Here is a 57,553-nt window from a genome sequence, read left to right as displayed (position 1 = left end):
ACCTTACAAGCTGCCTTTTCGGTAATATGGATGATCTGGTTTGTCCTATTCACCCCAAAACAACGGCAGACATTTGGCAGAATGTGTATGACACAATGGCGTATCGGCTTACTAACAGGCGCTCTCATGTTAGGCACTTATTCATTAGTCATTTTAAGCATGGCCTTTGTTAGTAACGTCAGCTACGTGGTTGCCTTGCGACAATTGAGCATTCCACTGGGCGTGTTATTTGCGGTGATCAGCTTTGGAGAATCCCTGCGCGCGCCTAAAGTAATCGGTGTAACCATCACCGTTATCGGCTTAATTGCCGTCGCCTTAGGGTAAAGGTAAGCTGCCCTTATTTTGCGGACTGACATTCAATTGTCATGTCTTTCTTTTTAACTGCGTTTTCATTCTCATCGTTTTGAAATTTTTAAGGAACCACCATGGCACTGGCCTTTTTCGATCTTGATAATACCTTAGTCGCAGGCGATACCGCCCAAGCCTTTGCGGAATACATCACCGCGAGCGACCTGCCGACACCCGATGACTTCCTAGCCGTTAATCTTGCTTACATGGCTGAGTATGATGCTGGCACCCTAAACCTTGAAGACTACATGCGTTACACCTTATCGCCTTTGTTTATTCTAGACGCGGAACAACGGGCCACATTAATCCATCAGTTTATTCAAGACGTCGTGAAAACGATGGCGCTTCCTAAAGCTTTCGACCTGTTAGCCAAACATCAACAAAACGGTGACGAACTTATCATTATCTCCGCCACGGGGTCCCATTTGGTCGCCCCTATTGCCGCTTACCTTGGTGTTAAGCACAGCCTTGGTGTTGATCTCGAATATCAAGATGGACGTATAACAGGGGCGCTCGTTGGTACCCCAACTTTTCGCGAAGGAAAAGTCATCCGTGCCGAACAATGGGCCAAAGACAATGGCCACACCATGGACAACATCTACTTCTACAGCGACTCCCACAACGATCTGCCTCTGCTAGAAAAAGCGCATTTTCCCATCGCAGTCGACCCCGATCCGACCCTAGAAAAAATCGCCACCGAACGTGGCTGGAAAGTGATTAGCTTGCGGTAGAAAGTGAACCATTAAATAGCCTCGAATTGACTTGCTAACCAAAGCTACTTAGTATTTTTCATCTATGACATATACAAGGAAAGTAAAGTAAAGTGACAAAACAATATGCAGAAATCCCAATGCCAACAAGACCAAGTGACCCTACACCACTTGAGATGGCAATTTATAATTATGAGTTAAAAGCTCGTAACTTTCATAATGCAAAAAACGCGCAAGTATCAGTCTATGAGACATCCGAAGAAAAAGCTAAACGACTTTTGAAGATTGACCAAGATTGGAACCATCTGAAGTTAGAACGCAGAAAAATAGCAATACAAGCTAGGTTACAAGAGGAGTTAGAACGATACCGCTCAGAAAATCGTGAGAAATCAATAAAAGAATTATCCTATGAGTCCCATCACCCAACCAGAAAGTTAGCAAAAAATCTCTTTGCAGTCGGAGAACCTAAGCCAACGACAATGCATGAGCCCCATCATATTATTCCAGGAAAGGGCCGACACCTAAAAATGCTGATGGTACAGTGCCGATTAAACTTGCATGCTTACGGTATTGGAATTAATGATCCTACCAATGGTATTTGGTTACGTAATTTTGCAAAAAACAAACCTGATGATTGGGCCACTCCAGATTCACCATCTCATAGACCATTACATACACAAAAATATGAACAATGGATTGCTGACTTTTTCTCAAACGACAATTTACCCGAAGGTGTATTTACAAAACGGTTAAGTAAGGTGAAGAGAGATCTTAGAAATGGTACTCACCCATCAAATATTTTAAATACATAAAATTAGAGAAGTAATACCTATGCCCGTTTATAGAATAAAATACCCTGAAGACAGTTTTGAGGTGATTGATCTTGATATGTTTGCATTTGCCGACATTATTGGAGATGAAGATTTAACTCTAGTACGAAGTCAACCAAGAACAAATGAGTCACTAAAGTCACGCTGGAAAAGTGTCAAATGCAATATAGCAGAGGAATGGAAAAATAAGCCTTTACCAGCTATATCCTATTGGGGAAGCTATCTTATTTTTACTCAAAAAGCCTATGACGTGTTTGCCAATACTCTCGAACCATTTGGAGAGTTTTTACCCTTACTTGCAGAAGGTAATCAGCTATACATCTACAATTGTCTTACATTTGTAAGTGAAGATGAAACTCAATGTATTCGATCTTATGAGGATGGCTACCCAATAGGCTTCAAATCATTAGCCTTTGAAAACAGTGACCTTAAAGATAAACAGGTCTTTAAATCCAAACTTTTTGGCACACACACCCTCTTCGCTACAGATAGCTTTAGATCTCTTTTTTCCCAAGAGAATATGACTGGAATAAGATTTGATACAGATCTAGTCGATCCTTTCTAATTGAGCTATATTCATCCATGTAGAGAATAATCAGTCTGTACTTGACAGGCTGTACTCTCTCTAATCTATCGTCTCCTCTGATTTCTCAGATATTCAACATCGTTTTCTAGTTATCCACCCATTTTGATTTTATAACCTCCTTCTCGGTTTTAAGATTATAAATGCCTCCCAATATAATTAGCAATATTCCTATCCATGAATATAGACTTGGAAAGTCATCAAATACAATCAGCCCAAGAATAGCTGAAAAAACTATTTCAAAGTAGAGAAATGGTGCTGCGGTTTTTACATCTAAGACCTTAAATGAGATCAAAGAAAAAGCATGAGATAAGAAAGACAAGAACCCTATTAAAAAAATGAAAAACAACCCACCTAATGAGATTTGATGAATAGGAAAATAATCTTTAAAAATCAAAGGAAAACTTAATAAAAATCCAAAAAAATTCTGGATCAATAAATTATCCTCTTCTCTTACTAAAATAGATGATGCTCGAGTTAACACTATATAAATACCATATAAAAATCCACTTATAATGGACAGAAAAACAGAGTGAACATCTAGGTTTTCTGGATTTATTATCAACATTATCCCCATAAAACAAAAACCGATAGAAACAACATTTCTTAGGCTGAAAGGTTCTTTTAAAAATAGACAGGAGAGTAACGTCGCAATAATAGGACCAGTAAAATATCCGCCAAGAGCAATAGCAATTGGAATTCGAGAAATAGACCAAAAAAAGCATATCATCGACAGCATCAAAATAGCGGAGCGGCTAACATGAAGAAATTTTGCTCCACAAAAACTGATATATGCCCGAGCTGGGGCTTGAAAGACCAATAGAGCGATAAGAAAACTCACTAGATATCTCGAACATACTAGGAAGCTTGGAGTTAATGTACTTGTGAGTAGCTTGGCGATCGTATCCACTATCGGTACAATCGCAACGCTCAGGATCAATATCACTAAAGCCTTCAGCTTGCTCACAGGTTTCATAGTTTTCTCACTTGAGTAACTGTTAAAAGTAAATATAACAGTTACAGAAAAAATTGAAACCTATAAATCTCATTTTAACAGTTACACCACATGCGAGGGCCATGAATGTGGACATAGACAGCTATGAGTTTACAGGGATTAGAATCAGCCTATCATTCGTAAATCAGCTACTGCCTGGCAAGCTTCAAGGCAATGAATTTAAAGGGAAAGTTGATTTCTCTACCCTTACCGATATCCTCAGCGAAGATCCTGGAAGTCTTCAAAGGCTTGAAGAAAATCACGTTGAAGAATTCGTCAGTCTGGCCAAAGTTCTACGAGAAATCATAGTACTTCTTGGGAAAGGGGAGGTTTCAACAAGCGCACAAAAGCTAAACGCTCTTATGAGTGAATGCCCAGCAACGCCTTCACTTGAATGTGATGAAAATGGTCATTGGCACTTACACCACCACCCACTGGATGCAGGGTTAATCGCTATGTGGACCGCCATTTGTGCCGAGGGGCTAGCCAGAATGGTAGGGGAGCAACATTATCACAGGTTTGGTGTATGCGAAGCTGTCGAATGTGACAGAGTTTTTTTTGATACATCAAGGAATGGTCGGCGACGTTTTTGCTCAGTAAGCTGCCAGAATCGAACAAAAATAGCAGCATTTCGCTTGAGAAACTCAAAGAACAAGTAAGTCTAGCCTATCTTTTAGAATTCTCCGAAGGTAAACCTAGGACTTTTGCACAAATCGTTTCTTTCAATCTAAAGCGATGCTCACTGTCTAAGAGTGAGTACTAGACCTCTATTCACTTATACGCCAAATAATCAAAACATGAGTCATATGCTATTTCATAATAAACTGTTTTTTTCATCAAAATGGGTAACAATGCCTTTATAAGACAAAAGACACAGCAAAAAGGAAGCTCCCCCCATGAAACTTATCATCGCCAATAAAAACTATTCGTCTTGGTCATTGCGAGGCTGGATGGCACTAAAAGCATTCAATATTCCATTTGAGGAAATCAAACTTTCTTTATCTACTGAGGCTTTCTACAAAGAGCTTGCCCAATATACACCGATTGGCAAGGTGCCAGTTTTGTTGGATGGTGATTTGAGCATATGGGATTCACTCGCCATTTGTGAATACATCAACGAAACCTACTTAGATGGAAAAGGCTGGCCCGCCGATAAACACCAGCGAGCACGGGCTCGCTCTATTGTCGCAGACATGCATTCAGGCTTTTTTGGTATTCGCAACGAAATGCCCATGAACTGCCGGGCAAAACGTCGCGTTGAACTAAGCGATCAAGCCAAAAAAGAGGTGGACACACTCGATCGTGTTTGGACGGAGTTGAGACAACATACCCCAAACGGCCCCTATTTATTTGGCGAATTCAGCTTGGCTGATGCCTTCTTTGCCCCGGTTATCTTCCGCTTTAAGACTTATGGTATTGAGCTATCGGATGCTGCTCGCGACTATCAACAAACCATGTTAGCGCATCCAGCAATGAAGTCATGGCTAGAAGACTCTGTTATCGAAACCGATATCGTCGAAGCGGGTGAAGCTGGCGAACCCGTTTAACCCTTCAATAAAAAACACCCTGCTTTCGCTAAGAAAATAGGGGGTTTATGTCTTTACCTAAGAGCTAAGAAGCGTTTACCTCAGCAAATGACTTAATCAAACCGAAAGCTAGAGGCCGTCCAGCCACCAAAGATCCCTTCATCGTGATAAACGCAGCTTGCTTCGCCCTTTTCAGCAGCGCCAAGGGCGACCATCAAGGGAATCAAATGATCTTCTCTTGGATGACAAATCCTTGCGTACGGTGCTTTGTCCCAATCAACTACTCTTGCACTACGCTCTGCTGGTTCAGAGTTCAACAAGGTTTCCTGTAACCAGGCATCAAAGGCATTGGATGGTTTAATGGCTTGTGGACCTCTTAATCCAAGGTTATGAAAACTCAAGCCACTGCCGACAATTAAAATGCCCTCTTCGCGCAGAGGCGCTAATGCACGACCCAAAGCCAAATGTTCTTCAGGATCTAAGTTCGATTTGAGAGAAAGCTGAATGAGTGGCATATCCGCTTCAGGATACATCACCGCCATGGGAGCAAACGCACCATGATCGAAACCTTTTTTATCATCCAAATCCACCGGAAAACCTGCACTTTTTATGAGTTCAGCGACACGAACGGCAACGTCTGGCGCACCAGGCGCTTGATATTTCACTTCATAGGTATGAGCAGGGAAACCGTAATAGTCGTATTCCATACCTGGTGCCGGGTTGGATTGCACGCCAAAGGTTTGTCGCTCCCAATGCCCGGAAATCATCAATATCGCTTTTGGCTTTTCGGGCAACTGCTTTGTCATATTTACCAATGACGTTTCAAGATTGATGAACATGGCTCGCATGTCTGGGATATAAGGCCAAGGGCCGCCGCCATGGGAGATAAAATAAGTTGGTAACATACTGTGACACCTCATAAAACTTTCTATTAAGTAATGATGCGCCAACTCGATATTAATCGCTTAACATTAATCATATGAGGGCGCTTATCAGATAGGAAGAGTCTAGGTCTCATACTCGTGTCAATCAACAAGCAAATTTTTAGCATTGCCTTCTAAAAATTTGAACACTCAAACCATTCGTTTGGTTATTTGTCTCAAGCCATTTATCTCAAACGCTTTGCAACGCCTCGACGGACTTCATCCGCCGAGGCCATCACCTCCCTCATAAACCAATACGTTATTCGGTTTTCTCATAGCAAAAAACACGTAGTCGATGCCCATCAAGATCCGTAATGGTAAACGTGAGACCAAAATCCATCTCTGTCGGTGCTTGAAGGATATTCACCCCAAGGGCTTGCCACTTGGAGTACTGAGCCTGTAATGCAGTGACATCCGGTACCATAAAAGCCACTTCCATCGCACCCCCCTGTGCCGCCTCTACGGTAGGCTGCACCTCTGAAGTCGCCCATAGGCCAAATTTATTCCCCGCATCACTGACAAAAAGCGCAAAGCCATCGCTCATTTCAACGGGCTCTCGCTCTAACAGTGGGCGATAAAAATCCACGCTGCGAGACACATTGTCTACATACAAAATACTAAAATTAGAAAGCTCCATGTTAATTATCCCCTTTATCAATGGTGATATGCGCGATCTAGAGCGACCTCGCCCTGTCACGTCATCGAGTCGCTGCCCGATGTCCTAAAGAGTAAAGAGAAGGCGTGTCAGAAACTGTCAGCAGAAACTTTTTAAATCGATGAATTAGGAAGCGTTCAAAGTCGCGCGCCAATTTTTCAGCAGGACATGACGCGGCGTTTTGTAGCGGGTTTCCTCTAATTGACAAGCAAGAATTCGGTCTGTTCGAAAATGACGAATCGCTTGTCGTAGCTCGCACCAAGCCACCAGCACACGAACCTCATCAAAATACCCCAGTGCGAAGGGCCAAATACGCCGCTCGGATTGGTTGTCTTTTAGGTCGCGGTAGACAATAGACAGAATACGTTCATCTCGGATCGCTCGACGAATATCCGCCATATTGACAGTGTCCATTAGTGACTCTTTACTCGGACCGATTAATAGCGAGGTATCGTCTAGGATATTTTTTAATTCAATCGGTAAAACGGCCGCAATTTTATTGAGCGCACTTTTCGCCCCCTCGCTTAATTGAGAGTCCGTTCTTTCAGCAACCCAGCGAGCGCCTAACACCAGCGCTTCAATCTCTTCTTCTGTAAACATCAAAGGAGGTAATAAAAAACCTGCGCGCAGCACATATCCCATGCCTGCTTCTCCCTCAATATTGGCTCCTTGCGATTGTAAGGTGGCAATATCTCGATACAGAGTACGCAGACTAACACCTAATGTTTCAGCAAGATGTTTACCTGTCACCGGATAACGATGACGCCGTAACAAATCGATAAGTGCAATTAAGCGCTGGGCACGAACCATTTTAAAAAAACCTCACGTCCACATTTAATTCTTAGTGAGCACTATCATAGAAATAAATCTTCCTTAATCTCAAATAAAGAATCCTGTTTAACCATTTAGTAGACGACAAGAATGGCGTTTTACAGTTCTAAATTGTGTCACAATTAATTATTTTCACTTTTCAATTGAAAATCTCTTGTCATGACTTATCACTTTCCACCCATTTTCTTCCACGGGTTTTACAAGATCAGTGTTAGGGAAGTGCCTATTCAGTAAAGCCCCCGTCATGATTGCGATACAGCGTGTGTGGTGCTGGTTTTTTGTGCAATTTAGGGGGGCTTTTCAGACACTCAAAACAAGCCTAATGTAGATAGCAGATCAACAACAAACAGAAACAAATTGCACAAACAGATTGAAAGAAAAACTCGAAAGAAAACGAATTCTAATACTCTCTAATCAATCAAGGTTAATCAGGAGATAACATTATGTCTATACTATTTAGTAAACGCACTCTGTTCAGTGGCATCATTGCAGCATCATCTTTATCAACCATGGCTTTTGCTGCACAACCACACCAGGGCTTTACTGTCACACCCAGCATTGGTCATTATCATTTTAATAACGATACACACATTGATGATAATACCGCTTACTCATTAGGGCTAGGTTATCAGTTTAATAATCCTTGGGGAGTTGAGTTCAATTATCTCAATGCCAATACCAAAAAACATGGTAATAAAGTCGACGTAAACCAATATCGTTTGGATGGTATCTATAATATTGAACAATTTAGTACCACAAAACTAACCCCTTACTTAGCCGCTGGTATTGGTGCAGTAAAGTATAATAAGGGAATCGATACCACTCATACTCAAGTTAACTTTGGTGGCGGTGTCAAATATGCCCTAGCACAAAATCTAGCATTGCGTGGTGATTTCCGAGTCATCGAAGACACCAATGACAATAAACTGGATAATGTCACCTCTTTAGGTGTTCAGTATACCTTCGGTGGCCCCGCTCACGCGTCCACAATGAGCAATACATCGGATAGTGATTCCGCGTATTCTGAGCCCACAACGACGACTGCAACCATGGAGCAAACGTCTTCGGACACACAACCTGCGCAATCACAACCAAATGTTGCAGCAACCGCCAGCTCTGATCAGCCTGCGGCGGCCACTTCAACCGATAACCAACCTGCTGCAGCGGCAACGAATGACCAACCAGTCAAACAAAGCACAGTAGATAACTCAACAACGAGTACGGCTCAAACCACAACAGCGGCCGCTGCGACCACTGCCACTGACCAAGCCAATACTGCGACCAAGGCAGTCGCCGCTAAACCAGAACAAGTCGAAATTAAGTTTGCAACAAATTCTGTATCCGTACCGCAAAGCGTGTATCCAAAATTACAGAAAATAGCGACTTATATGCAAGCTAATCCAAACACAAGCGTCACGATTAAAGGTTACACAGATAACACAGGTAACCCTGTTTACAACGTAAAACTATCTGAAGACCGTGCCCTTGCTGTGGCACAGGTATTAAACAGCACCTTCAACATCCCACAAAGCCGTATGGCGACCGTTGGCTATGGTGAAGCACAGCCTGTGGTACCAAATGATACGCCAGCACATCGTGAGCAAAACCGTCGAGTCATTGCTGTCGTAGTTGACTCAGCGCAATAAGCTTTCATGTTCTACCCGATCTATCCTCTGGATGGTGACGGTTAAATTGCATTCCTTTAGGGCCCAATAGACTTTCTATTGGGCTTTTTTTATTTGAAGAAAAGTGCTTAAAAGTGCGTAATGACATCAAACTTTCCACACAGAGTATCCTTAATCGCCTTAGTCCAATCACAATATTTTAGGGCAAATTTTAAGTGAAAAAAAAATGTAATAGTTTTCACCTTTACTGATCGAATTGCCCAAAAAAAATTCATTTTTTCCTAATGAAATCAACTATTTTCTATCGAATCAGTCAATCTAACGTCATGATTGCACAAGCTTAGTTGACTTCCCTTTTTTTGCTTATTTAGGCAGGGGTTTTCAGCCAGAAAAAATCCAGTATTGTAGTCAACAGAACCGAACAACATCTTGTTCATTAAGGAGAAAAACATGTCTATTGCACTTAACAAACGTACTATTTTTGGCAGTATCATTCTTGCCTCTTCTTTATCTACAATGGCTTACGCGCACCCACAAGAAGGCTTCACTGTCACACCAAGTGTTGGCTATATGCATACAGATTCTGATTTACACCTTAAAGACAATGCCTCCTACTCTCTTGGACTAGGTTACCAATTTGATAACCCATTTGGTGTCGAAGCCGTTTTCTTACGCTCAAACCAAAAACCCAGTGGTGGTGGGACTCACCAAGCAGTTGATCAATACCGTCTCGACGGTATCTACAACCTACCAACACTGCAAAGCGTGAATTTAACACCGTATGTGGCTGCTGGTATTGGCAGTACTAAATACGGTAAATACACCGACTATGACAATGTCGATCTCAACGCAGGTGGCGGTGTAAAATATGCGATCAATAAAGATTTGGCAGTTCGTGCGGACTTCCGTCTGGTTAAAGACGTAGACGCAGGTCATCTTAATAACGTGACTTCTGTCGGTGTTCAGTACACCTTTGGTGCACCAGTGAAGCCCGTCACTTCAAGTGACTCTTCCAGTTCTAGTAACACAAGCTACTAAGCACCACTGTCGAATGAACACGTTTTTTCTTAATGCCCTTATAGATGATGGGGTGACATGTGCAAGCAACGGCGATGTGACCTAACAAGTAAGCAGAGAGATAGAACGCGCGACGGGAGAACGCCCAATGGCAACATTGGGCGTTTTTTCATGATCAGTAACAGAGAATAATGAGCTAACTAGCGTGCCAGTCACTTTTGAGCCGCTAACCAGTCACACACACCTCGTCCAGCTAATCGTCCAGTCGCAAAACACCCCGTTAAAAGATAACCGCCCGTGGGCGCTTCCCAATCCAACATTTCGCCCGCACAAAACACACCGGGCATGTTGAGCAACATCAGGTCATCGTTCACGCTCTGCTCACACACCCCACCAGCAGAGGAAATGGCTTCGTCAATCGGTTTCACTCTGTCAAACCATACGGGAAGGCGTTTCAAACAACGCGCCAGCGTGTCTGGCGTTTGAAACTCTGTCTTGGTGAAAGTTTCATAGAGCAAGGCGGCCTTCACACCGCTAATACCGACAGTGCGCTTTAAATACTTACTGAAAGATTCCTTCGGTTTGGTGTGTTGGAGTTTTGTGATGACCTGAGCGTCGTCTTGTAACGGTAGTAGGTCGATCGTTAATAACGCCTTACCGTCTCGATTGATTCCATCCCTTAGGTATTTGGAAAAGGCATAAATAAGGCTGCCTTCCATACCGTCGTGCGTCACAATACACTCGCCCTTACGACGGACGATATCACCGTTCTCCAAGGCGACCTGAAACGATACATCCTTTAATGGTTGACCTGCCCACTTGCTCTGAAGATGCTCACTCCAATGGCTATGGAAGCCACAGTTGGCACTTTGTAAGGGAGCAAGCCCAATATTGGCTTGATCTAATACACCCCACCAAGCACCGTCTGAGCCAAGCTTAGGCCAACTCGCCCCACCCAACGCTAAGACAATGGCATCTGCATGCGCCGTCACCGTTTCACCAGAGTAGTCAAAGCTCGCCGAGTGCGCTGATACCTGAGTCATTTTATGGCGCATATGAAACCTTACGCCGCTGTCTCGTAAACGTTTTAACCAATGGCGCAATAAAGGGGCAGCCTTCATATCCGTCGGAAAGACACGATCAGAGGAGCCTATAAAAGTCTCGATTCCTAAGCCATGGATCCAATCACGCAGTGCACCACTATCAAAATGGCGTAGCGATTTGTCCATCCAATCCGCTTTATCATAATAACGCTGAATAAATTCAGGATAAGCCTCAGAATGGGTAATGTTCATGCCTCCCACCCCCGCCAGCAAAAACTTACGGCAGGCACTGGGTTTGGCATCATAGACGTGAACCTGATGACCCTGCGCACAAATGTACTCCGCCGCCATCAAGCCTGCAGGGCCAGCGCCAATGATCATAACGGTTTTTTGTGTTTGCACGCGCATCACCCTTTTCAAGACCCGACTAAAAACGGGCATGATAAAGAAAAACGGCACCCACACCAATGCTTCCCAGCAAATTTCAACAAATCAAGTGCACAAAAATGGAACATGTTTGCTACCAACAAGCAGAACACGACCCCTACGGAGCGTCACGACCACTCTTTTGTGTCTTAGGCAACCTACTTCATCCTTAAAATTTCTTATTTTTCAAACCATTATTTTTTTCATCACAAAATATCGCCTCGGCACAGTTGTTGCTAATACATTTGTTACCAAAGATACAAATATGAAACATTTATCTCAGTCTTAAAAATATAAATAGGATCACTCTCAGCGCCAACACAATCTAATGGAGAAAAACGCATGTTGAATTTTGTTCGTTCATCAATTATTGCTATCGCAATAGGAAGTTGTACTGCCGCCACGGCGGCAGACCATGTTACTTTTCAATTAGATTGGCTCCCTGGTGGCGATAAAGCGCCTGTCTATATCGGTATTCAAGAAGGTTTTTTTCGCGCAGAAAATTTAGATGTTAAAGTCGCCACAGGACGAGGCTCAACCGATGCCATTACCAAAATAGCCACAGGGCAGGCTGATATTGGCATGGCCGACATTGGTGCACTCATGGCTGCCAAAGCACAAGATGATGTGCCGGTGAGTGCGGTAGCCGCCTACTTCACCCAAGCTCCTCATGCCTTTTTTGTGTTATCAAACAGCGGTATCCACAACATTAAAGATCTGGCAGGTAAGAAAGTAGCCACTTCGCCTTTTACCTCCTCTAATGCCTTTTTACCACTAGTACTCAAACAAAATGGCCTATCGGACAAGGATATTACTCTCATTAAAGCCGACCCTGGTGCATTGGGGCCAATGTTAATGACGGGGAATACCCAAGCAATTATTGCCTGGGTGACCAATACCGCTCTGTATAAAGCACAAGCAGCCCAAGCAGGAAAAACCATTACCGTACTACCTTGGTCAGAAGGCGGATTGTCTCTTTATAGTTCCTCTATTATCGCCTCAGATCGCTTTTTGTCAGAACGTCCTGAAGTAGCTAAGCGTTTTATCAAAGCCTTTGAAAAAGCGGTTGTATATACCTATGCACATCCTGAAAAAGCAGGGGAGGATCTACATGATATCGTGCCTGAGGTCGACCCTAAGATTGCTGCCGCGCAAATCCATTCTATTTATGATTTGGTCTACAACAAGATATCGCAAAGCGATGGATTTGGTGTGTTAACCGCAAAACGCCTTACCACTACATGGCAATACGTCGCCAAAGCCAACGACTTATCACCAGACTCCCTTAATCCTGAAAAAATAGTAAATAAAGCGTTTATGCCAACGCCAAATTAAAACGGCTTAGCATAGCGTTTCTCAGCAAAAACGATTTTTTGGGCGAGTTTAAGGAAGATAACAGTGAACGTGATGAATGCTTTTTCAACCCCTTCTATTGAGAACGTCGCACATAACGACGACCAAGCGACTCAAAAAGAGACGACACCAAACGCCTATGTCCGAATGGAAGACGTAGGCCACTGCTACGATCCGACTCCTGACGGCCCAATGGCTGTGCAACATATCAACCTCGATATTTATCGTCATGAATTTGTCTCTGTGGTTGGCCCATCTGGCTGCGGTAAATCGACGCTACTGCGCATGGTGGCAGGCTTACTGATTCCCAGTCATGGTGAGGTTTCCGTCTTTAATAAACCCGTCACCGAACCAAGGGATGACGTGGGTATTGTGTTCCAAAAACCCAATTTACTCCCCTGGCTTACGGTCAAAAAAAACGTATTGTTCCCACTGAAACACAAGTATGGTCATGTGAGCCTTGAGGATAAAAAGCGTGCCGATGAATTACTCACCATGACCGGGTTAGCCAGCTTCGCAGACAAAATGCCTGATGAGCTTTCAGGTGGTATGCAACAACGTGTTGGTATCGTACGCGCCCTATTACTAAACCCGGATATTCTACTAATGGATGAACCCTTTTCCGCCCTTGATGCCTTAACAAGGGAACAGATTGGCTTTGATCTACTAGACATTTGGCGTGATCACCCCAAAACCGTGCTGTTTATTACCCATTCTATTAGCGAAGCAGTATTACTCGCTGACCGTATCTTGGTGATGAGCAAGCGACCTGGCACGGTCTTGGACCTGATCGACGTTAACCTACCCAGACCACGCACCGCAAAAGACATGAACTCTACGCGTTTCTGCGAACTTACCGAGACCATTAGAGGACATATTTATGAACCACACTCCCGCGCCTAAAGCGGCTTTTCGTGCGCCGCAACAGTCCCATAACTCAAAGACAACGGCCAGCGGAGTGAAACAGTGGTTTAAAAAGCAGGGCTATCGCTTTGCCCCTTGGCTTTTTTTCATCAGCCTTTTGATCCTCTGGGAGTCCATCTGCCGACTGGGCCATGTCCCCACTTATATTCTGCCGTCGCCTTCATCCATCATAAATGCGTTTTTTAATGTCAGCTTCTCCCGCTGGATGGTCCACCTATGGGCCACGCTGCGCGTTGCGCTATTGGGCTTTATTGTCTCCATTCTGATCAGTATTCCTTTATCCATTGCCTTAATCCGCTCAGAGTTGCTTAACCGTACCATTTACCCTGTTCTGGTGGTCATTCAGTCCACCCCTGTGGTGGCCGTTGCCCCCTTGATTATCGTCCTAATGGGGACAGGTGATGCGTCTCGCGTCCTAATTACCTGTTTGATTACCTTTTTCCCTCTGGTGGTTTCCACCACAACTGGCATGTTGGAAACACCGCAAGAACTGATCGAACTCAGCCAATCATTACGAGCCCCCCGATATCGTGAGACTTGGCAAATTCGCATTCCTTATGCCATTCCGCATATTTTTAGCGGTTTGCGAGTCTCTATCACCTTGGCCATCATTGGAGCGGTGGTGGCAGAATTTGTCGCGGCCGAACAAGGATTAGGGTATTTCATTCAGTTTTCGACTTCGTTCTTTAAAATCCCTCAAGCCTTCGCGGGGTTAGTCTTTCTCTCAGCCATCAGTCTGCTGTTGTTTAAATCCGTACTCTGGATTCAAGCTTGGCTGTTTCCGTGGAGCTTGCCAAAGAAAAAGTAATACTCAACCGAACACTGGTTACCATTTTGGCCCACATAAGTGGGCTTTTTTCTGTCTAAATTCCTCACTAGGTCAAGATATGAGGAATTATGTGCATAACGTCTAACGCTGAAATGGCTTATATTCATCAATGGATGAATTAATAAAGGAGCCTTATATGGCAACGCGAAAAGGTCGTCCTAAACGCATTGAGACGGATCAAGAGTCGGCGCGTCAAAGCTTGATCGACGCGGCAAGACAGAGCTTTGCCCAAGAAGGCTTTGAAAAGGTATCGATACGAAAAATCGCCCAAGTCGCCGGAGTCGATGCCGCCATGATTCGCTACTATTTTGGCTCAAAGGCAGGTCTTTTTGAGGCCACGGTACAAGAAACACTAGCTCCCGTTATCGCCCAGTTTCAAACCACCATTGATCCTCAAGTCCCTCTCAATCCGCTGCGTTTAATGCAGACCTATTATCGAATGATTGCTGCGACGCCCATGTTACCAAAGCTTATTCAACAGGTTCTTAATCAACAAGACAGCCCTGAAGCCTTTGCTATTTTATCCGCCTCAGTGGACAACATCATTAAGCGTTCAGAAAACTGGATCAAAGCATTTACCCAACATAACCAAATTAACCCCAATCTTAACCCCGATTGGATTCGTCTGAGTTTTATTAGCCTGATGGTGTTCCCCATACTCGCCCCTAAATACATCCAGAATAAACTGGGTGTGGAAGTCAACGAAGACTGGCTAATGGCCCTAGCGGAACACAACCAGACTCTCCTCGAAGAAGGGCTTTTCACCTTTTCCAACCAATCCCCTAATGACAACAATGACCGGAGGGAGCCATGAAACCGCTACTCACCATTGCTCTATCGTTGATCCTGCTTGTTAGCGTCAGCGCCTGCCAATCAGACGAGGGGCCGCGAGCCATGGGAACTGTTGAGCGAGACCAAATTCGCTTGTCGGCAACTGCCTCCGAACAAATCACCTCGGTCGATGTCCACGAAGGCCAAGTGGTACATAAAGGCGACCGTCTACTGCAATTAGATACTCGTCAAGCCGATGCATTGGTTCGTCAACGTCAAGCCGAACTGGCACAGGCCAACGCCGCCCTTAACAAACTCATCGCAGGAACCAGACCCGAACAATTAAACGCCGCTTTTGCCACATTGCAATCCGCACAAGCGGCCAGTAGAGAAGCAGAACAGACCTATCAACGTAACGCCAAACTGTATAAAACCAAGGTCATCGGCAAAGCCGCCTTGGATAGCGCCAAAGCCAACAGAGACCGAACCACGGCTGAGACAAAAAAGGCTTATGATCAATGGCTAGAATTGAAAAACGGTGCGCGAAAAGAAGACATCTCACAAGCCCAAGATCAGGTAAAAGCCGCCCAAGCGGCATTAGTCTGGCAAGAAAGAGCACGGGATAAATTAACCATCACAGCCCCAAGCAATGGAGTGATCGACACCTTACCTTGGCACACCGGCGATTATGTCATCGCGGGGACTCAGCTGGTGAACCTGATCAAAACTGGCCACCCTTATGCCCGAATCTATTTACCTGCGACAGTGCGCACCCAGATTCATGTAGGCGATAGAATTGCCGTCTTCGCCGATGGCATCAACAAGCCCATACAAGGCGTCGTACGTAATATCCGCTCGCAACCTGCCTACACGCCCTTCTATGCGTTAAACGAACGGGACAGAGCCCGTTTGATGTACCTTACTGACATTGATCTTGAACATGCCAAGGCGCTCCCAACCGGGCTAGGAGTGGAGGTGCACTTGCCATGAACCACGCGACACCCAATAAGCCACCTGAGATGACCTACGCCATAGAAAGCAAAGGGCTTACTAAACGCTTTGGAAACAGCGTTGCCGTCAACCAATTGGATTTAGCAATTCCTAAGGGCTGCATCTATGGCTTTTTAGGCCCCAATGGCTGCGGTAAATCCACCACGATTCGCTTATTAACCGGGCTGCTTGTGCCCAGCGAAGGCGAAGTGAGCATCTTAGGGGCACCGTTAGCTGGCCATGAAGAGTCACTTAAAAACCGTATTGGTTACATGACACAAAAATTTTCCTTGTACGATAATCTCACCGTGCGAGAGAACCTCAACTTTGTCGGCGCCATCTATGGCTTTTCAGGGCGACGCAAAAAAGCCCGTATTGAAGAGCTCCTTACCCTTTACGACCTTGAACAACAAGCCAAACAGTTTGCCGGCTCCATGAGTGGTGGGCAGAAGCAACGGCTGGCATTAGCTTGCGCTACCTTACATTCCCCCGAGTTATTGTTTCTCGATGAGCCCACGTCAGCCGTTGACCCTGAAAACCGTCGCGAATTCTGGGAACGCTTGTTCGATTTATCCTCCACTGGTACTACCATTTTGGTGTCCACCCATTATATGGATGAGGCCGAACGCTGCCATGCTCTCGCGATTATGGAGCAAGGCCACAAACGCGCAGATGGTTCACCGCAAATGCTCATGGACACCATGCCGGCAGCGGTTGTAGAAATCAGAGGGGATCAATTACGTCAGTTAAAACAGCGCCTTACAGAGCAGAAACAAATCCTCTCTGCTGCGCAAATTGGCTCTAATTTACGAATATTGGTCAAAAAAGACGTGACAGACCCTCTGGCTTTTATCCAACAGTTTAGCGCTGACAGAGAGATCGCCCTGACGCGCCCCAGCCTTGAAGATGTGTTTGTCACTAGCACCGGAGGTCGTCATGTGGGTTAGAATATTGGCGGTATTTATCAAAGAGCTAAAACAGCTGTCACGGGATAGAATGACGTTCGGTATGATCGTGATGATCCCACTGGTGCAGCTGATGTTGTTCGGTTACGCCATCAATACCGACGCCAGACATATTCCCGTAGGCTTGGTAGACCTTAGCCAAACGGCAGAAAGTCGCGCCCTTGAGCAGGCAGTAACCGCCACTCAATCGGTCAATTTTGTCGCTCGCTACCGATCCATCAAGGACGCTGAAACCGCTTTAACAAGGGGAAACATTAAAGCCTTTCTCTATTTGCCCCCGGATATGACTCGCCGACTGTTTGGTCACCCCAGATATGATGCCAAACAAACAGACTCCCCACTGACTCGCCCCGTTGGGCAATGGGTCGTCGACGGATCGGATACGGTTATCGCCTCAGCCATTCGCGCCCTGAGGGACATGCCACTCAATGAGGTCGCGGATCATAATACTGTCAGACCAACTGCCAGCTTTGCGATCGTGCAGTATTACAACCCAGAACAGCGGACGGTGGTGAATATTGTGCCGGGGTTAGTGGCGGTGATTCTGACCATGACGATGATTCTCTTCACCTCAGCGGCCATTGTTCGCGAGCATGAACAGGGCAATATGGAATTCTTGATTACCACGCCAGTGAGCCCCATGGAGCTGATGATTGGCAAGATTGCCCCGTATATTCTCGTTGGGCTGGTCCAAGTCGCCATTATTTTATCCATGGGCCATTGGGTCTTTTCTGTACCGATACAAGGTGGATTATTGTCACTACTAAGTGGAGCCATTCTCTTTATTTTTGCCAGTTTAACCCTTGGCTTAGTGATTTCCACAATCGTCAAAACACAGTTACAAGCCATGCAATTGACCATCTTTATCTTACTGCCATCGATTTTGTTATCTGGCTTTATGTTTCCTTATGATGCCATGCCAGTGCCTGCCCAATGGATCGCGGAAGCCCTGCCTGTCACGCATTTTATGCGCATGATTCGCGCCATCGTCCTACGCGACGCCAATATTGTCCTGTTAGGAAAAGATGCCCTGTGGCTCGGCTTATTTGCGGTTGGCGGACTGATCGTGGCGTCCTTGCGCTTTAAAAAGAAACTGGAATAACCATTGGAAGGGCGCACATGGTGAGAGGTCCTCAATCACAACAGACGATGTGAGCACCGTATGGCTTAGCTTTTGCTGTCTTTGTTACGAGTATCGGCTTGGATGCCCGCCGTGAGCGCCAGACGCATGGCTTCTTCCACGCCGATATCCAGCTCGGTTAAACGGTCTCTTGAAATGTATAACGTAATGCCGCCGATTTGATAGCTCAAGGGCACATACACTCCCACTAAGTCTTGGTCACCAAACAAACGCTCTCCGGTTTTTTCCCCCGTGATAAACCCGATGACTTGCGCGCCATTCCATTCCAACGACACCACGCTTTTCATCTCTTTCTTTTCAGACAGATTGAACACCATCATCATGTCTTTAAACGCGCCATAAATGGATTTCACCAAAGGAATGCGCTCAAAAATATTCTGACTCAGTGTGACCAAATAACGAATGCCATAAAGATTGACTAGAAAGCCCACTAAAATCAGCATGCCAAGCGAGAACGCTAACCCCAACCCCGGAAAGTAGATATTGTGAGGTAACAGCCAAAGGACAATGGGCTTGGCTAAGGATTCTCCTGTCGCCAATAACCAGTAAATCAGATAAACCGTCAGGCCAAGGGGTAAAACCGCCACCAGCCCCTTTAGTAAGAAAGAAAGCACTCTATTCATTTTGTTACCTATTCTAAGAAGCAAACAGCATACCCTAAGCCTTGAACGCCACCAACGACTCAGTGGTGCCTTTGACAAAAATATTGCGGATCATTATGAGTCTTTATACGCTTTTCCACTATATTATTAGCAAGGCGTTATTTTATTAAGCTGCGCCTTCATTTCTCACGAGGAGTAATACGTTGAACCACAAACGTTTAGAAACCTTTGTCTGGGTCGCCACCTTGGGAAATTGTCGCAAAGCGGCAGAAAATCATAACTCGATAAAAATGTTTTAACTCATCTCAAAAAACAAGATTAGACCTTATACCAGAGGACGCTCTAATCTAAAAAGGACGCCAATCAAGGCACAGTTAAGGACTCTACGCCATGAGACAGAGCTCGCCACTTTTACTAAAACAGACCCATGAGCTAAGAAGAGCCATCCGAAGTGCACAGTACAACGGCCCAACCAGCGGATTAGCAACAGGGGCAATGCAAGGTAAAGTGGTTATTTTACCTGCGGATTGGGCAGATAAGTTTCTCCTATACTGTCAGAAAAACCCAACAACTTGTCCGTTAATTGGCGTCTCAAACGTAGGCGAGTTTCGTTTGACCGAGTTGGGAAACGATATCGATCTGCGCTACGACCTTCCTGAATATTACATCTATCACCATGGTAAAAAAGTAGACCGTTGCACAGACATTGCCGACCTCTGGCAAGACGACTTTGTCGCCTTTGTTTTAGGGTGTTCTTTTTCCTACGAAAACGCCCTATCCCAAGTGGGACTAACCCCACGCAATATAGAAGAACAGGTCGATGTGTCCATGTATGAAACCAACATTGCAACGGTTCCTGTTGGACGTTTTTTTGGCAATACCATCGTCACGATGCGACCTTATAACCCAAAAGATGCCATTCGCGCTATTCAGATCACCTCACGATTTCCCAAAGCACACGGCGCCCCTTTGCATTTTGGTACGCCAAGCGATATCGGTATCAACAATTTGGCGCAACCTGACTTTGGCGACGCAGTGAGTATAAAAGAAGGCGAGGTGCCCATCTTTTGGGCTTGTGGCATCACCCCACAAATAGCCGTGCAAAACGCAAGGCCACCTATTTACATCACGAACGCGCCAGGAAAAATGCTTGTCACTGATCTATTGGATATGGATCTCACCATCATTTAATATCAGGTATCATGCATTGAGAAGGATAAGAGGTATTTAACATGAAATTAAATTGCGATATGGGCGAAGCCTTTGGCGCGTGGAAAATGGGCTTGGACGATCAGATCATGCCTCATGTTGATCAGGCGAATGTCGCCTGCGGTTTTCATGCGTCCGATCCCCTTACTATGTCAAAAACCGTGGCCTTGGCAAAACAGCATAATGTCAGTATCGGTGCTCACCCAGGCTATCCTGACTTAGTTGGTTTTGGGCGCCGCAATATGGACATTTTGCCTGCTGAATTAAAAGCACTTATTCAGTATCAAATCGGTGCCTTAAAGGCGATTTGTGAGAGCCAAAATACTCAGGTAGATTATGTGAAACCTCACGGCGCTATGTACAACCAAATGATGGCAGACGACACCATATTGGAAACCGTAATGGCAGCTGTAAGTGAACTGGATGCGACCTTGCCCTTAATGGTCGGCGCCGTACCAGAAGCACCACAGATCAAAGCCATGGCCAAACGATATGGTCTCACTGTTTGGTTTGAAGCGTTTGCGGATCGACTCTATACCGATGAAGGACGACTCACGCCTCGCAAAGAGTCGAACGCTGTGCACGCCAGTTTCGAACTGATCGAAGCACAAGTGAAACAGCTGTGTGAATCTGGCACCGTAACCTCAGGGTCAGGAAAAACCTTAGCCATTCAGGCCGACACTATTTGCGTTCATGGCGATGGCATCCACGCGGTAGAAGCGGTCACCAAGTTACGTGCCATTGTGGACGAATTTAACCGCACCAACCAAAGCTACTACAATAGCAAGCAAAACAAAGCCTAAGCGAGCCAGACATGACGTTCCCTAAGCCTACCATTGAGCAGGTCAACGAAGAAGCCTATTTATTACGCTTTGGCAGCCAAATCAATGAACAAACAGCGGATCAAATCCTCTGGACAACACGCCAGTTAAAACGCCTCCATGGCATACAGGATTTGATCCCATCTTATACAACGATTTTGCTAACCCTCAAAACACCAGCAGAACAACAGCATAAACAGCTAGATGACATTGAAAACATCCTTAACGCGTCGTCAGAGCAAACAGCGCTCCCCTTGGATCAACGCAAGGTCGTCGTGATCCCTGTGTATTACGGCAATGAAGTCGGCCCCGACCTTCAAGAGGTCGCCACCCATTGCCAAATGACACCAGAAGAGGTGATTCAGCGTCACAGCGCAACCCTCTATCGAGCCTATACCATTGGTTTTACACCCGGTTTCTCCTTTTTAGGCAGCACGCCCGACGAACTTCATATTCCACGCAAACGCACCCCCAGACACCAAGTGCCCAAAGGCAGTGTCGCCATTGCCGAAAACCAAACGGCCGTTTATCCAAGTGTGACCCCTGGCGGCTGGCAAATCATCGGTCGCACGCCAATGGAACTCGTGGATTGGAGCAGTGAACATTTAGGCCTCATCGCTACCGGAGACTCGGTCCGCTTCGAAGCGATTTCACGAGAAGCGTTTTTAGCGCAAGGAGGCGAGTTAGATGGCTTTTAATGTTAAAAAAAGCGTCATGCTGGCATTGATTCAAGACTTAGGCCGTTTTGGCTATCAAGCGGCGGGGTTAACCACAGGCGGACCGATGGACGAAATGGCATTTCGCTGGGGCAATGCGTTACTCAATAATGATGAAAACGCCTCGCAAATTGAAATCACCTTTGGCTTATTCTCGCTAGAAGCCCAAGCACCAACCAGTATCGCCTTAACTGGGGCGGATCTTGGTGCCACCCTAAACGGGCAATCCATTTTGCCTTGGCAAACCTATGCGATCAAACAAGGGGATGTTTTAAGCTTTCATCAACCCGTTTGGGGACTGCGTGCTTATTTGTCGGTAAAAGGCGGCTTTCTTTGTCAACCCACCCTAGGCAGTACTTCGACGGTAGTGCGAGAGCACCTTGGCGGCCTCCATGGTAACGGTGCGAAGCTAGAAGTAGGCGATTCCATTGCTTATGAAAGCAGCAACGAACATCGACAAATGCGCGTGCCGCGTCACCATATTCCCGATTATAGTCAGCAGGACATCCCCGTTATTTTGAGTTATCAATCGACGGATTTCTCTACGGCCGATCACGAGACTTTCTTTTCAAGCCGTTACCGCGTATCAAGTCACTGTGATCGCATGGGCTATCGTATGGAAGGCACGCCGATTGGCAAAGACATCCGTGGAATTACCTCAGAAGGCATTGCCTACGGTGCGGTTCAAATTCCACAAGATGGTCAACCCATCGTCCTGCTCAATGACCGACAAACCATTGGCGGTTATCCCAAAATAGGCTGTGTTACTCTCGCCGGAGGCGACCTACTAGCACAACGTAAACCAGGAGATTTGGTGCGCTTTGCAAGCACGTCAATCCAGCAAGCCACAACCGATCGTCTTCAGCAACTCGATCATATCAAGCGGCTCTTTTCGCCCCGTCACTGACCATTCGACACGCAGGTGACAACGCGCTTTCTTCCTAATATGAGGGGAAACGAGCGTTGGTAGCCTGCCCATTTTCTTTATTGGCGCTTGACGTCATATTGTCATCAAAATACTCATGCATTTCTCCCAGAGATTACTAGACTGAAAGAAAGCGATATGTGAACAGACAACCAGCGGAGCACTTATTCTTGCTTGCGTGATAATACAGAAGGCCTATGAAAACAACACCAGCAACACAGACAAAAGCAAAATGGGGGAAACTCATTACCCTTCGACTGGTTGGTTGGAGCGCGATTATTTGTCTGGTGTTTTCTGTTGTCATGGCGCTGGGGGAATGCAAACTGGAGCAAGCCAAATCTCGACAAAACGCCTTTGCCAATCTCCATAAAGCCATCGAACTCTTCTCTCCCATGCTCACCGAAAGTTTGTGGAACATGGACACACAACTTGCCAATAAGCAAATGAAAGCCCTGTCACAGTTTGATAGTGTATCTATTGCGGTGCTGACAACAGAAGACGGTGGGCAATTACGTTTCGGTACCAAACCGCTTGATATGGAAGACTCATCCGTATCGAAAACACTATTCTACAACGACGTCAAGAATCTACCTAAATTGGGGGTATTAACACTCTATACTGATCTAAGCCCAATATCTCAAACAGACAGCAAGCTTCTCTTGCATTATTTGGCGTTCTATCTAAGCATCAGTGTGGCCATCGCCAGTTGTCTTATCATTGTATGCCATCTACTCACAACAAAACGCATTCAACACCTCACCCGCACCTTTGACAAGATCATAGAAGAAAACATCACGCACGATTCCCCCTTTAAAAGCCAATTCAATAGTACCTCAGCCAAAGACGAATACGACGAATTGGTTTATCAAGCCTATCGCGTGTGGAAGATTGGTCATCAGGCAATGAAAGAAAATCAGGCCAACCAGACCCTTATCCAAAAAATACGCACGGATTACCAACAACTGAAACAAAGCACCAGTGATAAAGAAGCGGCAGAATTATCGCAACACCAAAAAGATACCCAAATGTTAAAAAGCGTAATGAATGCCTTGCCTTATCGTATTGCTTGGCGCGATCCAGATTTAATCATACGCGGTGCCAACTCCGCTTATTTAGCGGACATGGGGATTGAGGAAGAGTCCTCGATCATCGGCACAAAAGGCGAAAGTTTCATTCCAATTGAACAGCAAAAGCTATATAACGCTGATAATACGTCCGTGCTAAACACAGGCTATAAACAAATCGATATGGAAGAGCCATTTATGTTTCCAAAAGGCCATTTAGGCATTCGAATCATCAGTAAGGTTCCACTCTATAACGAACGAGGAGAGTTGATTGGTTTGTTAGAGTATTACCGTAAAAAGGGCCCGACAAATGAACAATATTAGAGGACAGGGCATCTTTGTTCTGCTCTTCCAAAAGGCCCCCTTTTGGCTAATTATGAGTGCGTTTGTGTGTGTGATGCCTCCCGCCGTCGCGGACCCTACACTGGGCTCCAGCATGCCGTTCTCGGGGCTTAATGGCAGCATGGGACAAGAAGTCAAAACAGGCATCAGCATAGGACTGCAGCGTTACCAAAATCAGTATCACATCCCTCTCAATATTAGCTACAAAGACGACGCCTATGACCCCAAAAAAACAGCCAAAAATATTCGCGAGATGATTGAAAAGGAGCATATCATTGGGATGATCAATAATGTTGGCACCCCCACTGCCGTCGTGAGCGCCAAGATTGCCCTACAAGAAAAACTCCCTTTATACGCGCCTATTAGTGGTTCCGATTTTTTAAGGCCACCCGCTGAAGACCCAAGCTTTCGCTATATCATTAATTATCGCAGCAGCTATGAAGAAGAAGTCATACGTGTCTTCAATGAATTAATGGCTGTCGCCCCGTTCTCATCTCACGATTTAGTCCTTTTCTCACAAGACAACACCATTGGATACGGTGGCGCCAGTTGGCTTGATCATTTATTACAACAACACCTTCATGAGGCCAATCCACAATATTTAAAAGTCAGTTATGACCGTGATGCCGCCTTGGTGGAAAATGCAGTTGCTGACTTACTGATGGTCACACCAACGCCAAAATATATTTTTCTTATTGCCAGTGGCAAACCCGCTGCAAAATTTGTCCGCCTAGTCCGACACTATGGCTTAGACCCCGTGTTTATCGGCGTCTCTTTTGTTGGCACAAGCACCTTTGCTAATTCACTCAAAGATGTCGATGCGCGAGTCTTCATAACTCGCGTTGTCCCGCCGTTGGAACAAACTGATTTACCGATTGTTCAAGAGTTTTTAGCAGATAAAAAAACCTTTTTAGCCACGTTGCCCAAAAACAAACAAGACACCGTTACCCCTACGGCTCTGATGTTCGAGTCCTATATCAGCACTCGTATTCTGATTAAGGCCTTGGAAAAAGAACCTTATATCAATCAATACAACCTCATCGACGCACTAGAAAGTCTTGGGGAATTTGATTTAGGACTAGGCAGTCCGCTGCGATTAGACACAACCCATCACCAAGCTAGCCACAGCGTTTGGCTTACTTACCTAAAAAACGGGCAATATATTCCCATTAAATTCACGGACATGGGCCAACTCTTGCCAGCAGGACCTCATCATGAAAAGTGACTTTCTCTCGAGAAAAAGTGGTGTTAACTTTTTAGTTTGGCTGCTTGCCAGTGTTGCCCTTGTGACAACCTTATTAGCCGCTGTCGTTTTATCGAATAGTGTTAAAGAATTACGGGCAAGCCAACGAAAAATCACCACCATACAAGAGAATCTGCTCTTTGCCACAACAGAGTTACGCGAACTGTTCCCGCAGCAACAAACCGTTTTAAATAAAATGCTGGATAGTGATCAACCCTATCAAGCTCCCAACGCGACTACATTAAATCGCATTAACCGAGCGTTGGATATTTTAAATAACGTTGCAAAAGATAACCCCCAACTCGTTAATGTATTGACCAAAATTGATGAAGTCACACAGAAAATTCAAAGCATCACCTTTGATATACAAACATGGAAAATCAAAGAAACTGCTTTTGTAGACGACTATCAACAGCTTCACTTACAGGAGCACATAGAGACTGACCTGCATAACTTAGGATTGCTATTCCGCCAGATATATGGGCAAAGCCGTTTGACGGAAGCGACGTATATATACAAATACAACCACGCGACAGGGTCAGCAAAAACGCAAGCGGCCATCGACTATATGGAACATCATAAGGAAATCTTGAGCAGCGGTTTATATATGGCTCAAGCGAGGATTGCCGAACTACGACTGGTCATCAATCAATTAATACATGATTCGAATCTGGATACGTTGGATGACATCAAAAATAATCAAATACTTCCCGCTTTGAACCACCTATCTCAGCTCAATATGTGGCTCAAAGAGAACTACCCCATATATTACCAGCAAACATCAAAGTTGCAGGAGGATCTTTTCAAAACGCTGTTTGGAAACAGTTATCAAGTCATCAAAAAGCGTAATATTATTATTTCCAATGGCACCAGCCTATACCTCAAACGCTATCAGGCCTTGCAATTAGAGGCCCAGCGCAAAGTGCTAACAAGTCAATATAATCAAGCGTTTCACACCTTACCCCACTACTTGGATGAAATCGGGTCTGAAGTTCAGACGCAATCGAAACTCGTCAACCACGCCGTGCAACAACGTTTAAAAGCCCTCGCAGATACCATGTTTAAAGGGGCACTATTCAGCATTGTGTTGCTGCTGATTATTTCCATTTTAATTTCCAGACGCATGTCAAAACAGTTCGCCACGCTCGCCGAAAGCGAACATCGCTTTCGATCCATGTTTGAACTGTCTCCAGACCCAGTATGGATACTCAGTGAACGTAAAGTCGTTGAATCAAATCAAGCCGCTTGCCATCAACTGAAATACGCAGCAATAGACGACCTAAAAAACATGCCGATAGAAGATCTCAGCCCACAATTTCAGCACGACGGCGCTGCGTCAAATGGCAAGCTTGAACACCTCATTAATATGGTACAAGACGAAGGCTTCCATCGCTTCGAGTGGACTTTCCAAGATAAAGAAGGCAATACCATCGATGTGGAAGTCATCATGGCCGCTATCGTTCTCTCCAATGCCCCTGCTGTGCTTTGTAGCTGGCACGACATCAGCCAACGAAAAGCCGCAGAAGACATGCTTAAAGCTCACCAAGAAGAATTAGAAAGCGAAGTGCAGAACCGTACCAAAGAACTAGAAGTGGCAAAAAACATAGCAGAAAAAGCCAGCCTAGCGAAGAGCGATTTTTTAGCCAATATGAGCCACGAAATACGTACCCCGATGAATGCCATTATCGGCATGTCTCATCTGGCCTTGCTCACCGATTTAAACGACAAACAGCGTAACTATATCGAAAAAGTCAGTACCTCAGCAGAATCGCTGCTGGGGATTATTAATGACATTCTCGACTTCTCTAAAATAGAAGCCGGTAAATTAGAAATCGAAGAAACGCCCTTTAACCTAGAGAATGTCTTCAAAGATGTGGCTAATATTTTGTCTTTGAAAGCAGAAGAAAAAGCTGTGGAGCTGCTTTTCAACATACCGCCTGAGCTACCATCAGACTTAGTCGGGGACCCAACACGGTTACGGCAAATTTTATTAAACTTGGGGAATAATGCGATTAAGTTCACCGAAAAAGGGGAAATCATTATCGATATCGCACTGTTTAAGCAAAATAAAAACCAAGTCATTCTGCATTTCAGTGTCAAAGACACCGGAATTGGTATGACGCCAGAGCAGTGCCAACGACTGTTTCAATCCTTCTCACAAGCAGACAGCTCCACCACCCGACGATTTGGTGGAACTGGCCTTGGGTTGGCCATTTGTAAACAGCTAGTACAGTTTATGAAAGGGGATATTTGGGTTGAAAGTACCCCGAATGTGGGCAGCCAATTTCATTTCACACTCCCTTTTGACCTTGGTATGACGCTTTCTCCCGAGTATCAATTACCAAACCAACATAAAATACTCATTGTCGATGATAACGAAACGTCACGAGACATATTGCAAAACCTTGCAACCAGTTTTGGCCTAAGCTCAAGCGTGGCAAAATCAGGACAAGAAGCGCTTACCTTGATCAAAGAAGCCCCCGCAAACGCCCCATTTACCGTGATTCTAATGGATTGGAAGATGCCAGAGATGGATGGTATTGAAGCGTGTCGTGCCTTACAAGACTACGCGGGGCCCAGCGCTCACTCGCCAAAAATTCTGATTGTTACCGACTATGGACTGGAAGAAGCCAGAAACGCCAGCCAAGACGTCAATATCAGTGGCTACCTAACTAAACCCGTTACACCATCCACTTTGTATGAAGCCCTACAGCAAGCGTTAGACCTAGAGCAACGTCCCATCCAGCCTCAATCCATGCACACCAGTCAACATCGCTCTTCATTAATCGGCGCGCATATCCTGCTCGTCGAAGATAACGCTTTTAATAGTGAGATTGCCATGGAGCTACTCACTCAAAATGGCCTAACCGTTGACACGGCAAGCAATGGACAAGAAGCGATAGACAAACTCCAAAACAACGACTATGACGGCATTTTGATGGACTGCCAAATGCCCGTTATGGATGGCTATACAGCCACGAGACTGATTCGACAAATGCCTGAATACCAAAACTTACCCATTATATCCATGACAGCAAACGCGCTCACCGGCGACAAAGAAAAAGTCTTAGAATGCGGTATGAACGACCATATATCGAAACCCATTCAAGTCGATAACATGTTCTATACGCTCAGGAAATGGATTATACCAAGAGTGAAACAGACAATGCCTAAAAATGACGACGAAGAGCAGCCAACCACACTCAGCGCAGAGCAATCAACGACTCTCGAAGCGCCAGCCAACAAGCAAACACAGCCAAGCACAGAGGAAAAACCCGACCTCCACGATTTAGAAGGCATTGACCTAAATGTCGCGCTTAGCATCACACAAAATGATGAGGCCTTCTTATGGCGTCTACTATTTCGCTTCCAGGACAGACAGCAGAATTTTGTCGATCAATTCCATCAGGCGATCCATTCCGATGATCCAGAAGAAGCCCCTCGTCTGGCCCATACCCTCAAGGGTAATGCAGGAAACATCGGTATGACAGAGCTCATGCATCGCGCCGCCGAGTTGGAAAAAGCTATTAAAGCAGGAGATTACAGCACTGCGCTAAGCGCACTGGATGACGAGTTGCAACGCATTATCAAAGCCATTGTGCGGCAAAAAAATCGCACTTCCTCTTAGCGCCCCTTCCTTTAGCAAGACAAGGAGGCGAACAAGAATGCAAAAGACACCATCACAAGATGGATGACAAAACACATCACCCACCAATAGTTTTTCCTAATCAAAGATCTAAAAAATAACAATTTTAATAATTTGAATAAGTCTCCTATTATAAACCCCGTTGGTAACACAAAAACGATTTAACTAGGAGCAATACAAAATGATCAATACTCAAATCAAACCATTCAACGCAACTGCTTTCAAAAATGGCGAATTCGTAGAAATTTCTGAAAAAGACGTACTAGGCAAATGGGCTGTATTCTTCTTCTACCCAGCTGACTTTACTTTTGTTTGCCCAACAGAACTTGGCGATGTTGCTGATAACTATGCAGAACTTCAAGCTCGTGGCGTAGAAGTATTCTCTGTCTCTACAGACACTCACTTCACTCACAAAGCGTGGCACGACAGCTCTGACACCATCGGCAAAATCCAGTACTACATGGTTGGTGACCAAACAGGCAACATCACAAACAACTTTGGTGTGATGCGTGAAGGACAAGGTCTTGCTGACCGTGCAACCTTCCTGATCGATCCTGAAGGTACGATCCAAGCAATGGAAATCACTGCTGAAGGTATCGGCCGTGATGCACAAGACCTACTTCGCAAAGTAAAAGCGGCTCAATATGTTGCAGCTCACCCAGGTGAAGTATGTCCAGCGAAATGGAAAGAAGGTGAAGAAACTCTTGCTCCTTCTTTGGATCTAGTTGGCAAAATCTAAGCTAACTGGATTCAGACTGCTCCTTCGAGTCCCCTCTGGGAGGGGCAGTCTCCTCTTACTTCGCTTAGCGCATCAAGCGAACAGCGTACTTTCAGTATTACCTAGTACTACACAGTAAAACACTCAGAATAGACGGATTACTAAATCATGTTAGATTCAAATCTTAAGCAACAACTGGACACTTATCTTCAGAACATTATTAATCCTATTGAGATTACTGTGTCCATCAATGGCTCTAAAAAAGCTGAAGAATTATTAAATTTAGCTCGTGAAATCAGCGAGTTAAACGACAAAATCGACCTGATCGTCGACGAAAATCCACAAGGTCGTACGCCACAAATGGCCATTGCCCCTAAAGGCGAAACGCCACGGGTACGCTTTGCAGGCATCCCAATGGGGCACGAGTTCACGTCTCTTGTCTTAGCATTGTTACAAGCTGGCGGCCATCCTTCTAAAGCGGATAAAGCGCTTCTTGAGCAAGCGAAAGGTTTAACCAGTCAACTGAATTTTGAAATCTATATTTCATTGACTTGTCAAAACTGTCCTGAAGTCGTGCAAGCCATGAACTTAATGGCAGTGTTAAACCCGAACATCACGACCACTATGATCGACGGCGCCCTGTTCCAAGACGAAGTCAACGAGCGCGAAATCATGGCCGTACCATCGGTTTACCTAAACGGTGAATTATTTGGCCAAGGCCGTATGTCATTAGCCGAAATTTTGAACAAAGTAGATACAGGTGCCAGTGAGAAACAAGCCGCCGCGTTGGCTGAAAAAGCCCCTTACGACATGTTAGTGGTTGGCGGTGGCCCTGCTGGCGCATCGGCTGCCATTTACTCTGCTCGTAAAGGTATTCGTACTGGCGTAGTGGCAGAACGCTTTGGTGGACAAGTGGGTGACACCATGGCCATCGAAAACTTTATTTCGGTCAAAGAAACCGAAGGACCAAAACTGGTCGCCAACTTAGAGCAACACGTTCTTGATTACGATGTGGATTTGATCAAAGCACAAAAAGCGGTTCGCATTGAGAAGAAAGACTTTATTGAAGTAGAACTCGAAAACGGTGCGGTACTCAAGAGTAAAACCATCGTACTCGCAACAGGTGCGCGCTGGCGTGAAATGAACGTACCAGGTGAACAAGAATACCGCAATAAAGGCGTCGCCTACTGCCCACACTGTGACGGCCCATTGTTCAAGGGCAAAAACACCGCCGTAATCGGTGGGGGGAACTCTGGTATCGAAGCAGCCATTGACCTAGCGGGTATCACCAAACATGTTACCGTTTTGGAATTTAGCGACACTTTACGTGCTGACGATGTCTTAGTGAAAAAAGCAGAATCCCTGCCAAACGTGACCATCATCAAAAATGCCATGACCACAGAAGTACTTGGCGATGGTCAACGGGTTATCGGCTTGAAATACACCGACCGCCGTACTGATGAATCTCATCTGGTGGATGTTGCAGGCATCTTTGTACAAATCGGCTTGGTACCGAACAGCGAGTTCCTAAGAGACACGTTAGAACTGACCAACCGTGGAGAAATTGTTGTCAACGCGCATGGTGAAACCTCTATGCCTGGCGTGTTTGCAGCGGGTGATGTAACCACTGCGCCATACAAACAGATCATCATTTCAATGGGATCTGGTGCCACAGCGGCCCTTGGCGCGTTTGATTACTTAATCCGTAATTAACCTTAGAAATGAAACATGGGACGAAGACTAAGCGACTCGATTCATTCAGTTGACTTAGTTTAGTCCGCCAGTTTTACCTCTTGCCATCCTAGAAAGGGGTAAAAACGCAACCAGCACCAATCCCCTCCCGGATGCTGTTTTGTTGCATTTTTAATCGGCCTTGTGAAAGCAAGACCGATTTTTTTTATGTGCAGAAGAAAACAGCGTGTTATCAGACAGGAAATCAAGCATACCATCCGCTTAACTTAAACATGACCACTGAAGTCGACTAATACGATGCCAAGCTTCAGCAACACGGCCTCCGATATTAAACGTGAGGTCATTTTTATCGTTAACCCCTTTAGATCCGTCGATCTCCATAACATAGATCAAATAATAATCAATTAACGTCTAAAGCTTTAGCTTACCTCCAGCATAGGGCGTATGGTGAAACCAAAGGGATTGCACAGGCGTGTCTGTTTTATTTGTTTTCGCAGCACGATTCATAGTAAACCTAACAGGAGAAAGCGATGAAATGTAACGTAGGTAAGACAGATCGAATAGCCAGAATCATAGCAGGCGCCATCGTTCTTGCACTAGGCGTCTATTTTCATTCATGGTGGGGCTTGATCGGTGTAGTTCTCATTGGCACAGGCATCTTTAAAATTTGCCCAGCTTATTTGCCTTTTGGCGTTTCCACCTGCGAAAAAGAAAAGTAGCTCGGCTTTAAAGCGCCTGCACTAAAAATCAAAACCGACATCAGATAACACTGAGAGTCGGTTTTTTGGTTTTGGCCCTGATATGTTTATCAGCACTCATAAGATTAAAGTAAAAAACGAGAGCACACTCATTGCGTACAAAAGTAAGTACACGTACAATTATAAGTACTTTTTTTAAGGAGTCCCCCAATGGATACACTAAGTTATTCAGCATTTAGAACAAACCTTGCTAGTACGCTTGATAAAGTGAATGATGACCACAAACCCGTGCTCATTACTCGTCAGGGCGGGAAACCGGCTGTACTTATTAGTTTAGAAGACTTTCAAGCCTACGAAGAAACGGCCTATTTAATGGCAAGTCCAAAAAACGCCTCTCGTTTAAACGAAGCTATTATCGAAGTGGAAGCAGGCAAAACACAGATAAGGGAACTGATTGAGGAATGATATTATCTTGGGCTGAAAATGCATGGGATGATTATCTTTATTGGCAAAAAAAAGATAAGAAGACACTCAAACGCGTTAATACATTAATCAAAGACATCACCCGCCAGCCGTTTGATGGGCTTGGTGATCCAGAGCCACTAAAACACAACTGGTCGGGATACTGGTCACGTCGTATAGATAGAGAACATCGATTGGTTTATAAAGTCGATGACAACACCCTATACATAGTGCAGTGCCGTTATCATTATTAATCTGAACAACTACCGACTTAACGCTAGGACGCCTAAAAATGCCAGAAAATATCTCTATAAGTTGGTCAGATAAACTAAAATTTAATGGCGAGTCTTTTCCTAGAGATACATTAAACCGTGCCAAATACGCCGAGTTTTTAACCCAGCTTCTCGTGGGACAAGGTTACGACACAACTAGAGAATCAGGCGATGAAAAGCGTAATTATGTGCTCAACCTGAACTCCGAATGGGGTTCTGGCAAAACCTATTTTCTAAAACGTTGGTCGCATGATCTTAAAGCGTACTTTCCCACTGTTTATATAGATGCATGGCAACAAGACTATTCTGACGATCCGTTGATGACGGCGATTTCGTCCATCGTCAAACAGCTTAGAGAACAGGCGAATATGCCTGAAGATAGTCCTGAATTTCAATTGCCTAAAAAGCTGATAGGCCTTCTTAAAGCAGCTGCTCCCGGAATACTCAGAAGCTTTTCTAAAAAGCACCTCGATTTTGATGTAATCACCTTTTTCACTTCAAACGAAGATGGTTCGACAGCTAATACTGATGCAAACTCCATTGATCTAAGTGACGCTGCTGCTGAAGCAGTGAAATATCTAATAGATGAACATGATTCCAAATCCAAGGCCATTGACGATTTAAAGAAGTCTGTCGCTCAATGGGTCGAAAATGTTGTTCTCCATAAGGAGCTCACATACCCAGCTTTTATCTTTATTGATGAATTAGATCGCTGTCGCCCTAGCTATGCGGTCGAAATGCTCGAAACCATCAAGCATATCTTTGATATCAAAGGCATTGTCTTTGTTGTCGCGACGGATACCGAGCAACTTCAACATGCAGTAAAAGCCATTTATGGGGAAGGCTTCAATGCTCATCTTTATCTTGGCCGCTTTTTTAATAGCCGATTTAGTCTCAAAGCACCAGATCTAAAAAGCTTTTTGGAAGTGCATACCGATATTAGCAAATTATCAGGCGAGTACTTCACAAAGAAGGGAATTCAAATCCTGCCACCAAACGAAGATGCAAGCGTTACCCTAAGCAATATTTCAGTGATTCTCGGCGCATTTAAAATGCTACCGAGAACAGCGATTCAGATTGCGGATCGAATTGTGGCAACCATTTCCAATATGCCTAAAGGCTCCAAGATTGATATTTTAATGCTAACAATTTTGCTGTGCTTTTATGAAGAAAATAATGAGTTATTTCATAAAATAACTTCAGGTAAGTTAGAGTACAGAGATGATAAAGGTAAAGACCTTGGCCTTTCTGGCTATCTAGAAATGCGGTTTGATAGTTGCGAGTCAATAATTGAAATGCATACTAATCCCAAAGAGGATATCACCACAATATCACCTAACAATCGAACACCTAGTCCTAATTACTGGGACTACGATACTTATACAATTTTATTTAAGGAGTACCTCAAAGAATGTTTTATAGAACACTTCGGTAAAAAAACTTATAGCATTTATGAATTAGATGAAAACTCAGACGGGGAAACTTCTCCCATAACAAGATTATTCAGCCAAATGATCAGAGGGAATTTATCAGATGTAGAAAAAGGTTTACTCTGGTTTAAAATATTGCGTTGTCATTACGAAGTTGACTCTATAACATCAGAGCAATACAAGGACTACGTAGAGCTTGCTTCTGCATTAGAGCTAATAGAGGAGGGTTCCACAAATGACTAACAAACACATCGGATCTTCCTTTGATGATTTCTTAGAAGAGGAAGGCATACTGGCTGAAACCAATGCAATCGCTATAAAACGAGTAGTGGCATGGCAGATTCAGCAAAAAATTGAGCACGAGCATTTATCTAAAACTGAGATGGCAAAGTTAATGAAAACAAGCCGTTCTGGATTGGAGAGGCTACTTGACCCAAACAATACTTCCATCACGCTGCATACCTTGGATAATGCCGCGAAAGCGTTAGGTAAAAAGCTCAAGTTAGAGCTAATTTAGAAGTAAGGACAACCTTAGGACGATGATGAAAGTCTCATTTTTAGCCGATCAAAAACACTTTATTCCCACTATTGCTCAGTGGTATTTCAGTGAATGGGGGTATTTAATGCCGCCAGGCAAGTCCGTTGTCGATGTTGAGAACAAGGTCTCCACCATGGCGCAAAGCAGGCAAGCGTTTCCTCTAACGTTTGTACTGCATGATAAAGAGACTCTGCTCGCGGTGGCAGAATTAAAGTTTCACGAGCATTCTAGCTACCCAGACTACCAACACTGGCTTGGAGGGGTATATGTTCCACCAGCGGAACGAGGTAAGGGCTACTCGTCCGTTATTTTAACCCACGCGTTTGCTCATGCGAAAACGCAGGGGATTCCTTCTCTTTACCTGCAATGCGAACAACACAATACGGCCCTGTATTTAAAGCACGAATTTGCAGTGTTACACACAATACAGGACAAAGGGGTCGATAAGGCCATTATGGTGCGCACCTTCTAAAGCCTCGCTTTAGGCGACCTGAAATTTTATTTGCCCAGTTTCGCTAGCATCTCAGGTTTCATAAATTTGTGGATCACCACCATGAATAAAATAGAGGGTACCAGCAGGATCAGAGCAGTAATCGAGGCAATTTGATAGTTACCTTCCATACTTGCACTGTAGAGAAGAAGTGGCAGCGTCGTGATGTCTGGCGCCCCCACAAAGAAAGTGCCGGTAAACTCGTCCAACGACTCTAAGAACACAAAAATACAACTCGCCATAATCCCCGGTGCCGCTTGAGGCAGCACGATATGAAAAAACGTATAAAACGGTCCTGCGCCCAAGTTACGTGAGGCCCGCTCCAACAAGGGATCTGTTGCTGAAAACGCCGCCACACTGATCCAAACGGAAAACATTAAGCCGTGAACACTGTGAACCAATACCACGCCCAATAACGTGCCATTTAAACCAAAGCCATAGAAAAGACGGGCAATGTTCATGTACACGGTTAAGTTCGGGAAGGCTTGAGGGATCAAAAATAACAACATCCAAAAAACACGCAATGGCATGCTGCGCTTCGATAAGGCATAACCCGCCGGAACAGATACCAATAAACACACCCCAACGGTCAATACGGCAATCAGCAGGCTGGTTAACAGGGAGCCAGACACATCGCTGTAAGGGTTAAAGACCTGATGCCAATATTTGAATCCCCATTGAGTCGGTAGGGCATGGGGGAAGTACCAGACCTCGGTGACGGTCCAAATCAATAAGTTGATAATAGGGCCAAACAATAACAAAGAAAAAATCAGAATAAACAGCATTTGTAACCAAAAGCTACTTGCAAACGGCAGACGTTTTAACCGCTTTAATACTATGTTATTAGAGACACTTTGCGCCACCATCATGCTGCGGCTCCTTTGTCTTTTAGACTTTGACGTAGATAAAACCAGGCCAGCCCCGCACAAATCAGGTAAGACACCAAGCCCAAGGCATTCGCCACATGATAATCTCCGTAAGAGTCCACTCGGAAGGCCATATCCGCGCTGATCATGGTTGGTGTACCCGTACCAATCATCATGGGCACTGACAAAACAGACATCATGGTGACGGTCGATAAGACCAGCGCTACCCCTAGAGAAGGGGCGATTTGCGGTAAAATGATGCCAAATAAAATACGCAACCGTGATGCCCCCAAATTACGTGCCGCTCGAATTTGCGCGTCATCCAACGCCGCCATGGCACCAGAAATTAATAACGTCGAAAAAGCCAACTGCTTCCACACAAAGGTGATAATAATGCCACTCCAACCCAAAAAAGAGATGGTATCCATGGGCGTCATCAATCCTGAGGCCACAAACGCGTTATTCATTAAGCCATTTTTGGCCAAAAAGGTACGCATCATTTGCGCGGCCACAATAAAAGGGATAAACAAAGGCAGTCGGTATAAAAAACCCAATATGCCCTCCACCGAACGAAAGGGCGACAGGGTAATCAATGCCGCAATGCTAATCGATAAAATAGCCAATAACGTCACGGACACCAGCACAATAATGACGGTAAACAGCATATCCTTTGAGTACAGTTCGAACGCCTTATCCAAGTGGCTTAAAGTTAGCGCTCCATCTAAAGTCACTGCTGAATAAAGCGAAAAGCACAAAGGGTATAAGAAGAAAAGACTCACCATGAGAGCGGCGGGGGCAATGAGCCAAAGTTTCTGCGCTTCTTTTTGTTGCATAAGATAAAACCTGTGTCTCTCAATCGATGGAGTTCAAATCAATAGCAAGCGAGTCACATCTTGCTCGCTTGCTATGTTAGTCATGCTAACCGTATTAATTTGACACTTGGCGCTCATAACCCTCTTTGATGTCATCAAAATACTGGGCAATAGGGAAACTTTTGCCATATTTCGATAAATCTTTGGGGGTAATTTCGGCAAACAATTTGTTCCAAGTCGCCTTATCCAGCTTACTTTTCACGTATTTCGCATCAATCCCTGGGTACCAATTAAAGCGCTTCACAATGCCCTGTGCTTGCACTTCTGGGCTGGTCGCCAGTTCAATAAATTGACGCGCCAATTCGGGATGAGCCGCTTTTTTGGGAATCACATAATACATAGGTTGGCCAGGCATACCGGGGGCAATCAAACTCAGCTTCATCGAAGGGGGAATTTTGCCTTGAGCTTTCCAGCTATAGAACATATCGACCCAAACGGGGCCCATGAAAATCTCTCCGCGATTGAGCATATCTAACGTCCCAGCATTGCCCGGCGTGAAGGTAACGTTTTTGTTGAACGCTTTAAGCTTTGCAAACGCACGCTTCCAATTGGCCTCATTCGCCTTATTGTAAGGTTCGCTCGATAAGGTTTTGGCATTGGTACCGTAGGCGTAAATCCAACCTGTCACAAAACTCACTCCTGACATGCCATTTTTAATGCCGTTATAACCAAACGCCTTTGGATGCTGTTGCGTCCAGGTCACCAGCTGGTTGTAAGAGGTCGGCGGGTGCTTCACAAAATCACTGTTGTAGGCAATGGCTGTTTGGCTGTGAAACATCGGCATAACATAGCCATTAACGTTGGTTCCTAGGGCATTTTTAGCACTGTCACGAGACACTAATTTGCCAGTGTCGATCTGTGAACGATACTTCGCAAGCAGGTCATCTTTGACCATTTCGCCACCCATTTTTTGATGGACAACGGCGACATCAATGTCCCATGTTGGCTGGTTACTGTCTTTTTGAGCCGACAGTTTTTCATATATTTTCTGTGATCCTGCATCACCAGGGCCTGTACCAATGACGTTGATTGTCACCCCCGGATGCGTCGCCTCGAATTTTGGCGCTAGATAGGTTTTGACATAATCCACCATATTTTGGCTACCAGCAGAGGCAACATTTAATACGGTTTCCCCGTGGGCGGCACTGATCACTGAAGTAAGACCGATGGCGGCAAACACGGTAATGCTAGTTCTAGTAAACATGATTATCCCTCATGGATTAGACTGATACGGCGTTAGAGAGTGGCGCGTTGCTTGCTTCGCTTGGATGATCGAAGATATGCAGCGCATGAGCAGGAACATGTAGTCTGACGGAGGTTGCTTCAGGCAAATTATCTTGGTAATTCGCCTGAAAAGTGTGCGCTCCGCAACGCACACTAATTCGGTAATCATGACCTAAAAACGCACTGTGCATGACCTCCCCTAGGATCATTAGCCCGCTTATTTTGTCATCATCGGTGAGACGAGGGGACAGCGATACATCCTCGCTGCGAAAGTAGATTTGGCACTGTCTCTGTTGGGATACGTCAGTATGAGAAATAGTAATCGCCGATGAATCCCCCACCATTGATGGATAAATGGGCCAAGTCAGATGATTGTCCGCCCCCATAAAATCCGCCACAAAGGCGCTAGCAGGGGCATGGTAAATCGCTTCAGGTGTCCCCACTTGCTCAATACTGCCTTGGTTCAAAATAGCGACTCGATCTGCCATCACTAAGGCTTCTTCTTGGTCATGGGTGACAATCAGTGAAGTAAAGCCTAGTTGTTTTTGTAAGGCCTTGATTTCATGGCGAACCGCCAGCCTGACTTTGGCATCCAGATTGGATAGAGGCTCGTCCAATACCAGCACATCAGGACGAATCGCTAATGCTCGGGCGAGCGCCACTCGCTGACGTTGTCCACCGGAGAGCGCCGTCACTTTCTCTTCTTCTAAGCCCGTTAATTTGACAACATCGAGTAACGCTTTGACCCGTGTTTGGATCTCTTTCTGTTTGATCTTTTGTACCTTTAAGCCATACCCGATATTTTGCGCCACGGTCATATGCGGCCAAAGTGCATAGCTTTGAAACACCATGGTGATATTGCGTTTTTCTGCAGGCAGGTGACTGATCGTCCGTTGTCCTACAAAAATATCGCCCTGTTTTATTGGCAAAAAGCCACACAATGCGTTTAACAATGTCGTCTTACCGCAACCTGATGGGCCAAGTAGCGCCATCATCTCGCCTTGCTCTACCGTCAAGCTGATGTTGTTTAATATCCGCTTATTACCGTAGCCAACTTGCAGGTTATCGATATGCAAACGCGTCATACTTCACTCCAAAGTGTGCCAATACGTGGTCGCTTTACAAGAATGAACACGTGTTCACTGTTTTGTAAAAAAAATGCAATCTCTAAGCGACATTATTGATGCCTACTTTGTCGGAACTTTGTGACATTTTAATTAAGTTAAAAAGACAGTATGGTGAGCAGAAATGAAAATCGACGTAATCGGTTGCGGTAGTGCCTTTTCCAAAATCCATAATACCTCTTCCGTGCGGATTGAGGATAAGCATAAAAACCAATGGCTTATCGACTGTGGACCAACGGTGCCAAGGGCCCTGTGGCAACGCCATACTGATATAAATGCCATTCAAGCCATTTATTTCACTCATATCCACCCTGATCATTGCTCTGGTTTGGCGGCCCTAATCAATCAGTGGAAAAGTATGCAGCGTACACAAGCACTGGATATTTTTTGTCAAAAAGAACAACAGGAGCCGTTGGAATCCCTAGTCGCGCTCGCAGTCTGGCCGGAGCGCCATGTTTGTTTTGAGATCCGTTGGCACGAGATTGAAGAAGACTTCCAGTGGCGTCATTGGTCGATAAAAACCGCCCTGACGCAACACGAAATGGCGAATCGAGCCATTCGCTTAACCATCGATGACAGACACTTTTTCTACAGTGGAGATGGTCGAGCTACCCCTGAGAGTGAAGCATTGATGCTCAATACAGATTTGGCGTTTCAAGAATGTGCGGCTTTTCATTCATTGCCAAAAGAGGCATCCCATGGGGATTTACCGGATTGTTTGCGCTTATTAGCACGATCCAATCTAAAAAAGTTGGGCCTGTACCACTGCTTTGATGAAGCATTACCCCAGATTCGCCAGAGCATCACCAACGAGCCACGATTATTTCTGAGTCAGGATGGGCAAACATTCGATTTAACCTAGGGTAACGCATCCCGTTTACTGGCTAGCAATGCCTTGATTTTATTCACTCATACAGCCCTGAAAGGATCATCATGTCCGAGAAAAGACATCAAACCGTCACCGCACAAGACGTTGCCAACAAAGCCGGCGTTTCTAGAGCGGCGGTCTCCCGCACATTAACGAACAATGGCAGCGTGTCAAAAGCAACACGAGAAAAAGTACAAAAGGCCGCTGAAGAATTAGGCTACCAAGTTAACTTTCTTGCTCAAGGCCTGAACCGCAAGCGCAGCCAGTTAATCGGCGTCGTCGTGGCCCATTTAAGCGATCCCTTCCGTAGCAGCCTATTGGAAGGCCTGTTAACGGAAATTCAACAGCAAGGCTATCAAGCCTTAGTCACTGAGGTAACAAGCCAGCAAGATTTAACCGAAACCATTCGTCGATTTACACAGTTTCGGGTGTCTGGCGTCATCGTCACATCCGGCCAACCCCCGGTTAATTTAATCAAAGAATGCGTTCAGCATAATATTCCCGTGGTGGGCATTAATCGTCATATGGCTCTCCCTGAAGTCGATTTTGTTTGTTCGGATAACACCATGGGAGCCACGCTAGCGGCCGACCAACTGATTCGCTCTGGTTGTCAGACCATTGGCTGGCTGAACTATAAACATTCCACTTGGTCCGGCGTGAGTCGAGGCAATGCCTTTCGTCAGACCATTGACGATCGACGTTTACAGCAAAACAAACCTCTTTGTTTACTCTCTATTGAAGCCCCTGAAGAGGGCTACCAAGGTGGACGAATCGCGGCCCACAGAATCTTTCAATCGGGGCAAACCATCGACGGCCTCTTTTGTGCCAACGCACAGCTGGCCTGTGGTTATTTAGATGGCATGCGCGAACAGGGTCTAGACGCTCCCCATGACTTCCACTTAATTGGTTTTGACGATACGCCTCTTACGGCTCAATACAGTTATCAATTAACCACCATTTCCCAAAACATCAAGGAGACCGCGCTAAGAGCACTCTCGTGCTTAGAAGCCAGAGGACGCGACGCAACCAAAGCACAGCAGCTAGAGAGAATCCCCGTGCAACTGATCGTAAGAAAAACCTCCCCAAGCATAGCGAAAACAAACGGATAACATGTTACAAGCAAACAAGATGATGTTTCTAACCAATGGCACGCAGTAGAACAAAACCATTATTTTGTCCTACTCCTCGCGCCATTCGAGAATAATCTCTATCGGCTTACCTCAGTTAACTTGATATCGTAAGGGCTGACCGCTTCAGGACGATAGCATTTACCATCTTTCTCATCCCAGTCCACGTCGTTTAATGTGATCGCGGTCACTTGTGGCGATTCATAAAAACGAATACAGAACACGCCATTGGTTAAGTCTTTGCTAACCACCCACTGAGTATAATCTTCTCCAGCCCCTTCATTTTGAGGCTCGACTACTAGGCCTTTAGGAATGTCCACAGTATTCATAATATGAAACCCTATATTCAGTGCTTCATTCGAATCTTTCCCTTGGTTCACAAAACCCGACGTGAAAGCTGTCTTAATAAATCGGCTCGGTGGGGTTGGATCTCCAGGAAGCCCTTTTAAGCCAGATCCATTGCCCGTTGATGTAAAATCATAGCCCTGCAACGTCGCGCTTTTAACATTCTCTCGTTGAAGATTCACATAGTTTCGTAGATTACTCATATGAAAAGGAAACTCTGGCGAATTGGTGCAGGTATGTACTGGGTTATTGTATATACGAACTTTTCCATCGATGAATTCAATGACAATACTATGGCCTGTTTTGTCGTGAAGAGGGAAATGAATAGGGTAAATCCCTGAAGGCCCACTTCTATCCAATTCTTGGTAACTAATCGGCGTGACTTGCACTTGAGGCTGGAAGTAAATGGAGTCTCTGTATTCAAAAAAAGTGTTTAGCGGACTCTCTTCATCCACTATTTTTCCCATCGCTAACACCACTTCGTTGCAGTTGGAAAAACTACTTAGCACCCACTGCAAAAAATCAAGATTACTAATGGTATTGGCAGGGTTGGTACTTTTGGGGTACTCGCTTTCAGGCAACCACAAGGCACCTCCAGACAACCCCTCGGTATTAATACCATCAGATACGCAGTCTAAACCTAACGCATTGACGCCCACATAACTGTATTTGCCAGTCCAAATAAATTGCGCTCGACTAGGTCTATTTTCGTTTAAAAATCGATAACCCGCTTTCCTAAAAAAAATATTTGACCGCAAATCTTCGGCAAACTCCATGGTTCGCCCATTGATGAAAGCGCCATCTTTCGCACTTATTGTAAAATCAGTACACATTGTCACACTCTCCAGAATATTTTACATGCCATCCACTAGGCCATAATCCAGAAAGAGTTATATAGAAACATCAAGCAAAATGGTATTACACGGCATTACACAAAGAGTATGAGGAGCGATACGGCTTTCCAAACCACTTGCTAATTATCCGGCTTCTACTTACCACGGGGAGAAGAAGACAGGAAAGAACAAATATTGTGCAAATAAAGTGAGTAGTACTTCATTTTCTCCATAGTTAAGGTTAGTGTTCTAATAATATTACCCTGCCAAGAGAAAAGGAGTTCGCAATGCAGCAGATGATACTGCCTTCCACACCGATCACCCCTGAAAACTACCATAACTTCATGGAAAAAGGCACCTTCGACGCCTTTAAGCAAAAAAATGGCCTCACAACCGATATCATCCCAGGCAACCGACTCTACCTGTCCACAGGAATGTGCAAGGGCCCTGCTATCTCCCATACCGATCTAAAAATGCTAGGACCGGAACAAAGTAAAAAGATTAAAACGATGATCGACACTTATGGTGAAGATGTGACAATGGCGATGGCTGAAGTCTTCTCAACCGCAGAGGCAAAAGTTTCTGAGGTTACTATGAAAGTTGATACAAACAAAGCGTCAACAATAAATAGTGTTGCTGGTGCTGTAACGGCCGTAGCATCAAATAAAAAAAATGCCATCATACAAGGAATAGAAGAAGTCCGAGAACTCGTTGAAAAGTACTATAAAGGCCTAAAAGAAAATTGGCTAGGGCCTCGGGGTGAGTATCTAGGGAAGTTACGCATACAAGAAAAAATTAAAAACGTCAACGATATATTTCATAAAGAACTCAAAATACAGATCAGCAAAAGAAGGCAGGTAAAACTTAAGCAGCTAACAGCTGCTGAACTCTCTATCAATAACATGCAGAATTTTAAGCATCTCTCTAGTTTTGGAGTTCAAAGTAGAAGAGAGTTGAAGAGTTTAGCTATTATGACTAAATTCCTGCGATTCACTAATCAAGGAATTATTTTTTTAGACTTTGGAATTCGCTTTATCAGTGTTTATCAAGATTATAAGAATGGTAGAAATGTTGGTCGAAGTGTTGCTAAAAATGCTGCGGGGTTTGTTGCTGGCTCTTATTTAGTGGGAGCTGCATTTCGAACTTTAGCCGGTTTAGCGACTGCGGCAGGCTCAGCAGAAGCGGTAGCAGCAGGCGGATTAGCGGTAGCTGGAGGTATTGTATTAAGTGGCCCTATATTGGTTTTGTCTTTGGCTGTTGGGGCATACGCCCTTTATCATATTTCTGGTGATTTTGTAACATTTTCTGAAAACGGAAGTGGTTGGCTATATGATATGGTTAATAAGGTTTTCGATTTCTGATATATAGAAAAGCGATTAGGGAGGAAATATGCCTTTTACACTAAACATAGATAACACCATGAATATATTGGCTTGCTTCATGCTTTTATTTATTTTATTATCTATTATAGCAACATTTTTTTATTACTTGAAAGTCGTTCGAAAAGTTGACAGAATAATACTTTCTCATGGAATCGATAGAGATCAATTTGATCAAGGATATTTGCGTTTTACTTATTATAAAAAAGCCGTTTTCAAGCCTGATTTTTTTACAGAAAGAAGAAAGTTTTATATATTTGACCCCAAAATTCTTGAGGGAAAAATAACTCCTTTTGATAAAAAGGTTATGAAATGGCACACATACCTTACTAGATGCGCTTATTTTTTTATAGGAATTTCAGTAATTGCTATACAGCTTAAAAAAGCTTTTTAAGCTTGAAAACGATATTTTTTTAATAAAATTATTGTATTGAAACCAACATATTAAGCAACATTTTAACCCTATAATTAATTATAGTAGTTAGGATCAGAATTCTGCCTTTTACTCTAACAAATTCAGATATAGTAGGTATTTTTGGTTTTGTGGCATTTTTATGCTTACTATTTTCTATTATAATGACCATTATTTATTATTTTAAGGTCGTAAAAAAAATTGACAATGTATTATACAACAATGGTATAGACATAAATAATTTCGACCTCTTCTACGCTCGGTTTATTTTATACAAAAAATCGGTATTTCAACCAGACTTTATTGAAAAAAGAAAAAATATGTTTGACCCTAAACTTCTATCTGGAATAATCACATCTTGTGATAAAAAAATCATGAAATGGCACAGTTACTTTTACAGATCCTCTTATGTTCTGTTTGCAATAGCTCTTATAGTAAAAGAGTTAATCATACCTTAATAAATACACTAACACTTATAATGACCCTGTCATTATTCTTAACGTCTATTTTAACTGTTGTTTATTATTTTAAGATAGTAAGAAAATAGATACCATATTGGCATCACATGGTGTTGACAAGGATGATTTTGACATAACTTGGGGGCGTTTAAGCTCTACAAAAGAGCCATTTTAACTCCAGATTTTTTTGATAAGGATGAGCTAAAAGAGAGGTTATTTGACCCAGAATTATTTCTAAAAAAAATCACACCTATAGATAGAAAAATAATAAAAACAAGAGACTTTTTTTCGACCTCTTTTATTGTTACCCTTATATTTTTAATTATCTATGATAGCTTTATTAAGTAAAAAGTATGATTAAGAGAGGGTTTAAGGTTATGCAATCTCATAACGACTCAGCATCATCGATTATTTTTATTTTTTTAGTCTTATCCAATTTAGCCCTTTTAGGACTTTCTCTTCTTACTTATAGATTAAAAACTGTTAGAAAAATAGACAATTTTTTATTATCTAAAGGAATAAATAAGGATAGATTTGATGGTTTATGGGGTAGATATACATTTTATGCTTGGGCTATTTTCCATCCCAGAAGCTTTAAAAAGATCTTTGTAGAAAAAAACAATAAAAAAAATTTCTTTGATCCATACTCTTTGAAATCGATAGTAACCAAGTCAGATAAAGTTATTATCATATTGCTACTTTCTTCTTTTTTAATGTTTTTAACATCAGTTTCAATATGAAATCATTTTAATTTTCAAACGATTAGAATGTAGTATTTTTACAGACCCAAAAAAACCATCATATCCGTTAGTAGAGGCATTATTTTTACTTCTGTAACATTAAAGGACTTAATAGTCAGAAAAAATCTACGACTCTATCAATAACGCTTGCGATTTATGAAATTCAAAAGTCAATAGGAAAGATACATGTCTTTTTCACTTAATATAGAAAATACAGTAAGTATTCTGGTAGGCTTTATGGTTTTATCTATTATTCTATATTATATAGTCACACTTATTTATTACTTAAAAGTTGTTAAAAAACTAGATAAAGTAATACTTTCTCATGGTATAGACAAGGATCAATTTGATTTATTTTATCGTCGTTTCAACTATTATAAAAAAGCAGTTTTTAATCCTAGTTTTTTTACAGAGAAGAAAAAAGTCTATATATTTGACCCTAAAATACTTGAAGGAAGAACAACAAAATCTGATAAAAAAATCATGAAACTTCATACTTTTTTTTATCGAGTAGCCCTTATTTTTGTAGCACTTTTAGTAATTTTTAGCTCATTTACATGATTTAAAAACGCTGTAGGATATTAAAATATATAACGTTAGCCTCCTTTTTCTTAATTGTTTTTACAGATAATATAAACGAATAGTTAGGCCCCATTAAAAACGTACTGAGTACACTCCACAAACGCATTGATTGCGCTGGAAGGGCTGTCTTTGCGGGACACTAGATAGGTGGGGGCATTGGCAATATCTGGCTCGACGGTACGGAAGGTTAAGCCTTCGGTTTGGTGTAGCGCTAGCAGCGAACGCGGTACCATGCCAATGCCCATTCCGGCAATCACACAGCTGATCATGGTGTAGTAGCTGGGAATCTCGATAATGCGCTCGCAGGTTCTCTCGTGACGCTTTAGCCACTTCTCTAAACGATCACGATATGAGCAGCCTTTGTTATAGCCCACCATGGTGAGGGCCTCTGGCAAGGTTTCCAGTTCATCCCAAGCGGCAGGCATGATCAATACCAACTCTTCTTCAAAGCAATAAGTACAGGATAATCTGGGGTCGTCCGGCGGATCAGAGCTCATCACCACATCCAACGTCCCTTCTAACACGCGCTCAATTAAAGGCATGGAAGCGGCGGTCATCAGCTCAATTTGCACCGCTGGGTAGGCATCATGATAGTAGGTTAGAATGCGAGGCAAACGTGATGCGGCACTGCTTTCCATGGATCCCAAACGTAATAATCCAGACGGTTCCGCTTGGGTTAATTCCGCAATGGCGCTTTTTTGTAGTTGTAAAATTTTATCGGCGTAGTCCAATAATCTCAAACCAGCAGACGTGACGGAAAGTCGGTTATTCTCTCGCAAAAACAAGTCTACATTCAGTTCGCTTTCCAATTTTTTTAGCCGTGCTGTGACATTGGACGGCACCCGATGAAGCGCTTGTGCTGCACGAGTAACGCCTTTGTGTTCGACCACCGCTTTGAAAACCAAAAGATCTGAAATATCCATTTAGCAACTCTTTCATTTTTAGTGAATGACTTGTTCTTGATTATTCATTATTAATGAACACCCCGTCACTTTATACTGTCTAAAACTTAAAGGAAAGAGGGTATATTATGCAAAATTCGACAATGGAAACCTCCTCCTTGCCAATCAAAGGGCTAGCGTATGCACTAGCAGCGGTGGCAATTTGGACAGGTTTTATTTTGGTTTCTAAAGCAGGAGCACTCGGTTCATTGGCGCTGCCCGATATGATGATAGTGCGTTTTGGCACGGCCTTCATTTTGTTTTCGCCTTTTATCTGGCAGCACCGTCAGACCATTTCGCAATGGCGTATGTTTGTTCTGGGCAGTATTGGTGGTTTAGGCTATGCCTTGTTCGTTTATAATGGTTTTCAGCATGCACCGGCGACACATGCGGCGTTACTTTTACCCGGTTTAATGCCAATTATGATTGCGGTATTTGCCTATTTCTTAGCGAATGAACGCCATTCGGCAGCGTCTTGGATCGGTATCCTAGTAAGCAGTTTAGGGATCCTCGCCCTATTAATAGAGACCATGCTGTCAGGCGCACCCTATTGGCTAGGCGATATTAGCTTTGTGATTGCCTGTGTTTTTTGGGGTATTTTCACGGTATTGCTACGCCGTTGGAAGTTTGCCCCTTGGCACGCGACACTGGGTATTATTACGGTGACGACCATACTATTTACGCCCGTGTATGTGTTTTTCTTACCACACCATTTAGGCAATGCCTCTTGGCAAATGCTCGGTATCCAGGCTTTTTACCAAGGGATTATGGCGACGGTAGTGCAGATGATTTTTTATGGTCGTGCCGTACATATCATCGGTGCCACTAAGATGGGCAGTTTGATGGCATTGGTGCCAGTGTTTGCCAGCGTACTGGCTGTCCCTCTATTTGGTGAGCACTGGACCAGCGGCTTAACCATTGCGCTGGTATTCATCCTCGTCGGAACTTTGATTGGTTATATTAATTTTCCTAAACGCTGCAAATTGCGCAATAAGGAAAACGAAAAATTAGCTCTAAAAAGTTGATGCTTAGCGAATCAAAGGACAAAAAAACCGCCTTAGCGAAGGTCGCTAAGGCGGTTTTTTTGTGATGATAAAGAAGCCTTAAGACATCTTTTTCACAAACTGAGATTTCAGCATCATGTCACCACCGCCATCCAACTTACAGTCGATGTCATGGTCACCGTCGACTAGACGTTTGATGGTCGCTTTGGTGCCGATTTTAAGCACTTGAGACGAGCCTTTTACTTTTAGATCTTTTGCCAAGGTCACTTTGTCACCTTCTTGTAGCAGATTGCCACCCGCATCTTTGATAATAAGCGCGTCCTCATCCACAACCTCTTCATTCGGGTTCCATTCGTGGGCGCACTCTGGACAAATCAGCATGGCTTGATCTTCATAGACGTAAGAAGAATTACATTGTGGGCAATTAGGAAGACTCATCGTTTTATCACAACCTTTGACGTTAACAGAAATAATGCCGCCTATTATAACCGCATTTTCACTATGGTTTTTGCTCACCAATAAAAAATAATCTATTTTTTGCACACACTAGGTATTTTGAATAGGCAGAGCAATCTGAATTATTGGTTAAAACGTACTAAACTTGTGCAGTAAGACAACGAAGCAGGAGCGTACGATGAAAGTAGGCGTAGTTTGGTTTGGGGATGATTTACGTTGTTCGGATCAAAGCATGTTGTGGAAAGCCGCGCAAGAAATGGACTATCTCGTCTGTTTGTATTGCGATGAGCCCCATCAACGTCGCCCTAGCCGTTATTCGACACAAGGTATGTCAGCCATTCGTCGAGGCTTTTTAGTGCAAGGCCTCAATGATCTGGCTATAAAATTAGGTGCTATCGGACAAACTTTGTTTGTCAGCACCATGGATGCCGTCACCAGCTTGGGCCTACTATTTGACACAGTACCTATCTCCCACTTATATCGTAACCACCATGGTGGTTGGGATGAGCAACAGTCTCTCAATCGTATTGCGAAACTCTACCCTGATGTCCGTTCTCATATCGATCATGGTTTAAGTTTATTTTCACCCTCACAACTCCCTTTTGCCGGCTCAAAATTACCAGACACCTTCACACAGTTTCGCCACTTGGTCGAAGAGATCGTGGTCTCTCCTCCGCTTCCAACACCAAGAGCGCTTCCTCCGGTTCCCCATTTTGATATGCCGTTAATTCGCCCTTGGCAAATTGAGCACGTCGAAAGTAGTGGAGCATTTACCGGGGGAGAATACGCCGCCGTGAGTCAGCTAAGCGACTATTTTTCGACAACACTACCAAGCCACTATAAAGAAGTGCGTAATTCGTTGGATGGCTGGGAAAACTCCACTAAGTTCTCCCCTTGGTTAGCGCAAGGTAGTTTATCCCCTCATCAAATTAAGGCCAGTATCGATGTGTATGAACGGGATCATGGGGCGAACGAGTCGACCTACTGGATTTATTTCGAGTTGCTGTGGCGTGAATATTTCCATTGGTATGCAACCTGTTATGGCAAGCAACTGTTTTTACCAGGCGGCCTATCTGGCAAACAGACTCACGGCAGTTATTATGCGGAACGATTCCGTAAATGGTGTCAGGGCAACACCCCTTACCCACTGGTTAATGCTTGCATGAAACAACTTAATCAAACGGGCTATATCAGCAATCGTGGCCGGCAACTGGCCGCCAGTTGCCTAATCAATGAGTTAGGTGTCGATTGGCGCTACGGTGCCGCTTATTTTGAAGAACAATTGATTGATTATAGCGTTGGGGCAAACTGGGGAAATTGGCAATACATTGCAGGAGTTGGTGCTGATCCAAGGGGCGGACGTCACTTTAATTTAGCAAAACAAACCGAGCAATACGATCCAAACCATCATTTTATAAACAAATGGCAAGGTCACCGTTTTGATGAACTATTAGATTCCGTCGATGCGGCCGACTGGCCCATTTATCGTAGAATGTCTTAGCGCCTGTAGCCATGCATACAAACCATTCTTACCATACACTGCGCGTTATTCTTGGTGATCAATTAAACGCGGCCCATTCTTGGTTTCAAAAAAGAGACCAGGACGTGCTTTATCTGATCGCAGAACTGCACCCAGAAGCGACTTACGTGACACACCATATCCAAAAATTGTGCGCCTTTTTTCTCGCTATGGAACGTTTTTCAGAGTCTTTAAAAGACCATGGTCATCAGGTATGTTATCTCACGTTGGATGACACGCAAGGACAAACGCTTGATGAGGTCATCCTGACACTGGCACGCCAGCACAAAGTGCAGCATATTGAATTGCAGCGCCCTGATGAATATCGTGTATTCAAGCAATATCAAACCCTTATCACCCAACAGTCGGTCTCTTCCGTACACATGGTCGATAGTGAGCATTTCCTATTGCCATTCAATGAGATTCCCCATTATTTTCAAGCCAATCATCCGGTTCGAATGGAGCATTTTTATCGTAGAATGCGCCAACGTTTTAATGTCCTGATGGCAGGAGAAGGCCAGCCAGAAGGGGGGAAATGGAACTACGACAGTCATAATCGCAATAAACTCAAAGAAAGCGACCTTGATAATATTCCTGTTCCTTTGTGTTTTCAGCACGATGTAACGCATTTACTTGAGCGCATAGAACGTCATGGCATTGTCTCCCTTGGTACCGCACAAGCCAGCTTAGCTTGGCCCGTGACCAGTCAAGATGCGCTAAGCTTGCTGACATTCTTTTGTGAGCATTTATTACCCAACTTTGGTCGTTTCCAAGATGCAATGACTCATAAAAGTCCCCATAGTTGGAGCTTATACCATTCGCGTTTATCCTTTGCTCTCAACAGTAAGTTGATTAGTCCAAAACACGTTATCAAAGCGGCGATTACTCACTATCAACATAATGATGCCATCGATATTGCTCAAATTGAGGGCTTTGTCCGGCAAATACTGGGGTGGCGAGAGTATATGCGGGGTATGTATTGGATTAATATGCCCGCTTACCAGCGGCAGAATATATTGGATGCCGAGCGAGATCTCCCTAGTTATTTTTGGCATGGACACACTAAGATGCACTGCCTTGCTAGTGCCATTGGCCAATCGCTCCACTATGCTTATGCCCATCATATTCAGCGGCTTATGGTGACAGGAAACTTCTGTTTATTAACTGGCATTCAGCCAGATCAAGTGGATGAGTGGTATTTGGGCATTTATGTCGATGCTCTAGAATGGGCCGAGCTGCCAAACACTCGGGGGATGAGCCAGTTTGCTGACGGTGGTTGGATAGCCTCCAAACCTTACGCTGCCAGTGGTCATTACATTCAGAAAATGAGCGATTACTGCGGTGACTGCCACTATAACGTCAAAGAGAAAGTCGGTGAAAAGGCCTGTCCACTCAATAGCCTTTACTGGCATTTTATGATCAAACATCGCTCAAGGATCGCCACCAATCCACGTATCGGCATGCTTTATGGTCACTGGGATAAGCAAACGAAAGAGCAAAAACACGCCGTTTTAGCCCATGCTAAATGGTGCTTGGATAATATTGAAACATTGTAACGTCGGCCCATCATTCTACTTTCTTTGCGGGACAGTCTTTTGTACTTCCTCGAGTCTAAAGTCTATATTACTATAAAAATAAGAACACTTTAGCACCTTGATAATGAATGAGCTGATTACATGACCTAGTCATCTAGGAGAGAAAAAAATAAGTATGTTGCAAGAGAATGATCTCATCTCCGATATCTATGGCTGTGTAGATGCGCCTCATCAATGGGTTAGCGTGTTAAATCAATTAAAAAAGATATTAAACGCCTCCAGCGTCGCACTACAAGTCTATCGTCGTGAGACCAATAATACTTTCACCCTCAAGTGGAGTGTTCGCGATGCCTTTTCTCTACAACACGCTGAGCTTCATGATAAATGGGTGAATAATAGCGACAACCCACGTCACGAGATTCCGCTACAAAGTCCGATTCAGGTGATCTGCGATGATGATTACTTTTCACCTCATAGCCCTCGCTTTCAACGCTTTCAACACCAACTCTCGAATGCAGGACTAGGCAAGGCCATTATGCTAGACATTCAGGGAGAGTCTAGTGCTTATATCTGCTTAATCGCCCATCATTTAGTGGGAGAAGACAGGGGCTTTTCACCCGATATTCAAGCCTTGCTCATGCGGCTCGCCCCCCATATAAAACAAGCCGTTTCGTTAACCGAAAAAATGAATGCTACGTTGCATCTTCATAGCCATATGACCAGTGCGATGAATCAATTACGCACTGGGGTGTTACTCTTAGACAATGAGGCTAACATATCTTGGTGTAACACTTGCGCCCACCAGCTTATTGACCAATCGAGCGATCTATCACTCATCAACCAAAAGTTGGTATTTAAACAATCACAAGACTTACAAGAGTTCAAAACGCACTTCCAACGGACTGTTTCTTCCTCTTCTCGAGGCATTAGACGCATTGCGGTGTTAGGCAAGAATAGCGAGCAGTCAATCGAAGTGTTGCTTTCCCCTGTCGACCAAAGCTCTTCCTTGTGTGTGGATTTGAACATGGTGGCTAATAATAATGTCATTATGTTTTTAAAAGGCAAAGACTCAACGAGCTTACAGCAAAATGAAATTCAAACGCTCTTTGGTCTAACCCCCACAGAGTCTCTGTTGGCCATTGCCCTTGCAGAGGGACATTCATTAAACGATTATGCTGAACGTCGTGGTGTCTCAGTAGGTACGGCTCGTATTCAGCTAAAAAGCGTTTTCTCAAAAATGCGCATTAATCGGCAATCCGAGCTGGTACAACGCCTTTGGTCATCCGTTTCTGCCAGTACCTCACGCTATTTCTAACATTTCAAGCCATTTCCAAGCGACCTACCGTTCAATCATTAAATAAGACAACCCTCAAGAAGCCGAAAAGATATCCCATATGGGAGATGACATTTATCCGCACAATTCAGATGATAGAGAATACCGTCTTATTGAAAACAGTCGTTATTCTCAGAAAATAACGGTCTCCATATAAGAACAACTTCTATCAGGAGAGCTCTCTATGTTGGCAAATAAAACCATCAAAAACATGCCTATCGATGATACATCACCCAGCACACTACCATCCGATTCCATCTCGACCAGTGAGGTAAACCCTAATCAGGTAAACCCTTTAGTCGCCAAGGTCGGACCGGTTTCTGACGTCCCTGTCGCGATCCAAAATCTACGCTGGGCCATGCTAGATGGCGATGTAAACACGCTCACCTTTCGTTCTATGGACACACTATTTACCACACGCCAAGTCGGGCACTCTGGTCCCGTATCGATCTTGCCCCGCGAAGACGCCGACATGGACTTGACCTATTCGTTTGAAGGTAAAAACTACACAACAAACGACTTTTTAGATCGTACCTATACCAATGCCATGTTAGTCATGAAAGACGGCAAAATCGTTTACGAAAACTATCTTAACCATATGCAACCAAATATTCGTCACATGGGATGGTCTATGACCAAATCATTAGTGTCTATTTTAGTTGGGATTGCTTATGAAGAAGGTCGTATCGAATCCTTAGACGAGCTGATTACCCACTACCTGCCTGAACTAGCAACGGGTGCCTATGAAGGCGTTACTATTCGCCAAGTGTTGGAAATGACTTCCGGAGTAGATTACGAAGAACGTTACGATTTTATTCATCCAGGCATAGCCGCCAAAAACCATATATTAGCCTTAGTCAAAAATGTCGCCCGCTTTGCAGACACCGCCAAGACCTTAAAACGCAAACATACACCAGGTACGGTATCTGAGTACAAAACCATTGATACTGCCGTATTAGGTGTTTTACTCGAAAAGGTATTAAAGGGCGAAAATCTCTCTTCTTATATGGCTCGAAAAATGTGGGAGCCCATGGGCATGGAACAAAATGGCTTCTTCATCATGGATGGACCGCCAGGCATTGGCCGCGAGTTCACAGGTGCTGGTTTTAACGCCACACTTCGCGACTGGGCACGAATTGGTCAGCTCATGCTCAACAAAGGCGAATTTAATGGTCATCGCATTATCAGCGAAAAGTATGTCGATCTATCCACTTGCCCAGCCTTGCCTGAAGACCCACAAAGCGGTGGTTATGGCTACCAATGGTGGACCATGCCAAACTGCAAGGCCTACTCAGCCATTGGGTTACAAGGTCAGTTTATATTCGTCGATCCAGACACCAAAACGGTCATTGTAAAACTAAGCTATTTCCCACAAGAAAAAATGATTGAAGCGGAAAAAGAAGCCCTTACCTTCTTCAAGAAAGTTTCTCATTGGACACCAACTAAATAACACTTTCATTGCTGAATGCTCCGTGAATATTAGCCTAAGTGTCATGTACCAAAAAAGCACTTAGGCTTCTTTTCCGCCTCTACAAAGGTGATAGGCATTGGCGTTATGCGGTTACTTTCGTCGATAGGCCACAAACCTGCCGATACATGCCCATCCCTGAGACAATACCGAGCAGTGCCAAGCCTAACCAGATCCATTGATGACTAAATCCATCCAATGATAACAACCAGCCAATAGCAACGTTCCCCAAAAAGGCGGCCACACCCCCCACACAGGAATAGAGTCCGTAGTAACTCCCAAGCTCCGATTTATCACAAAAGAGCGGAACATACGCGCCTAATAGGGGTAACAACAGCATGGATCCCAAACTGAATATGACGCCGTAAGCAATAAAGTTGAGCCAAGGCCAACCGGTCACATCGATTAAAAAGCACAGAAATGATCCGCCCATAATAAACAAACCTAATCCCATTGCTTTAGCACTACCAATGGTACGAGAGACCCAATAACTGATCGGCATTTGCAACGTAATGCCCAAAATTGACGTGGTCATAAATACCCAAGTAATCACATAAGGGCCAAGGCCACGGCTTGATACTTCATTCGGTAACGACAAATACAACTGTTGGAAAAACAAATGAAACGCACAAGCGCAGAGGATAAAACCCATAAAACGCTTATTTTTCATCATGCTAGACCATTGTTGCCAGAAACGCTGATCCGCAGAAGAACGTTTCACTTGTTCACTTAGCTCAGGCAAAAAGCGCCACTGAATAAAAAATAACCCCAGAAACAAAATCGCCGAGATTAAGCCAACCCACATAAAGCTGACGGCCATAAAGGAAACACCGACCAAAGGGCCAAGCAGTACCCCACCTTCCCGCGCCCAGTTTTGCATAGCAAAAATACGATTTCGTTGCACTTGATCGGTGGCCTGATAAGCCAAATACGCGCTGCTAGAAGGGGTAAATAGCGCCCCTGCAAAGCCTGTGAAAAAAGCGCCCAGTAACAACAACGGTAAATTTTGCGCAAGCCCCAATAGAGCAAAGCCCAATACCCGAATCAAGCAGCCTAACAGGATTAAGCGTTTATAACCTAAGTAATCCCCCAGTGTTCCCCCAATCAGGAACAAGCCCTGTTGGCTCAGTACACGCAGGCCAATGACCAAACCGACATACCAAGGGCTCAGCCCCAATGACCGCTGCAGATGATCCGCGAGATAGGGCAACAGCATGTAAAAACCTAGGTTGAAGGTAAAGCTGTTAAGGATCAACACGCGACTGGCAGCCGACAAGCGACGCCAGTCATTAAGAAAGTCCGAGGTATTCATGAATAATCTATTGGGATACTCTTAGGTAAGAAGAGGGTAAAATAAGGAATGGACGGTAGAGTTTACACCACAGCGGCTAAAGGTGCTTCGTGTCCATTGCGTTGTGTTCGAATAAATGGGACACCCGCACTATCGAGAATGACATCGGCTTTCACACCATACACTGTTTCCACTAACTCTGGTGTCAATACCTCTTTAGGCGAGCCATGAGCCACCAGCTTACCGCCCTTTAATACCAACAAGTTATCGGCATACTGTGCAGCCAAATTCAAATCGTGTAGGACCATCACTGAAACCCAGTCTTTCGCTTTGGTTTGTGAATCCAAATGATCCAGCATGACTTGCTGGAAATGCAGATCCAACGCACTGACGGGTTCGTCCAGCATAAGAATTTTCGGCTGACGCATAAGAGCCTGAGCAAACAGCACCATCTGGCATTGTCCACCACTTAATGTCCGCACATCACGATTGGCAAGATGTACAAGCCCAATTTGATGCAAGGCGCCAAGCGCTTCTTCTAGCAAACTATCGCCAAGTTTTAAGGATAAAGCATCAAGCTGACCAAGCAGCACCACTTCTAATACACTCAGGCCCACATCAAGGCGAATGTCTTGGGGCATATAGCCAAAATGTTGGCGCCACTGACCGAGATGTTTGCGGTCTATTTCTTGATCCTGAAAGAAAATACGTCCTTGCTGAGGCGCTAAATCGCCAAATAAAGCTTTCAGCAACGAGCTCTTACCTGTGCCGTTCGGGCCAATGATCACATGAGTTTGCCCGGCCTTAAGGGTAAAGCTCATATCATCCGCTAACACCAAATCATCAAAGGCGAGATGTAAATGACGAACTTCTAACATATTTAGCGTCTCTTACTCATGATCAACCAGAAGAAAAACGGCACCCCGATAATGGCCGTCACAATACCAATAGGAAACAGCGCCCCAGGTACAATCACTTTGGACAATACCGACGCACTGGATAATAAAAACGCCCCCACAAGAAAGGATAAAGGCAAAAAGTAACGTTGATCTTCCCCCACCAACATACGGGCAATATTGGGCGCGACAATGCCGATAAAACCAATGATACCAACAAAACTGGTGACAGTAGCCGTCATAATGGCGACAAGCACCAGAGTTTTTAGTCGTAGGCGTGTCACGTCAACCCCTAAGCTTTTCGCCCGCTCTTCCCCTAAACGTAAGGCTGTCAACTTCCACGAGTCTTTTATCAACATGATCAGACACAGAGTGATCATGCCAGCGGTAATACTCACATTCGTCCAACTGGATTTGGTTAAACTACCAAACAACCAAAACAAAATTTGCTGACTCAACTCTGGCGAAGACACAAATTGCACCAACGAGAGTAGCGATTGAAATAAGAAGAGCAGGGCAATCCCCGCAAGAATCAGCTGACCCGAGGTAATATGACGCATCATTGCCAGTCCAAACAACAAACTTGCAGATAACATACAGCATACAAAGGCACCGATGGGCACCGCCACATTCGATTCCAAACCAAGGGAACCTAAATACAACATCAAAGCCGCCCCAAAGCCCGATGCCGCCGCCATCCCTAAGGTGTAAGGGCTGGCCATTGGGTTATTTAGTAAGGTTTGCATCTCAGCCCCACCTACCCCTAATGAGCCCCCTACGACCACGGCCATAACGGCCATGGGTAAGCGCAAGCTGGACACAATGATTTGTGTCGTATTCGCTACCTCAACAGGGAAACCAAACAAGTGCGCCAAGGCATGGGTGACATCCAGCACACTGATCATGGATGGGCCAGTGGCAATATCGA

Annotated in this window: 57 protein-coding genes (2 of these 57 cut by a window edge); 41 read left to right on the top strand and 16 right to left on the bottom strand. The window is 44.4% G+C overall.

Annotated elements, in window-relative coordinates:
- The 4 genes from AC0VYI_RS01045 to AC0VYI_RS01030 form a co-directional block, all read left to right on the top strand.
- Positions 1–324: the 3' portion of an EamA family transporter gene (locus tag AC0VYI_RS01045; RefSeq protein ID WP_475446702.1), read on the top strand. It extends 597 nt beyond the left edge of the window; the window shows 324 of its 921 coding nt (coding positions 598–921); the start codon falls outside the window, past its left edge; it ends in the stop codon at positions 322–324.
- Positions 325–425: 101 nt separating this feature from the next.
- On the top strand, positions 426–1,079 hold the full coding sequence (locus AC0VYI_RS01040; protein ID WP_475446700.1) for an HAD family hydrolase: 654 nt from the start codon (positions 426–428) through the stop codon (positions 1,077–1,079).
- Positions 1,080–1,171: 92 nt separating this feature from the next.
- Positions 1,172–1,870, top strand: coding sequence for an AHH domain-containing protein (locus AC0VYI_RS01035; RefSeq protein WP_475446698.1), 699 nt, complete (start codon positions 1,172–1,174; stop codon positions 1,868–1,870).
- 19 nt (positions 1,871–1,889) lie between these two features.
- Positions 1,890–2,453 (top strand): hypothetical protein, encoded by a 564-nt coding sequence (locus AC0VYI_RS01030; protein WP_475446695.1) that lies wholly within the window; start codon positions 1,890–1,892, stop codon positions 2,451–2,453.
- Positions 2,454–2,559: 106 nt separating this feature from the next.
- Here AC0VYI_RS01030 and AC0VYI_RS01025 read toward each other — a convergent pair whose 3' ends face one another.
- A complete protein-coding gene (locus AC0VYI_RS01025; RefSeq protein ID WP_475446693.1) occupies positions 2,560–3,447 on the bottom strand; it encodes a DMT family transporter in 888 nt (295 codons plus the stop codon).
- Between the two features lie 101 nt (positions 3,448–3,548).
- Here AC0VYI_RS01025 and AC0VYI_RS01020 point away from each other — a divergent pair, with 101 nt between their 5' ends.
- Complete coding sequence (locus AC0VYI_RS01020; protein ID WP_233407612.1) at positions 3,549–4,124, top strand: CGNR zinc finger domain-containing protein; 576 nt, start codon at positions 3,549–3,551, stop codon at positions 4,122–4,124.
- Between the two features lie 237 nt (positions 4,125–4,361).
- A complete protein-coding gene (locus AC0VYI_RS01015) occupies positions 4,362–5,012 on the top strand; it encodes a glutathione S-transferase family protein (protein ID WP_475446691.1) in 651 nt (216 codons plus the stop codon).
- Positions 5,013–5,104: 92 nt separating this feature from the next.
- Here the strand turns inward: AC0VYI_RS01015 and AC0VYI_RS01010 are convergent, their stop codons facing one another.
- From AC0VYI_RS01010 to AC0VYI_RS01000, 3 genes are all read right to left on the bottom strand, one after another.
- Positions 5,105–5,896 (bottom strand): DODA-type extradiol aromatic ring-opening family dioxygenase, encoded by a 792-nt coding sequence (locus AC0VYI_RS01010; protein WP_475446689.1) that lies wholly within the window; start codon positions 5,894–5,896, stop codon positions 5,105–5,107.
- 277 nt (positions 5,897–6,173) lie between these two features.
- Positions 6,174–6,551, bottom strand: coding sequence for a VOC family protein (locus tag AC0VYI_RS01005; RefSeq protein WP_475446687.1), 378 nt, complete (start codon positions 6,549–6,551; stop codon positions 6,174–6,176).
- A 144-nt stretch (positions 6,552–6,695) separates the two neighbouring features.
- A complete protein-coding gene (locus tag AC0VYI_RS01000) occupies positions 6,696–7,379 on the bottom strand; it encodes a helix-turn-helix transcriptional regulator (protein ID WP_475446685.1) in 684 nt (227 codons plus the stop codon).
- 464 nt (positions 7,380–7,843) lie between these two features.
- Here AC0VYI_RS01000 and AC0VYI_RS00995 point away from each other — a divergent pair, with 464 nt between their 5' ends.
- Both AC0VYI_RS00995 and AC0VYI_RS00990 read left to right on the top strand, forming a co-directional pair.
- A complete protein-coding gene (locus AC0VYI_RS00995; RefSeq protein WP_475446683.1) occupies positions 7,844–9,046 on the top strand; it encodes an OmpA family protein in 1,203 nt (400 codons plus the stop codon).
- 429 nt (positions 9,047–9,475) lie between these two features.
- Positions 9,476–10,063 (top strand): porin family protein, encoded by a 588-nt coding sequence (locus AC0VYI_RS00990; protein WP_199475583.1) that lies wholly within the window; start codon positions 9,476–9,478, stop codon positions 10,061–10,063.
- Positions 10,064–10,254: 191 nt separating this feature from the next.
- On the opposite strand, the gene AC0VYI_RS00985 is transcribed toward AC0VYI_RS00990, so the two are convergent.
- Entirely contained in the window at positions 10,255–11,487 is a 1,233-nt protein-coding gene (locus AC0VYI_RS00985) for a TIGR03862 family flavoprotein (RefSeq protein WP_475446681.1), read from the bottom strand.
- Positions 11,488–11,853: 366 nt separating this feature from the next.
- Here AC0VYI_RS00985 and AC0VYI_RS00980 point away from each other — a divergent pair, with 366 nt between their 5' ends.
- The 7 genes from AC0VYI_RS00980 to AC0VYI_RS00950 all read left to right on the top strand — a co-directional run bounded on the left by AC0VYI_RS00980 (position 11,854) and on the right by AC0VYI_RS00950 (position 18,445).
- A complete protein-coding gene (locus tag AC0VYI_RS00980) occupies positions 11,854–12,846 on the top strand; it encodes an ABC transporter substrate-binding protein (RefSeq protein ID WP_475446679.1) in 993 nt (330 codons plus the stop codon).
- Between the two features lie 72 nt (positions 12,847–12,918).
- A complete protein-coding gene (locus AC0VYI_RS00975) occupies positions 12,919–13,767 on the top strand; it encodes an ABC transporter ATP-binding protein (protein ID WP_475449851.1) in 849 nt (282 codons plus the stop codon).
- Positions 13,745–14,596, top strand: a complete 852-nt coding sequence (locus tag AC0VYI_RS00970) for an ABC transporter permease (protein ID WP_475446677.1) — start codon at positions 13,745–13,747, stop codon at positions 14,594–14,596. Before AC0VYI_RS00975 ends, AC0VYI_RS00970 begins: the two co-directional genes overlap by 23 nt.
- A 157-nt stretch (positions 14,597–14,753) precedes the next feature.
- Positions 14,754–15,431: a TetR/AcrR family transcriptional regulator gene (locus AC0VYI_RS00965; protein WP_475446675.1), complete on the top strand. Its 678-nt coding sequence runs from the start codon at positions 14,754–14,756 to the stop codon at positions 15,429–15,431.
- Positions 15,428–16,378 (top strand): HlyD family secretion protein, encoded by a 951-nt coding sequence (locus AC0VYI_RS00960; protein WP_475446673.1) that lies wholly within the window; start codon positions 15,428–15,430, stop codon positions 16,376–16,378. Before AC0VYI_RS00965 ends, AC0VYI_RS00960 begins: the two co-directional genes overlap by 4 nt.
- Positions 16,375–17,325 (top strand): ABC transporter ATP-binding protein, encoded by a 951-nt coding sequence (locus AC0VYI_RS00955; protein WP_475446671.1) that lies wholly within the window; start codon positions 16,375–16,377, stop codon positions 17,323–17,325. The genes AC0VYI_RS00960 and AC0VYI_RS00955 overlap by 4 nt, the downstream gene beginning before the upstream one ends.
- Positions 17,315–18,445: an ABC transporter permease gene (locus AC0VYI_RS00950; protein WP_475430468.1), complete on the top strand. Its 1,131-nt coding sequence runs from the start codon at positions 17,315–17,317 to the stop codon at positions 18,443–18,445. Before AC0VYI_RS00955 ends, AC0VYI_RS00950 begins: the two co-directional genes overlap by 11 nt.
- 65 nt (positions 18,446–18,510) lie before the next feature.
- Here AC0VYI_RS00950 and AC0VYI_RS00945 read toward each other — a convergent pair whose 3' ends face one another.
- On the bottom strand, positions 18,511–19,107 hold the full coding sequence (locus AC0VYI_RS00945) for a DUF502 domain-containing protein (protein WP_475446669.1): 597 nt from the start codon (positions 19,105–19,107) through the stop codon (positions 18,511–18,513).
- A 369-nt stretch (positions 19,108–19,476) separates the two neighbouring features.
- Between AC0VYI_RS00945 and AC0VYI_RS00940 the strand changes: the two genes are divergently transcribed.
- The 15 genes from AC0VYI_RS00940 to AC0VYI_RS00870 all read left to right on the top strand — a co-directional run bounded on the left by AC0VYI_RS00940 (position 19,477) and on the right by AC0VYI_RS00870 (position 35,334).
- Positions 19,477–20,277 (top strand): putative hydro-lyase, encoded by an 801-nt coding sequence (locus AC0VYI_RS00940; protein WP_475446667.1) that lies wholly within the window; start codon positions 19,477–19,479, stop codon positions 20,275–20,277.
- 41 nt (positions 20,278–20,318) lie between these two features.
- Positions 20,319–21,098: a 5-oxoprolinase subunit PxpA gene (locus AC0VYI_RS00935; protein WP_475446665.1), complete on the top strand. Its 780-nt coding sequence runs from the start codon at positions 20,319–20,321 to the stop codon at positions 21,096–21,098.
- 11 nt (positions 21,099–21,109) lie between these two features.
- The gene (gene pxpB, locus AC0VYI_RS00930) at positions 21,110–21,814 is read left to right on the top strand and encodes a 5-oxoprolinase subunit PxpB (RefSeq protein ID WP_475446663.1); all 705 of its coding nucleotides are present in this window, start codon (positions 21,110–21,112) and stop codon (positions 21,812–21,814) included.
- Complete coding sequence (locus AC0VYI_RS00925) at positions 21,804–22,739, top strand: 5-oxoprolinase subunit C family protein (protein ID WP_475446661.1); 936 nt, start codon at positions 21,804–21,806, stop codon at positions 22,737–22,739. Before pxpB ends, AC0VYI_RS00925 begins: the two co-directional genes overlap by 11 nt.
- Positions 22,740–22,954: 215 nt before the next feature.
- The gene (locus AC0VYI_RS00920; RefSeq protein WP_475446659.1) at positions 22,955–24,145 is read left to right on the top strand and encodes a PAS domain-containing protein; all 1,191 of its coding nucleotides are present in this window, start codon (positions 22,955–22,957) and stop codon (positions 24,143–24,145) included.
- A complete protein-coding gene (locus AC0VYI_RS00915; RefSeq protein ID WP_475446657.1) occupies positions 24,132–25,388 on the top strand; it encodes an ABC transporter substrate-binding protein in 1,257 nt (418 codons plus the stop codon). Before AC0VYI_RS00920 ends, AC0VYI_RS00915 begins: the two co-directional genes overlap by 14 nt.
- Positions 25,378–29,034: a PAS domain-containing hybrid sensor histidine kinase/response regulator gene (locus AC0VYI_RS00910; RefSeq protein WP_475446656.1), complete on the top strand. Its 3,657-nt coding sequence runs from the start codon at positions 25,378–25,380 to the stop codon at positions 29,032–29,034. Before AC0VYI_RS00915 ends, AC0VYI_RS00910 begins: the two co-directional genes overlap by 11 nt.
- Positions 29,035–29,233: 199 nt before the next feature.
- Positions 29,234–29,791, top strand: coding sequence for an alkyl hydroperoxide reductase subunit C (gene ahpC / locus AC0VYI_RS00905; protein ID WP_199475603.1), 558 nt, complete (start codon positions 29,234–29,236; stop codon positions 29,789–29,791).
- Between the two features lie 147 nt (positions 29,792–29,938).
- Positions 29,939–31,483, top strand: coding sequence for an alkyl hydroperoxide reductase subunit F (gene ahpF, locus AC0VYI_RS00900; RefSeq protein WP_475446654.1), 1,545 nt, complete (start codon positions 29,939–29,941; stop codon positions 31,481–31,483).
- 509 nt (positions 31,484–31,992) lie between these two features.
- Positions 31,993–32,181 carry a YgaP family membrane protein gene (locus AC0VYI_RS00895; protein WP_475446652.1) on the top strand — a complete coding sequence of 63 codons (189 nt, stop codon included), beginning with the start codon at positions 31,993–31,995 and terminating at the stop codon, positions 32,179–32,181.
- A gap of 189 nt (positions 32,182–32,370) precedes the next feature.
- Entirely contained in the window at positions 32,371–32,625 is a 255-nt protein-coding gene (locus tag AC0VYI_RS00890; protein WP_475446650.1) for a type II toxin-antitoxin system Phd/YefM family antitoxin, read from the top strand.
- Positions 32,622–32,876 carry a Txe/YoeB family addiction module toxin gene (locus AC0VYI_RS00885; protein ID WP_475446648.1) on the top strand — a complete coding sequence of 85 codons (255 nt, stop codon included), beginning with the start codon at positions 32,622–32,624 and terminating at the stop codon, positions 32,874–32,876. Before AC0VYI_RS00890 ends, AC0VYI_RS00885 begins: the two co-directional genes overlap by 4 nt.
- Positions 32,877–32,914: 38 nt before the next feature.
- Positions 32,915–34,567, top strand: coding sequence for a KAP family P-loop NTPase fold protein (locus tag AC0VYI_RS00880; RefSeq protein ID WP_475446646.1), 1,653 nt, complete (start codon positions 32,915–32,917; stop codon positions 34,565–34,567).
- Positions 34,560–34,841: an XRE family transcriptional regulator gene (locus AC0VYI_RS00875; RefSeq protein ID WP_475446645.1), complete on the top strand. Its 282-nt coding sequence runs from the start codon at positions 34,560–34,562 to the stop codon at positions 34,839–34,841. Before AC0VYI_RS00880 ends, AC0VYI_RS00875 begins: the two co-directional genes overlap by 8 nt.
- Positions 34,842–34,863: 22 nt before the next feature.
- Positions 34,864–35,334 (top strand): GNAT family N-acetyltransferase, encoded by a 471-nt coding sequence (locus AC0VYI_RS00870; protein WP_475446644.1) that lies wholly within the window; start codon positions 34,864–34,866, stop codon positions 35,332–35,334.
- A 26-nt stretch (positions 35,335–35,360) separates the two neighbouring features.
- On the opposite strand, the gene AC0VYI_RS00865 is transcribed toward AC0VYI_RS00870, so the two are convergent.
- From AC0VYI_RS00865 to AC0VYI_RS00850, 4 genes are all read right to left on the bottom strand, one after another.
- Positions 35,361–36,221 carry an ABC transporter permease gene (locus tag AC0VYI_RS00865; RefSeq protein WP_067345059.1) on the bottom strand — a complete coding sequence of 287 codons (861 nt, stop codon included), beginning with the start codon at positions 36,219–36,221 and terminating at the stop codon, positions 35,361–35,363.
- A complete protein-coding gene (locus AC0VYI_RS00860) occupies positions 36,218–37,051 on the bottom strand; it encodes an ABC transporter permease (RefSeq protein WP_475446641.1) in 834 nt (277 codons plus the stop codon). The genes AC0VYI_RS00865 and AC0VYI_RS00860 overlap by 4 nt, the downstream gene beginning before the upstream one ends.
- Before the next feature lie 94 nt (positions 37,052–37,145).
- Entirely contained in the window at positions 37,146–38,294 is a 1,149-nt protein-coding gene (locus tag AC0VYI_RS00855; RefSeq protein WP_475446640.1) for an ABC transporter substrate-binding protein, read from the bottom strand.
- A gap of 16 nt (positions 38,295–38,310) precedes the next feature.
- Positions 38,311–39,399, bottom strand: a complete 1,089-nt coding sequence (locus AC0VYI_RS00850; RefSeq protein ID WP_475446638.1) for an ABC transporter ATP-binding protein — start codon at positions 39,397–39,399, stop codon at positions 38,311–38,313.
- Positions 39,400–39,562: 163 nt separating this feature from the next.
- Here AC0VYI_RS00850 and AC0VYI_RS00845 point away from each other — a divergent pair, with 163 nt between their 5' ends.
- Both AC0VYI_RS00845 and AC0VYI_RS00840 read left to right on the top strand, forming a co-directional pair.
- Positions 39,563–40,300 carry an MBL fold metallo-hydrolase gene (locus AC0VYI_RS00845; protein ID WP_475446637.1) on the top strand — a complete coding sequence of 246 codons (738 nt, stop codon included), beginning with the start codon at positions 39,563–39,565 and terminating at the stop codon, positions 40,298–40,300.
- 71 nt (positions 40,301–40,371) lie between these two features.
- Positions 40,372–41,415 (top strand): LacI family DNA-binding transcriptional regulator, encoded by a 1,044-nt coding sequence (locus tag AC0VYI_RS00840; protein WP_475446635.1) that lies wholly within the window; start codon positions 40,372–40,374, stop codon positions 41,413–41,415.
- Between the two features lie 98 nt (positions 41,416–41,513).
- Here the strand turns inward: AC0VYI_RS00840 and AC0VYI_RS00835 are convergent, their stop codons facing one another.
- A complete protein-coding gene (locus AC0VYI_RS00835; RefSeq protein WP_475446633.1) occupies positions 41,514–42,611 on the bottom strand; it encodes a linear amide C-N hydrolase in 1,098 nt (365 codons plus the stop codon).
- 287 nt (positions 42,612–42,898) lie between these two features.
- Here AC0VYI_RS00835 and AC0VYI_RS00830 point away from each other — a divergent pair, with 287 nt between their 5' ends.
- From AC0VYI_RS00830 to AC0VYI_RS00815, 4 genes are all read left to right on the top strand, one after another.
- Positions 42,899–43,972 (top strand): hypothetical protein, encoded by a 1,074-nt coding sequence (locus AC0VYI_RS00830; protein WP_475446631.1) that lies wholly within the window; start codon positions 42,899–42,901, stop codon positions 43,970–43,972.
- 28 nt (positions 43,973–44,000) lie between these two features.
- Positions 44,001–44,384: a hypothetical protein gene (locus tag AC0VYI_RS00825; RefSeq protein WP_475446629.1), complete on the top strand. Its 384-nt coding sequence runs from the start codon at positions 44,001–44,003 to the stop codon at positions 44,382–44,384.
- An 853-nt stretch (positions 44,385–45,237) separates the two neighbouring features.
- Positions 45,238–45,600, top strand: coding sequence for a hypothetical protein (locus AC0VYI_RS00820; protein WP_475446628.1), 363 nt, complete (start codon positions 45,238–45,240; stop codon positions 45,598–45,600).
- Positions 45,601–45,786: 186 nt separating this feature from the next.
- The gene (locus tag AC0VYI_RS00815; protein ID WP_475446626.1) at positions 45,787–46,161 is read left to right on the top strand and encodes a hypothetical protein; all 375 of its coding nucleotides are present in this window, start codon (positions 45,787–45,789) and stop codon (positions 46,159–46,161) included.
- An 83-nt stretch (positions 46,162–46,244) separates the two neighbouring features.
- Here the strand turns inward: AC0VYI_RS00815 and AC0VYI_RS00810 are convergent, their stop codons facing one another.
- Entirely contained in the window at positions 46,245–47,105 is an 861-nt protein-coding gene (locus AC0VYI_RS00810) for a LysR substrate-binding domain-containing protein (RefSeq protein ID WP_475446624.1), read from the bottom strand.
- Between the two features lie 107 nt (positions 47,106–47,212).
- Here AC0VYI_RS00810 and AC0VYI_RS00805 point away from each other — a divergent pair, with 107 nt between their 5' ends.
- Positions 47,213–48,148 carry a DMT family transporter gene (locus AC0VYI_RS00805; RefSeq protein ID WP_475446622.1) on the top strand — a complete coding sequence of 312 codons (936 nt, stop codon included), beginning with the start codon at positions 47,213–47,215 and terminating at the stop codon, positions 48,146–48,148.
- Positions 48,149–48,226: 78 nt separating this feature from the next.
- On the opposite strand, the gene AC0VYI_RS00800 is transcribed toward AC0VYI_RS00805, so the two are convergent.
- Positions 48,227–48,565, bottom strand: a complete 339-nt coding sequence (locus AC0VYI_RS00800; RefSeq protein WP_199475616.1) for a zinc ribbon domain-containing protein YjdM — start codon at positions 48,563–48,565, stop codon at positions 48,227–48,229.
- A 196-nt stretch (positions 48,566–48,761) separates the two neighbouring features.
- Here AC0VYI_RS00800 and AC0VYI_RS00795 point away from each other — a divergent pair, with 196 nt between their 5' ends.
- The 4 genes from AC0VYI_RS00795 to AC0VYI_RS00780 all read left to right on the top strand — a co-directional run bounded on the left by AC0VYI_RS00795 (position 48,762) and on the right by AC0VYI_RS00780 (position 54,420).
- Positions 48,762–50,084 carry a DASH family cryptochrome gene (locus AC0VYI_RS00795; RefSeq protein ID WP_475446621.1) on the top strand — a complete coding sequence of 441 codons (1,323 nt, stop codon included), beginning with the start codon at positions 48,762–48,764 and terminating at the stop codon, positions 50,082–50,084.
- Between the two features lie 11 nt (positions 50,085–50,095).
- Entirely contained in the window at positions 50,096–51,658 is a 1,563-nt protein-coding gene (locus AC0VYI_RS00790) for a cryptochrome/photolyase family protein (RefSeq protein WP_475446619.1), read from the top strand.
- A 154-nt stretch (positions 51,659–51,812) separates the two neighbouring features.
- Positions 51,813–52,952 carry a helix-turn-helix transcriptional regulator gene (locus AC0VYI_RS00785; RefSeq protein WP_475446618.1) on the top strand — a complete coding sequence of 380 codons (1,140 nt, stop codon included), beginning with the start codon at positions 51,813–51,815 and terminating at the stop codon, positions 52,950–52,952.
- A 202-nt stretch (positions 52,953–53,154) separates the two neighbouring features.
- Positions 53,155–54,420, top strand: coding sequence for a serine hydrolase domain-containing protein (locus tag AC0VYI_RS00780; protein ID WP_475446616.1), 1,266 nt, complete (start codon positions 53,155–53,157; stop codon positions 54,418–54,420).
- A gap of 103 nt (positions 54,421–54,523) precedes the next feature.
- Here AC0VYI_RS00780 and AC0VYI_RS00775 read toward each other — a convergent pair whose 3' ends face one another.
- The 3 genes from AC0VYI_RS00775 to AC0VYI_RS00765 form a co-directional block, all read right to left on the bottom strand.
- Positions 54,524–55,750 carry an MFS transporter gene (locus AC0VYI_RS00775; RefSeq protein WP_199475621.1) on the bottom strand — a complete coding sequence of 409 codons (1,227 nt, stop codon included), beginning with the start codon at positions 55,748–55,750 and terminating at the stop codon, positions 54,524–54,526.
- A gap of 62 nt (positions 55,751–55,812) precedes the next feature.
- Positions 55,813–56,607 (bottom strand): ABC transporter ATP-binding protein, encoded by a 795-nt coding sequence (locus AC0VYI_RS00770; RefSeq protein ID WP_475446614.1) that lies wholly within the window; start codon positions 56,605–56,607, stop codon positions 55,813–55,815.
- Positions 56,608–56,609: 2 nt separating this feature from the next.
- Positions 56,610–57,553: the 3' portion of a FecCD family ABC transporter permease gene (locus AC0VYI_RS00765; protein ID WP_475430432.1), read on the bottom strand. 112 nt of this gene lie beyond the right edge of the window; the window shows 944 of its 1,056 coding nt (coding positions 113–1,056); the start codon falls outside the window, past its right edge; it ends in the stop codon at positions 56,610–56,612.

Source organism: Marinomonas sp. 63XJN7_9_ISO-PGPR-S23-217, assembly GCF_056173515.1.
This window is presented reverse-complemented; position numbering and strand designations above follow the sequence as displayed.

What these genes read in the sequence shown, in the direction of transcription:
- AC0VYI_RS01040 (WP_475446700.1), top strand. Translation starts at nt 426, where the DNA reads ATGGCACTGGCCTTTTTCGATCTTGATAATACCTTAGTCGCAGGCGAT.
- AC0VYI_RS01030 (WP_475446695.1), top strand. Translation starts at nt 1,890, where the DNA reads ATGCCCGTTTATAGAATAAAATACCCTGAAGACAGTTTTGAGGTGATT.
- AC0VYI_RS01025 (WP_475446693.1), bottom strand. Translation starts at nt 3,447, where the DNA reads ATGAAACCTGTGAGCAAGCTGAAGGCTTTAGTGATATTGATCCTGAGC.
- AC0VYI_RS01020 (WP_233407612.1), top strand. Translation starts at nt 3,549, where the DNA reads ATGAATGTGGACATAGACAGCTATGAGTTTACAGGGATTAGAATCAGC.
- AC0VYI_RS01015 (WP_475446691.1), top strand. Translation starts at nt 4,362, where the DNA reads ATGAAACTTATCATCGCCAATAAAAACTATTCGTCTTGGTCATTGCGA.
- AC0VYI_RS01010 (WP_475446689.1), bottom strand. Translation starts at nt 5,896, where the DNA reads ATGTTACCAACTTATTTTATCTCCCATGGCGGCGGCCCTTGGCCTTAT.
- AC0VYI_RS01005 (WP_475446687.1), bottom strand. Translation starts at nt 6,551, where the DNA reads ATGGAGCTTTCTAATTTTAGTATTTTGTATGTAGACAATGTGTCTCGC.
- AC0VYI_RS01000 (WP_475446685.1), bottom strand. Translation starts at nt 7,379, where the DNA reads ATGGTTCGTGCCCAGCGCTTAATTGCACTTATCGATTTGTTACGGCGT.
- AC0VYI_RS00995 (WP_475446683.1), top strand. Translation starts at nt 7,844, where the DNA reads ATGTCTATACTATTTAGTAAACGCACTCTGTTCAGTGGCATCATTGCA.
- AC0VYI_RS00990 (WP_199475583.1), top strand. Translation starts at nt 9,476, where the DNA reads ATGTCTATTGCACTTAACAAACGTACTATTTTTGGCAGTATCATTCTT.
- AC0VYI_RS00980 (WP_475446679.1), top strand. Translation starts at nt 11,854, where the DNA reads ATGTTGAATTTTGTTCGTTCATCAATTATTGCTATCGCAATAGGAAGT.
- AC0VYI_RS00975 (WP_475449851.1), top strand. Translation starts at nt 12,919, where the DNA reads ATGAATGCTTTTTCAACCCCTTCTATTGAGAACGTCGCACATAACGAC.
- AC0VYI_RS00970 (WP_475446677.1), top strand. Translation starts at nt 13,745, where the DNA reads ATGAACCACACTCCCGCGCCTAAAGCGGCTTTTCGTGCGCCGCAACAG.
- AC0VYI_RS00965 (WP_475446675.1), top strand. Translation starts at nt 14,754, where the DNA reads ATGGCAACGCGAAAAGGTCGTCCTAAACGCATTGAGACGGATCAAGAG.
- AC0VYI_RS00960 (WP_475446673.1), top strand. Translation starts at nt 15,428, where the DNA reads ATGAAACCGCTACTCACCATTGCTCTATCGTTGATCCTGCTTGTTAGC.
- AC0VYI_RS00955 (WP_475446671.1), top strand. Translation starts at nt 16,375, where the DNA reads ATGAACCACGCGACACCCAATAAGCCACCTGAGATGACCTACGCCATA.
- AC0VYI_RS00950 (WP_475430468.1), top strand. Translation starts at nt 17,315, where the DNA reads ATGTGGGTTAGAATATTGGCGGTATTTATCAAAGAGCTAAAACAGCTG.
- AC0VYI_RS00945 (WP_475446669.1), bottom strand. Translation starts at nt 19,107, where the DNA reads ATGAATAGAGTGCTTTCTTTCTTACTAAAGGGGCTGGTGGCGGTTTTA.
- AC0VYI_RS00940 (WP_475446667.1), top strand. Translation starts at nt 19,477, where the DNA reads ATGAGACAGAGCTCGCCACTTTTACTAAAACAGACCCATGAGCTAAGA.
- AC0VYI_RS00935 (WP_475446665.1), top strand. Translation starts at nt 20,319, where the DNA reads ATGAAATTAAATTGCGATATGGGCGAAGCCTTTGGCGCGTGGAAAATG.
- pxpB (WP_475446663.1), top strand. Translation starts at nt 21,110, where the DNA reads ATGACGTTCCCTAAGCCTACCATTGAGCAGGTCAACGAAGAAGCCTAT.
- AC0VYI_RS00925 (WP_475446661.1), top strand. Translation starts at nt 21,804, where the DNA reads ATGGCTTTTAATGTTAAAAAAAGCGTCATGCTGGCATTGATTCAAGAC.
- AC0VYI_RS00920 (WP_475446659.1), top strand. Translation starts at nt 22,955, where the DNA reads ATGAAAACAACACCAGCAACACAGACAAAAGCAAAATGGGGGAAACTC.
- AC0VYI_RS00915 (WP_475446657.1), top strand. Translation starts at nt 24,132, where the DNA reads ATGAACAATATTAGAGGACAGGGCATCTTTGTTCTGCTCTTCCAAAAG.
- AC0VYI_RS00910 (WP_475446656.1), top strand. Translation starts at nt 25,378, where the DNA reads ATGAAAAGTGACTTTCTCTCGAGAAAAAGTGGTGTTAACTTTTTAGTT.
- ahpC (WP_199475603.1), top strand. Translation starts at nt 29,234, where the DNA reads ATGATCAATACTCAAATCAAACCATTCAACGCAACTGCTTTCAAAAAT.
- ahpF (WP_475446654.1), top strand. Translation starts at nt 29,939, where the DNA reads ATGTTAGATTCAAATCTTAAGCAACAACTGGACACTTATCTTCAGAAC.
- AC0VYI_RS00895 (WP_475446652.1), top strand. Translation starts at nt 31,993, where the DNA reads ATGAAATGTAACGTAGGTAAGACAGATCGAATAGCCAGAATCATAGCA.
- AC0VYI_RS00890 (WP_475446650.1), top strand. Translation starts at nt 32,371, where the DNA reads ATGGATACACTAAGTTATTCAGCATTTAGAACAAACCTTGCTAGTACG.
- AC0VYI_RS00885 (WP_475446648.1), top strand. Translation starts at nt 32,622, where the DNA reads ATGATATTATCTTGGGCTGAAAATGCATGGGATGATTATCTTTATTGG.
- AC0VYI_RS00880 (WP_475446646.1), top strand. Translation starts at nt 32,915, where the DNA reads ATGCCAGAAAATATCTCTATAAGTTGGTCAGATAAACTAAAATTTAAT.
- AC0VYI_RS00875 (WP_475446645.1), top strand. Translation starts at nt 34,560, where the DNA reads ATGACTAACAAACACATCGGATCTTCCTTTGATGATTTCTTAGAAGAG.
- AC0VYI_RS00870 (WP_475446644.1), top strand. Translation starts at nt 34,864, where the DNA reads ATGATGAAAGTCTCATTTTTAGCCGATCAAAAACACTTTATTCCCACT.
- AC0VYI_RS00865 (WP_067345059.1), bottom strand. Translation starts at nt 36,221, where the DNA reads ATGATGGTGGCGCAAAGTGTCTCTAATAACATAGTATTAAAGCGGTTA.
- AC0VYI_RS00860 (WP_475446641.1), bottom strand. Translation starts at nt 37,051, where the DNA reads ATGCAACAAAAAGAAGCGCAGAAACTTTGGCTCATTGCCCCCGCCGCT.
- AC0VYI_RS00855 (WP_475446640.1), bottom strand. Translation starts at nt 38,294, where the DNA reads ATGTTTACTAGAACTAGCATTACCGTGTTTGCCGCCATCGGTCTTACT.
- AC0VYI_RS00850 (WP_475446638.1), bottom strand. Translation starts at nt 39,399, where the DNA reads ATGACGCGTTTGCATATCGATAACCTGCAAGTTGGCTACGGTAATAAG.
- AC0VYI_RS00845 (WP_475446637.1), top strand. Translation starts at nt 39,563, where the DNA reads ATGAAAATCGACGTAATCGGTTGCGGTAGTGCCTTTTCCAAAATCCAT.
- AC0VYI_RS00840 (WP_475446635.1), top strand. Translation starts at nt 40,372, where the DNA reads ATGTCCGAGAAAAGACATCAAACCGTCACCGCACAAGACGTTGCCAAC.
- AC0VYI_RS00835 (WP_475446633.1), bottom strand. Translation starts at nt 42,611, where the DNA reads ATGTGTACTGATTTTACAATAAGTGCGAAAGATGGCGCTTTCATCAAT.
- AC0VYI_RS00830 (WP_475446631.1), top strand. Translation starts at nt 42,899, where the DNA reads ATGCAGCAGATGATACTGCCTTCCACACCGATCACCCCTGAAAACTAC.
- AC0VYI_RS00825 (WP_475446629.1), top strand. Translation starts at nt 44,001, where the DNA reads ATGCCTTTTACACTAAACATAGATAACACCATGAATATATTGGCTTGC.
- AC0VYI_RS00820 (WP_475446628.1), top strand. Translation starts at nt 45,238, where the DNA reads ATGCAATCTCATAACGACTCAGCATCATCGATTATTTTTATTTTTTTA.
- AC0VYI_RS00815 (WP_475446626.1), top strand. Translation starts at nt 45,787, where the DNA reads ATGTCTTTTTCACTTAATATAGAAAATACAGTAAGTATTCTGGTAGGC.
- AC0VYI_RS00810 (WP_475446624.1), bottom strand. Translation starts at nt 47,105, where the DNA reads ATGGATATTTCAGATCTTTTGGTTTTCAAAGCGGTGGTCGAACACAAA.
- AC0VYI_RS00805 (WP_475446622.1), top strand. Translation starts at nt 47,213, where the DNA reads ATGCAAAATTCGACAATGGAAACCTCCTCCTTGCCAATCAAAGGGCTA.
- AC0VYI_RS00800 (WP_199475616.1), bottom strand. Translation starts at nt 48,565, where the DNA reads ATGAGTCTTCCTAATTGCCCACAATGTAATTCTTCTTACGTCTATGAA.
- AC0VYI_RS00795 (WP_475446621.1), top strand. Translation starts at nt 48,762, where the DNA reads ATGAAAGTAGGCGTAGTTTGGTTTGGGGATGATTTACGTTGTTCGGAT.
- AC0VYI_RS00790 (WP_475446619.1), top strand. Translation starts at nt 50,096, where the DNA reads ATGCATACAAACCATTCTTACCATACACTGCGCGTTATTCTTGGTGAT.
- AC0VYI_RS00785 (WP_475446618.1), top strand. Translation starts at nt 51,813, where the DNA reads ATGTTGCAAGAGAATGATCTCATCTCCGATATCTATGGCTGTGTAGAT.
- AC0VYI_RS00780 (WP_475446616.1), top strand. Translation starts at nt 53,155, where the DNA reads ATGTTGGCAAATAAAACCATCAAAAACATGCCTATCGATGATACATCA.
- AC0VYI_RS00775 (WP_199475621.1), bottom strand. Translation starts at nt 55,750, where the DNA reads ATGAATACCTCGGACTTTCTTAATGACTGGCGTCGCTTGTCGGCTGCC.
- AC0VYI_RS00770 (WP_475446614.1), bottom strand. Translation starts at nt 56,607, where the DNA reads ATGTTAGAAGTTCGTCATTTACATCTCGCCTTTGATGATTTGGTGTTA.